Here is a 57,231-nt window from a genome sequence, read left to right on the forward strand (position 1 = left end):
TGGTGCTGCACACCATGGGTGTGTCGACGATCATGGGTGCCATCGACAGCGTCAGGCTGTTGGGCACCAACGACGTGTACATGCCCATCACCCCGATGTTCCATGTGCACGCCTGGGGCCTGCCGTATGTGGCGACCATGCTCGGCCTCAAGCAGGTCTATCCCGGTCGCTATGACCCGGAATACCTGGTGGAGCTGTGGCGCAAGGAGAAGGTCACCTTTTCCCACTGCGTGCCGACCATTCTGCAGATGGTCCTCAATGCCAAGGCGGCGCAAGGCACCGATTTCGGTGGCTGGAAGATCGTGATCGGCGGCAGTGCGCTGAACCGTGCGCTTTACGAAGCGGCCAAGGCCAAGGGCATTCAGCTGACCGCCGCCTACGGCATGTCGGAAACCGGGCCGCTGGTGTCGTGCGCGCACCTCAACGATGAGCTGATGGCCGGCACCGAAGACGAACGCACCACGTACCGGATCAAGGCCGGCGTGCCGGGGCCCCTGGTGGAGGCGGCGATCGTCGACACCGACGGCAACTTCCTGCCCGCCGATGGCGAGACCCAGGGTGAACTGGTGCTGCGTGCGCCGTGGCTCACCGAAGGTTATTTCAACGAACCGCAGAAGGGCGCCGAGCTCTGGGCCGGGGGCTGGCTGCACACCGGTGACGTGGCGACCCTGGACAGCATGGGGGTGATCGACATTCGCGACCGGATCAAGGACGTGATCAAGACCGGCGGCGAGTGGATTTCCTCACTGGACCTCGAAGACCTGATCAGCCGCCACCCGGCGGTACGCGAAGTAGCAGTGGTGGGCATTGCCGATCCGCAGTGGGGCGAGCGGCCGTTTGCCTTGCTGGTGATCCGCGAAGGCCAGGTAATCGGGGCCAGGGAACTCAAGGAACACCTCAAGCCGTTTGTGGAGCAGGGGCACCTGAGCAAGTGGGCCATCCCGAGCCAGATCGCCCTTGTTACTGAAATTCCCAAGACCAGTGTCGGCAAACTCGACAAGAAGCGGATTCGCGTCGACATCACCGAATGGCAAGCCAACAACAGCACCTTCCTCTCGACGCTTTAAGCGTCCCCTGGCGTGCCCGAAAAGGCACGCCAGGCCCACCAAGCAAGCGCTTGGCTTGTCAAATCCGAATTTTCAGCCATCCTTGCCGTGCCGACAGGTGTCGGTTTGGCGAAAGGACTGTTCCAGAGTGGTTGGCCGCTGCAAATCACACTTTAGAGGGATCAAGCAGTAGGGCCTGCTGGCTATAGTCCGCTCAAGGATTTTTAAGAACGGAGCACACGCACACACCGGGGCGATGCAACTTTGGAATGACTTAGGGCCACCTTGGCGCCCAGTCACCCATCGCGTTTTTAAGAGTGCTAATTGCCATAACAATAATGCACATGGAGTAGCGTCGATGACATCAGTAAACCAGTTCTGGCGCAGGGCGAAACTGCCCCTGGCGGTCAGTCTTGCCTCTACGCTCGCCGGGCCAGCATTCGGCGTCAGTTTCAACGTTGGTGAAATCGAAGGTCAGTTCGACTCATCCCTGTCGATCGGAGCCAGTTGGTCTACCGAGAGTGCCAACAAGAACCTCATCGGCGTCAACAACGGTGGTCGTGGCCTGTCCCAGACCTCCGATGATGGTCACTTGAACTTCAAGAGCGGGGAAACTTTCTCGAAGATCTTCAAGGGTATCCATGACCTTGAATTGAAATATGGCGACACCGGCGTTTTCGTCCGTGGCAAATACTGGTATGACTTCGAACTCAAGGACGAAAGTCGTCCGTTCAAGGACATCAGCGACAGCAACCGCAAGGAAGGCGCCAAGTCCGCCGGCGGGCAGATCCTCGATGCCTTCGTCTACCACAACTACTCCGTTGCCGATCAGCCGGGCTCCGTGCGTCTGGGCAAGCAGGTTGTCAGCTGGGGTGAAAGTACCTTCATCGGCGGCGGCATCAACTCGATCAACCCGATCGACGTTTCCGCGTTCCGTCGTCCAGGTGCCGAGATCAAGGAAGGCCTGATCCCGGTCAACATGTTCTACGTGTCCCAGAGCCTCACCGAGAACCTCTCGGCCGAAGCCTTCTATCAGTTGGAATGGGACCAGACCGTTACCGACAACTGCGGTACTTTCTTCTCGCAACCGGACGTGATCTCCGACGGTTGCGACAACAACCTCGCGGTATTGCGCACGCGCAACGGCCTCAACGGTGCACTGGCGGCTGCGGGGCTGCCGGCCGGGCTGCGTAATGCCAGCATCAACACCCTCGGTGCCCGGGGCGTGACCTGGGGCGACCCGGATGAAGGCGTGATCGTTCGTCGTGGTCCGGATCGCGATGCACGGGACAGCGGCCAGTTCGGCGTGTCGTTCAAATACATGTTCGATCCGCTGGACACCGAATTCGGCGCCTATTTCATGAACTACCACAGCCGTGCGCCGATTTTCAGCGGCCACGGTGCCCCGGCGGGCGCGTACAGCCCGCAGGCCCTGGTGGGCTCATTGGTGGGTGCCGGGGTTCCGCTCGGCGTCGCGGCAGGCCTGGCGCCAACCTTGCTGCCGTTGGTGGTGGCGGGCAACTCCAGCTACTACGTCGAATACCCTGAAGATATCCGCCTGTACGGTCTGAGCTTCTCTACGACGTTGCCTACCGGTACTGCGTGGAGCGGTGAAGTCAGCTACCGGCCGAATGCGCCGGTTCAGCTCAACACCACCGACATCCTCTTCTCCGGTCTGACGCCGCTGAACCCTAACGTCTCCGTGCTTCAAGGACAGCCAGGTCAGGATCAACAAGGCTATCGTCGCAAGGAAGTGACCCAGCTGCAGACCACCTTGACCCACTTCTTCGACCAGGTGATGGGCGCCGAGCGACTGACCCTGGTGGGCGAGGTCGGCTTTACTCACGTCGGCGGCCTGGAAAGCACATCCAAGGCGCGTTACGGCCGTGACCCGAGCTATGGCCCTGGTCCGTTGAATGCTGGCCAGTGCGTAGCATTGAACACCTCCACCCTGGCAGGCGGACCGCAAAACAACGTCAGTCGCTATTGCGAAAACGATGGTTTCACCACCGCCAACTCCTGGGGTTATCGCGGTCGCGCCATCTGGGAATACAACAGCGTATTCGCCGGGGTCAACCTCAAGCCGAACGTGGCCTGGTCCCATGACGTGGAAGGTTACTCGCCTGGCCCTGGCGGCAACTTCGAGGAAGGTCGCAAAGCGGTCAGCCTGGGCGTCGATGCCGAGTACCAGAACACCTACACCGCGAGCCTGGCATACACCAACTTCTTCGACGGCAAGTACACCACCACGGATGACCGCGACTTTGTTGCGCTCAGCTTCGGCGTGAACTTCTAAGCACTGTATTTTCAGGACGAACACACATATGAAAATAACAAAGAGTCTGTTCCACATCGGTGTTCTGGGGCTTTCGCTGCTGGCGACCGGCGTGATGGCGGCGGTCCCTGCGGCCGAAGCGGACAAGCTGGGCAAGAGCCTGACCCCGATGGGCGCCGAGATGGCGGGCAACGCCGACGGTTCGATCCCGGCCTGGAAACCCATGGCGAAAAACGCCGGTAATGTGGACGGCAAAGGCTTCCTGTCCGACCCGTTCGCCAGTGAAAAACCGCTGTTCACCATCACGGCGCAGAACGTCGACCAGTACAAGGACAAGCTTGCCCCGGGCCAGTACGCGATGTTCAAGCGCTACCCGGAAACCTTCAAGATGCTGGTCTACCCGTCCCATCGCGGCGCCACCGTGCCGGATGCGGTGTTTGCCTCCATCAGGAAAAACGCCACCAGCACCAGCCTGGTGTCCGGTGGCAACGGCCTGGAAAACTTCGAAACCGCAATCCCGTTCCCGATTCCGAAAACCGGTGTGGAAGTCATCTGGAACCACATCACCCGCTATCGCGGCGGCAGCGTGACCCGTCTGGTAACCCAGGCGACACCGCAGCCGAACGGCTCGTACAGCCTGGTGTACTTCCAGGACCAGTTCGTGTTCCGCGACAAGATGAAGGATTACGATCCGGCGAACCCGGGCAACATCCTGTTCTACTTCAAGCAGAAAGTGACCGCGCCGGCACGTCTGGCCGGTGGTGTGCTGTTGGTGCACGAAACCCTCGACCAGGTGAAGGAGCCGCGCTCGGCGTGGGTCTACAACGCCGGTCAGCGTCGTGTGCGTCGCGCACCACAAGTGTCCTATGACGGGCCGGGTACCGCAGCCGATGGCCTGCGTACCTCCGACAACCTGGACATGTACAACGGTGCACCGGATCGTTACGACTGGAAGCTCGAAGGCAAGAAAGAGATGTACATCGCCTCCGACAGCTACAAGCTCGATTCGCCGCAACTCAAGTACGCCGACATCATCAAGGCCGGTCACATCAACCAGGACCTGGCTCGCTATGAGCTGCGCCGGGTCTGGCATGTGGTGGCGACCCTGAAGGAAGGTCAGCGTCACATCTACGCCAAGCGTGACTTCTACATCGACGAAGACACCTGGCAAGCGGCGGTGATCGACCACTACGACGGTCGTAATCAGCTCTGGCGTGTGGCGGAAGCCCACTCCCAGAACTATTACAACGTCCAAGTGCCTTGGTACACCCTGGAAACCCTGTATGACCTGCAATCGGGTCGTTACCTGGCGCTGGGCATGAAGAACGAAGAAAAGTCGGCATATGACTTCGGCTTCACCGCGACCACCAGCGACTTCACCCCGGCGGCGCTACGTCAGGAAGGTGTTCGCTAACGTTTACTAAACAGAGGCCGCATCCTTGAAAAACGCCCCGACTGGTTCGGGGCGTTTTTTGTCCGGGTCTTTTTGTAGCCATTTGTAGCAATAACCTTCATTCCCTCTGCGTTTACCGCTAGTCTGCGGACATCTGCAACGCCGCCATCAGCATTCGAACAAGAGCCGGCCATGACTGATCTGTCCCCACTCCCAGGCCCTGCAAGCGTCACCGTCGCAGCACTGGACGGGCGCTGTTTTCGGCCGCCCTTGCCTGATGGCCACGTGCTGCGGCCGCGTTTGTGCGAGCGCCTGAGTGCCGGTCTCGGTGGCAGGCTGTTGCTGATCAGCGCCCCGGCCGGGTTCGGCAAGAGTTCACTGGCCGTGGAGTTCTGCCAGGGGTTGCCAGCCCATTGGCAAAGCCTGTGGCTGGGGTTGAGTCCGCGCGACAGCGACCCCGGGCGTTTTCTTGAACGGTTGCTCGAAGGCCTCCAGGATTACTTTGCGCAATTGGGCAGGCAGTCCCTGGGGCTGCTGAAAATGCGCCAGCGGCATCAACCCTTCGCCTTCGAAGAATGGCTGGACGGTCTGCTCGACGAGTTGGCCGTGCATGTGTCGCCGACGGCGCCGCTGCTGCTGGTACTCGATGATTACCATCTGGCCCAGGGGCCGGTGCTCGATCGTTGCCTGCAGTTCTTCCTCAATCATCTTCCCGATGGCCTGCTGGTGATGGTGACCAGCCGCCAGCGTCCGGACTGGCACCTGGCTCGCCTGCGGCTGTCGCGGCAACTGCTCGAGTTGCATGAGCAGGACCTGCGCCTGACCCACGACGAAGCCTTGACCCTGCTCGATCGACACAGCACCTCCTTGCGCGGCGAAGCGCTGGAGAACCTGATCCAGCGCAGCGAAGGCTGGGTCGCCGGGCTGCGTTTCTGGCTGCTGGCGGCCTCCGAAGCGGGCACCGCCGGCGAGTTGCCCCAGTCCTTGCACGGCGGGGAAGGGCTGATCCGCGATTACCTGCTCGAAGAGGTCATCGATTGCCTGCCCGCCGAGGTGCAGGCATTCCTCTACGACACCGCGCCGCAGGAGCGCTTTTGCAGCGAGCTGTGCGACGCCGTCCGCGAAGCCCACGACAGTGCCGAGATCCTGCGTTTTCTCTCGGCCCATCAGGTGTTCCTGGTGCCACTGGACGAGCAGGGGCACTGGTTTCGCTATCACCATCTGTTTTCCGACCTGTTGCGCACCCGGCCTGCCACACCGGCGATGGTGCCGGTGGCGAGCCTGCACCTGCGCGCCTGTCGCTGGTTCAATGCCCAGGGCTTGCTCGATGAGGCGGTGGAGCAGGCATTGCGGGCCGGGCACCTGGATGTCGCGGCGAACCTGGTGCAAAACCTTTCGGAAGAGCAGCTGCTGGCCGAGCAGAACGTCGGCATGTTGCTGCGCTGGAAAATGGACTTGCCCGACAGCTTGCTGGTCAGCACACCACGCCTGATCGTCCTGTACAGCTGGGCGTTGGGACTGGCCTGTCAATTGGACGCCGCCGAGGAGCTGGCCAGCCATTTGAGCCGCTACCTGCCGGCCCCGTCGGCCACGGCGCAGAAATCCATGCTGGCGCAATGGCTGGCCTTGAGCGGCATCATCGCCCGGGGCCGCGGCAATCGCGAGCTGACGATGCTCTATTGCGCCGAAGCCCTGGAGAGCCTTCCCTCCAGGCGTTACGGCCAACGCCTGATGTGCCTCTCGACCTTGTCCAACCTGGCCATTGCCGACGGCGACCTGTGGCGTGCACGAGGCTTGAACCGAGATTCCCTGGAGTTGGCACAACGGGTCGGCAATCCGTTGTTCGAAGCGCTGGCCCACTACGACCGCGCCCGAGTGCTGCAGGCGCGGGGAGAGATCCTGCGGGCAGAGGAAGAGGTCCGTCAGGGGCTGCAACGCCTGCAAGGATTATCCCCGCAACGGCTGTTTGCCGTACGCGCGCGCCTGACCTTGTATGAGGGTTTCCTGCTGGCCCTGCGCTTGCAGCCACAGACTGCGCGGCTGCGATTGCAAGCGGGTTTGACCGAGGCGCGCGCCTGCCGCGATATCAGCGTATTGATCGGCCATTGCGTGATCGCCAAGCTCGAAGGCAGCAGCGGCGAGTTCGCGAAAGCGTTCGCCGAACTCGCCGAAGCCGAACGCCTGATGCACATCTGGGACGTGCCGCCGATCTACTACCTGGCGATGATTACCCTGGTCAAATGCGAACTGTGGCTGGCCCAGGGCCGTACCGACCTGGCCGAAGCCTGGCTGACGCGACTGGGCCAGACCTACAACGGCGAACATCCTGCCGCGCCTCCGGAATTCCATCCACAGTTGCCGCTGCACATCGAATTGCAGCAGGCCTTGCTGGACGTCATCCAGGGGCAACCGATGCTGGCTGAAGGGCGCTTGAATGCGTTGCTCGAGAATGGCCAGCAGACCGGCCGGCAGTTGCTCAGCGTGCTGGTGTTGACCCAGAAAATCGATTTGCTTCTGGCGCACAGCCGCGAGCCCGAGGCCCGGCAAGCCTTCGTCCAGTCCCTGGAAGCGGCCAGTGGCGGTGCCCTGCAACCCTTCGATGGCCTGCTGAACAAATACCCTGACTGGCTGCGTGAGCAGCTCCAGCACTGTGCAAAATCGCCGATTGCACTCAGCCTGTCGGAGCGCCTGCCCGCCGTCGCTGTGCGCATTGCGCCGGAATCCTTGCCCGCGTGCGAGCAACTCAGCTCCCGTGAACTGGCCGTCCTGAAACTCATCGCCCAAGGCTGTTCTAACCAGGAAATCAGCGATCAGCTGTTCATTTCCCTGCACACGGTGAAAACCCATGCCAGTCATATCAACAGCAAGCTGGGGGTGGAGCGGCGCACGCAGGCTGTGGCGCGGGCGAAGGAATTGGGGGTGTTGGCCTGAGGTCATTTGACGATACACGTTGCGGCAAAATGGCCTGATGGCCATTTTATGCAAAAATATCCCGTCCCCCGTTTACCGAGCAGGCCCGATGTCCCAGCAACCGACTCTTATCCGCGAAACCTTCCCCGTCGGCCCGTTGCAGTGCAACTGCACGATCATCGGCGATCCGATCACGAAAAAAGCCATCGTGGTCGATCCGGGCGGCAATCATGAATTGATCCTGGCTCGCCTCGACGCCCTGGGCCTGAAGGTGGTCAGCATCATCCACACCCATGCGCACCTGGATCACTTCCTGGCCTCTGGGCAGTTGAAGGAGAAGACCGGCGCGACCCTGCATTTGCACAAGGAGGATCAATTCCTCTGGGACAACCTGGAGATGCAATGCCAGATGTTCGGGGTGCCCTACACGCCGGTGCCTTCGCCGGATCGCTGGTTGGCCGATGATGAAGAGCTGGCCTGCGGTTGTGGCGTGGCATTGCATACGCCGGGGCATACCCCGGGTTCCATGAGCTTCTGGTTTGCCGAGGCCAAATTGCTGATTGCCGGTGACACCTTGTTTCGGCGCGGGGTCGGGCGCACGGATTTGTGGGGTGGCGATCAGGCGACCATCGTGCGTTCGATCAAGCAGCGGCTGTATACCCTCGATGAAGAAGCGACGGTGGTGACGGGGCATGGTCCCGACACTCGCCTGGGCGAGGAAATGCGCGAGAACCCGTTTGTGCGCGCTTGATCTGCAATTGTGTACAGTCGGGGTGGAATCTTTTCCGGTAAAAATGATCCAACGCCCGCAAAGGCCGATGCCTTGATCCGTTGCACCACAGAATGAAGAAAGTAGGAGCTTTGAATGTTCACCAAGCAGCGTTTGATTATTGTCGCTACGGCTGTGGCCTTGCTGTCTGGCTGCGCCTCGCCTAACCCTTACGACAATCAGGGTCAAGCTCAGGGCCAGGCCGACAGTGGTTCCACCGGCATGAGCAAGACCGCCAAATACGGCGGGCTCGGCGCTCTGGCCGGTGCGTTGGCCGGGGCGGCCATCGACCACAACAACCGTGGCAAGGGCGCGTTGATCGGCGCGGCCGTGGTGGGTGCTTCCGCTGCCGGTTATGGTTACTACGCCGACCAGCAGGAGAAAAAACTGCGGGCCAGCATGGCCAACACCGGGGTTGAAGTGCAGCGTGAGGGCGATCAGATCAAGCTGATCATGCCGGGCAACATCACCTTCGCCACCGATTCGGCGAACATCGCCTCGAGCTTCTATCAGCCGCTGAACAACCTGGCGGGCTCGCTCAAGGAGTTCAATCAGAACCAGATCGAGATCGTCGGCTACACCGACAGCACCGGCAGCCGTCAGCACAACATGGACCTGTCCCAGCGTCGCGCCCAAAGCGTGGCGACTTACCTGACGTCGCAGGGTGTCAGCGGTGCCAACTTGAGCGCCCGTGGCGCCGGTCCGGATAACCCTGTTGCCAGCAACGCCGACGTCAATGGCCGGGCGCAGAACCGTCGGGTCGAGGTCAACCTGAAGGCGATTCCGGGTCAGCAGTATGGCGCCCAGCAGCAAGGTACCGTTCAGCAATACCCGTAACACCGCAAAACCCTGTAGGAGCGAGCTTGCTCGCGAAGCGGTGTGTCAGCCGACATCAATATCGACTGATACGGCCCCATCGCGAGCAAGCTCGCTCCCATAGTTGGTTTCCACAGTCGGTTTTGTGTCTGGGCTGACTTTCCTAGTTCGCCTCTTTCACCGCACTGAGAAACGCGCAAGTACGCTCCTGTTGCGGGTGTTCGAAGATCTGCGCCGGCGTGCCCTGTTCGTGAATCTGGCCCTTGTAGAAGAAGCACACGCGGTCGGCGAACTCCCGGGCGAAACCCATCTGGTGCGTGACCATCAACATGGTCAGGTTGTGTTCGGTGCCGAGCTTGCGGATCACGTTGAGCACCTCGCCGCACAGTTCCGGGTCGAGCGCCGAGGTGACTTCGTCGAACAGCATCACTTTGGGACGCATGGCCAATGCCCGCGCGATCGCCACCCGTTGTTGCTGGCCGCCGGACAGCTGCGAAGGGTAATGCCCCAGTTTGCTGCCCAATCCCACCAATTCCAGCAAGTCCGCGGCTCTTTCGCGGGCCTCTACAGGTTTCATCCCGAGCACTTGCACGGGCGCCTCGATGACGTTTTGCAACGCGGTCATGTGCGGGAACAGGTTGAAGCTCTGGAACACCATGCCGATCTTGCCGCGCACCCGCCGGATGTGCCGATCGTTGGCCGGCACCAGCACGCCGTTGCGATTGGGCATGTGAGTCAACAGGTCGTCCTCGATACGGATCAGCCCGTCGTCGATGCCTTCAAGGGTCATCAGCACCCGCAGCAGCGTGGACTTGCCCGAGCCACTGGGCCCGATGATCGCCACTTTTTCACCCGGTGTGACGTCCAGGTTCAAGTGGTCGAGCACGGTGAAGTTGCCGTAGCTTTTGGTGACGTCCTGGAAGCTGACGATCGGCTTGACCGGTTTGGTTTCCTGCATGGCCGTGGCCTCCTGCGGATGCAGCGGGGTCGGGTTGCTTTGCCGGGAAAAGTCGCTGGGTGTCGAGAGTGGAGAAGTCATTAGCGTAGCTCCAGGCGCACTTCAAGGCGCCGTACCAGATAAGCCAAAGCGATGCTCAGGGCGAGGAAAAACAGGCCGACCATGGTGATCGGCTCCAGGTAACGGAAATTCTCGGAACCGATGTTCTTGGCCTGCTGCATGATTTCCACCACGGTAATCGCCGACAGCACCGGCGTGTCCTTGAGCATCGCCACCAGGTAGTTGCCCAATGGCGGCAGGATCGGCCGCAGGGCCTGGGGCAAGATGATGTTGCGGTAGGCGCTGTACGGGGCGATGTTCAGCGCCGTGACCGCCTCCCATTGCGCCCGCGGCACCGCGTCGAGGCCGCCGCGATAGACTTCGGCGATATAGCAGGCGTAATGCAGGCCGATCCCGAGGATCCCGACTTGCATGGCGGTCATGCTGATGCCGTAGTTGGGTAGCACGTAGTAGAGGAAATACACCTGGATCAGCAGCGGCGTGCTGCGGATGAACTCGATCACCCCGGTGGCCGGCAGCGAGATAAAAAGCTTGCGGCTGCGGCGGCCGATGGCCAGGAACAAGCCCAGCACAATGGCGATCAGGAAACCGATCAGGGTAATCCCCACGGTATTGAGCGAAGCGCGCAGCAGATCGGGGAGAATTTGCCAGGCGTAGGTCCAGTCGAACAGTGTCATGACAGACCTCCACGCATCCGCCCGCGAGCCAGGCGCCGCTCAATCTGGCGCATGCCGATGTTGATGGCTTGCGCCAAGACGAAATAGATCACCAGCGCCAGGCTGAAAATCTCCAGGGTCTGGAAGGTCGCCTGATCCAGCTGACGAGCGCGGAAGCTCAGGTCGGACAAGGTGATCAGCGATACCAGCGAGGTGTTTTTCAGCAGTTCGATCAGCAGGTTGGTGCCCGGCGGGATCGCCGCGAGCAACGCCTGGGGCAAGATGATGCGCTTGAAGCGTTTGTAGCCGCTGAAGTTCAGCGCCGTGGAGGCTTCGTACTGACCCTTGGCCACCGAGCTGATTGCGCCGCGCATCACTTCCGCGCCGTAAGCGCCGATGTGCAAGCCGAGACCGACGATGGCCACGGCGTAGGGGCTCAATTCAAGGTTGAAGGGTGGCAGCGGCAGCACGAAAAACAGCCAGAACAATTGCACCAGCAACGACGTGCCGCGAAACACTTCAATGTAGGCAATGGAAAACCAGCGCAGTGGCCGCCAGGGCGACATGCGCCCGAGCGCCGCCAGGATGGCGGCGACGATCGCCAATATCGAGCCGAAGAATGTCACCTGGAGGGTTACCCAGGCCCCTTGTATCAATAACGGAAGTAATTCACCCATGAGTCAACCTGGCCATCCGGATTAAGCAGGGAATAGGCATCGCACCGGGGCGCCATGCCTGCCTCGACTACTGAGCGCAGAGCTCGGCAGCCGTTTTGCTTGTCACGTTGGATTTGTCGAACCCGAAAGGGGCGACCGCCTTGAGATGCTCTTCGGAGCCCAGCCACTTTTTCAGTTCGGCGTTGACCGCATCACGCAGGTCTTTGTCTTCGGGACGGAAGGCGAGGGCGCCGTAACCGATGTGCGACGGATCGTCCTTGAACTCGGTAACCGCCTGGACCTTGTCGCCACCCTTGCTGGCCAGGCCTTTCATGGTCAGTTGGGTGCCCACGGCCGCATCGGCACGCCCGGCGCGCACGGCTTGCAACTGCGCGGTCGTGTCCGGCACCTGGAGGATTTGCGCGTCCTTGACCCCGGAATCCCGCGCATACGCCAGGTTCACCGTACCGGCCATGATCGCCAGCTTCACGTCAGGGTTGTTGGCGATGTCTTCATAGCTGTGCAGGTTCTTCGGGTTGCCCTTGGCCGTGAGCAGGGCGTCCGGCAGTTGGTACTGCGGGTCGGTGAACAGCACCTGCTTGCAGCGGGCCGGGGTGATGTACATGCCGGCGGCAATCACATCGAAACGCCCGGCGCGCAGACCGGGGATCAACGAACCCCACTCGGTCAACACGCCATCGACCTTGGTAATGCCCATCTTGGCGAAAATGGCCTTGGCGATTTCCGGTGATTCACCGGTGACCCTGCCGTCGGTTTCGGTAAAGGCGAACGGGGTTTCGTTGGCGTAACCGATGCGGATACTGCTGTTCTGTTTGATGGTTTCCAGGGTCGTGGCGGCCTGGGCGCCGGCGGCCAGGCCGAGCATCGCGCACGCCACGAACAGGCGGCGCAACGCATGGGGAGTGCGGGAGGGGAAATTGCTCATCGATAAAATCTCCTGTTTCTTGTGGACCCGTCGTGGACGGCTCTGTGGTAGGAGGCAGTGTGACAAGAGCAAAGCGTACGGGCCGGTCCATTCGAGTGGGATACTCGATTGGGACACTGCGCCGGCACAGATCGATTGATTTTTTTGTGACGGCTTTACCCGCCTGTGCATCGACCTTGAACCGAGCATACAAAAGCCCCGCGCAACATTGCATTGCACTAGGACAATTGCTTTGCATGGATTCTCGCGGGATGCTGTCCGCACTGGCACCTACGCGGGTTTTAGCGCCGATGGACAAGTGGAAAGCAGCATTGGAAATGGCCCGCAGCGGCGAATCCAAGTACAAGATTCTGGTGCAGGCGATCGCCGAAGACATCGAGCAAGGGGTGTTGGCCAACGATCAGCGGCTGCCGCCGCAACGGCAAGTGTCCGATGCCATGGGCATCAGCGTGCAGACGGTTACCAATGCCTATAAGGAACTGGAGCGCCAGGGCCTGGTGCGATGCGAAGTCGGGCGCGGCAGCTTTGTGTCGCGGCGCATGAGTGATCGGGTGGCCACCTATATTCTCGACAGCCCCGAACGGGCGCTGGTGGATTTTTCCATCACCCGGATTCTGCACACCCGCGAGCATGACCAGTTCTGGCGCGAGACCTGCCGCGAGCTCAGCACCGAAGAAGATCAGCCGTGGATTCACGCCTTTCGTCCGATCGCCGGGTTCGAATCACACCGCGAGGCCGCCATGCACTGGATCGGCCGCCAGGGCCTGCGGGTCGAGCGCGATGACATCCTGATCACCAACGGCGCCGCCCACGGGATCTTCCTCGCCCTGGCGTCGCTGGCCGGTCCCGATGACGTGGTGCTCTGCGAAGGGGTGACCGACCACGGCGTGATCGGCAATTCCCAAGTGCTGGGGTTTACCCTCAAAGGCCTGGAAATGGACCGCCATGGCATCGACCCGGAACATTTCGAAGACATGTGCAGCAACGAGCGCATCACCGCGCTGGTGTGCACGCCGAACCTGAACAACCCGACCACCAGCCTGATGCCGGACAGCCGCCGGCGCGAGATCGCCGAGATCGCCCGACGCTTTGGCGTGCACATCATTGAGGATGACGTGTATGGCCCGCTGCTGGATGAACGGCGAGCGCCGCCCATCAGTCATTACCTGCCGGAACTGTCGTTCTATTGCACCAGCATGACCAAGTCGGTGCTGACCGGTTTGCGCATTGGTTATCTCGTGGTCCCCAAGCGCCTGGCACTGCGCACTGAGAGTATTCTGCGGGTCAACAGCTGGATGGCCACGCCCATGGTGTCCGAGATCGCCGCGCGCTGGATCCGCGACGGCCGCGCCGAGACGCTGGTGAACCTGCAACGCAAATTGCTGGCGGGGCGCCAGGCAATGGTCACTGAATATCTGGATGACTACGTGCTCGCCCAGCACCCGCACGCCTTGAATGCCTGGATCGGTATCCCGACCCATTGGGAGCTCGACAGCCTGGTACGGGCGTTGCGCCACAAACACATCGCGGTCACCTCGCCCGATCCGTTCACGGTACGTGGCACGCCTCGCCCCCGGGCGGTCCGGGTGTGTGTCGGCGCCGAATGCAGTGATGATGAGATGCGCAATGCGCTGATGGGCATGCGCGAAATCTTCGGTCAGTACCCGCAGATCCATGATTTTTGAACGGAAAAAAGTTCGCAAAAGTTTGTCGGCTAAATTGCCCTAGTACATTCATTCCGACAATCCAGCCCTCTTAGACTGCGCCCAACACCACAGTGGGATGCGGTCATGTCAGCGCTGCAGTTAAACGATGTTTACCTCGCTCGCCAGCGAATCGAAGCGCTGGTCCGGCGTACGCCCATGGAATACTCGCCCAGCCTCTCCTTGCGATTGGGCGTGGCGGTGTACCTCAAACTCGAATCCTGGCAAATCACCGGCAGCTTCAAATTGCGCGGCGCGAGCAATGCCGTGGCGCAGCTCAGCGCCGAGCAAAAGGCCCGCGGCGTGGTGGCGGCATCGACCGGCAACCACGGTCGTGCGCTGGCCTATGCCGCGTCCCGGCAAGGCGTGAAGGCGACCATTTGCCTGTCGCATCGGGTGCCGGCGAACAAGGTCCAGGCCATTCGTGATCTCGGCGCCGAGGTGTGCATCGTCGGTCAGTCCCAGGACGATGCCCAGCGCGAAGCCGAGCGGATCGCCCGCGAGCAGGGCGCGACATTGCTGCCGCCGTTCGATCACCCGGCCATCATTGCCGGGCAGGGCACCCTCGGGCTGGAAATCCTCGAGCAGCAACCGGATGTGGCGCAAGTGCTGGTGCCCTTGTCCGGTGGCGGCTTGTTTGCCGGCGTGGCGCTGGCGCTCAAGAGCGCCAGCGTCAACATCGTCACCCATGGCATCAGCATGCAGCGCGGTGCGGCCATGCACGCCAGCCTGGCGGCCGGCCATCCGGTGGAAGTCGACGAGCTGCCGACCCTGGCCGATTCGCTGGGCGGCGGTATCGGCCTGGACAATGGTTACACCTTCTCCATGACCCGCCACCTCTGCGATCACGTGCACCTGCTCACCGAAGCTTCCATCGCCAATGCCATGCGTCATGCCTATCGCGAGGAACGCCTGGTGCTGGAAGGCGCGGCGGCGGTCGGCATCGCGGCGTTGCTCGATGGCCTGATCGAGCCGCGCGGGCCGATCGTGGTGGTGGTCAGCGGCCGCAACGTCGACATCGATCAGCACCTGCGCGTATTGGCTGGCGCTGATGCCTGAACCCAAACAATAACGACTGACGGGAGTACAGCGCTGATGACTGACATTACTTTATTGAGCGAAGCAGACCTGCGCGCCTGTGTCGCGCTGGATCTGCCGAGCATCGACGCCATCGAACAGGCCTTTGTGCTGCTGGCCACGGCGGTCGTGGCCATGCCGCCGATCCTGCGGCTGGACATCCCCGAGCATAACGGCGAAGTGGACGTGAAGACCGCTTACCTGCCGGGGCTGGAGCGTTTTGCGATCAAGGTCAGCCCGGGTTTTTTCGACAATCCGAAGCTCGGCCTGCCGAGCCTCAACGGCATGATGATGCTGTTGTCGGCCCGCACCGGTTTGCTCGATGCCTTGTTGCTGGATAACGGTTACCTGACCGCCGTGCGCACCGCGGCGGCCGGCGCGGTGGCGGCTCGGGCCCTGTCACGGGCCGACAGTCGCCGGGTGGCGCTGATCGGTGCCGGCGAGCAGGCGGCGTTGCAGCTGCAGGCCTTGCGCCTGGTACGGCCGATCGAACACGTACGGGTCTGGGCCCGCGACAGCGCCAAGGCCGTGGCCTTCAGCATTGAGCTGGCGCGCGACAGCGGTCTGGCGGTCACGTCGTGCGCGAGCATCGACGAAGCCATGGCCGACGTGGACATCGCGATCACGTGCACCCCGAGTCGCGAACCCTTGATCGAAGCGCGCCACTTGCACCCCGGCCTGCACATCACCGCCATGGGGTCCGACGCTGAACACAAGAACGAAATTGCTCCCCGGGCGCTGGCGCAGGTCGATCGTTATGTCGCCGATCGCCTGAGCCAGACCCGCCTCCTCGGCGAGTTGCATCACGCCCTGGTGGCAGGCGTCATCGCTGACGAATCGAGCCTGGTGGAACTGGGTCAAGTGCTGGCGGGCCAGCGTCCCGGTCGAACCGACGCCGCGCAAGTAACGTTGTGCGACCTCACCGGCACCGGCGCCCAGGACACGGCCATTGCCAATCTGGCATTCGAGCGCGCGCGCTCGGCCGGCATGGGTTTTCAATTCGGCAGCTAATCGGTTTTTTCATCCGTGCGTCATTTATCAGAGGGCATGTGCATGTCTCAGATAGTCGTCAATCTTCCGTTCGAGCGGGAGGAATACGCCCAGCGTCTGGCCAAGGTACGAGCGGCCATGCAGGTCCAGGGCATCGAGCTGTTGCTGGTCACCGATCCATCGAACATGGCCTGGCTGACCGGCTATGACGGTTGGTCGTTTTACGTCCACCAATGCGTGCTGCTGGCGCTGGACGGCGAGCCGGTGTGGTTTGGTCGCGGGCAGGATGCCAACGGTGCCAAGCGCACGGTGTTCATGCAGCACGAGAACATCGTCGGCTACCCGGATATCTACGTGCAGTCCCGGGAACGCCATCCCATGGACTACTTGTCGAAGGAAGTCATCAGTGTCCGCGGCTGGGACGCTCTGACCATTGGCGTGGAAATGGACAACTACTACTTCAGCGCCGCCGCTTATCTGTCGCTGAAGAAAAACCTGCCGCAGGCCACCTTGATCGACGCGGTCGGGCTGGTGAATTGGCAGCGGGCGATCAAGTCGCCGCAGGAAATCGCCTACATGCGCATCGCGGCGCGCATCGTCGAAAACATGCACGGGCGGATCCTCGAGCGGATCGAGCCGGGCATGCGCAAAAACGAGCTGGTGGCCGAGATCTACAGCAGCGGCATCCTCGGTGCCGACGGTCATGGCGGCGATTACCCGGCCATTGTGCCGCTGTTGCCCACGGGCGCCGATGCCAGCGCGCCGCACCTGACCTGGGACGATTCGCCGTTCGAGAAGGGCGCCGGCACCTTCTTTGAAATTGCCGGGTGCTACAAACGCTATCACTGCCCGCTGTCGCGCACGATCTACCTGGGTAAACCGCCGCAACACTTTCTCGACGGCGAGAAAGCCGTGGTCGAAGGCATCGCTGCCGGGCTGGATGCGGCCAAGCCGGGCAATACCACCGGCGACATTGCCGTGGCCTTTTTCAAGGTGCTGGAGAAGTTCGGCATCCACAAGGACAGCCGTTGCGGTTACCCGATCGGGATCAGTTATCCACCGGACTGGGGCGAGCGCACCATGAGCCTGCGTCCCGGCGACAGCAGCGTGTTGCAACCGGGGATGACCTTCCACTTCATGCCGGGCCTGTGGATGGACGATTGGGGGCTGGAGATTACCGAAAGCATTCTGATCACCGAAACCGGGGTCGAGACGTTGTGCAATGTACCCCGCCAACTGTTCGTGAAGGATTGAGCCATGAGCGAATTACCTGACAACCCGATCAGCGCCACGGTGGATTTTGCCCGCGAAGGGGTGCAGCACGGGTTTCTCAAATTGCCGTATTCGCGGGATGACTCGGCCTGGGGTGCGGTGATGATTCCGCTCACGGTGATTCAGCGCGGTCAGGGTCCGACCGCGCTGCTCACCGGTGGTAACCACGGTGACGAATACGAGGGCCCGGTGGCGCTGAGCAAACTGGCCCAGGGCCTGACGGCCGCCGAGGTCACCGGACGGGTGATTATCGTCCCGTTCATGAACACCCCGGCGTTTCATGCCGGGCGGCGCACGTCGCCGATCGACAAGGGCAACCTCAATCGCAGTTTCCCCGGCAAGCCGGACGGCACAGTGACCGAGAAAATCGCCGATTATTTCAACCGGACCCTGTTACCGCTGGCGGACATCGTGCTGGACATTCATTCCGGCGGCCGCACCCTGGATTTCCTGCCGTTCGCCGCCTGCCATGTGCTGCCGGACAAACAGCAGCAAGCCCGATGCGAAGCCGCCATGCGCGCGTTCAATGCGCCGTACGGCATGCGCATGCTGGAGCTGGATGCGGGTTCGATGTACGACACCGCCGCCGAGGGGCAGGGCAAGGTCTTTGTCACGACCGAATTGGGTGGCGGAGGCTCGTCCAGTGCGCGCAGTGTGGCGATTGCCGAGCGCGGGGTGCGCAATCTGCTGGTGCATGCGGGGATTCTCGAAGGCGAGGTCCAGGAAACGCAGTCGATCATGCTCGACATGCCCGATGGTGATTGTTTCATCGCCAGCGAACACGACGGTTTGCTGGAAATTTGTCGTGATCTGGGGGACAAGGTGAGCAAGGGCGAGGTGATCGCTCGGGTGTACGACGCCACCCGCACGGGTGTTGCACCGGTGGAATATCGCGCTGCGCGCAGCGGTTTGCTGGCGGCACGGCATTTCCCCGGGTTGGTGCAGTGCGGCGATACCGTGGCAGTCATCGCCGACCTGACAGGCTGAACTCAACCCCTGTGGGAGCAAGCTGTTTCAGCCCAACCTCTCTCATTGACCGGAGACCCTCGGCCCATGCACAAACTCGATCGCTACGACCTGAAAATCCTGCGAATCCTCGCCGAAGACGGGCGTATCACCAAGTCGAGCCTGGCCGAGGCGATCAATCTCTCGGTGACCCCGGCATGGGAGCGGGTGCGCAAGCTGGAAGCGCTGGGGCTGATCAAGGGATATCGAGCGCAAATCGACTGGAACGCCGTGTTCAAAAGTCAGCAGGTGCTGGTGGAAATCACCCTGGCCCGACACACGGCTCAGGACATGCGCCGTTTCGAGCAGCGGATGAACGAGGCCGTCGAAGTGGCGTTCTGTTACGCCACGGGTGGCGGCGTCGATTACATGGCGATGATCCAGGCGCCGGACATCGATCATTACCAGCGCTTTATCGATCAATTGCTGCTCGATGACCTGGGCATCGAGCGCTACTTCACCTACATCGTCACCAAGACCATCAAAACGGCTGGCGCCTTGCCGGCCGAGCTGGCGCAAGAATCCTGAAAACACACAAATCCCCTGTAGGAGCGAGCTTGCTCGCGATGGTCGTCAACGATAACGCGTGAAGCCTGATGACCACGGTGCCCAATTTTTTTCGCGAGCAAGCTTGCTCCTGCAGGGGATCTGCGGTGATTCAGGTGATGCGGTTGTCACCGCAAAAAACCTCTGTTTGCTGGCGTTCAATCAGAAAAAACCACCTGCCAAGCCTGGCCAAACGCCAAATCACCCAAGCCACGCTGCCCTAGCATGGATTCACGCACACGGATTGGAGTGAACGCCATGACCTACAAACATCCACTGCTGTTCAAAGCGCTCTGCTACGTCGACGGCCACTGGGTCCACAGTGACAGCGGCCACAGCGTCGCCGTACACAACCCGGCCGATCAGAAGTTGATCGGGCATGTACCGATGCTCGATCAGCCTCAAATCGTCGCCGCCGTTGACGCCGCGCATCGGGCCTTTGCGACCTGGCGTAAACAAAGCCTCGATGCCCGCGGGACCATTTTGCGGCGCTGGGCGGCCTTGATGCTTGAGCACCAGGAAGACCTCGCACGCATCCTCAGTCAGGAGCAAGGCAAGCCCCTGGCCGAGTCCCGTGGCGAAATCGCCTACGCCGCCAGCTTCATTCCGTGGTTCGCCGAAGAAGCGCGACGCTTGAACGGGCAAAACATCCCCAGTCACATCCCCGGCGCGCATCTGGGCACGGTCAAGGAGCCGGTCGGCGTCTGTGCATTGCTGACCCCGTGGAATTTCCCTTCGGCGATGATTACCCGTAAAGCGGCTGCGGCACTGGCTGCGGGCTGTACTATGGTGATCAAACCCGCCCATGAAACGCCGTTTTCGGCATTGGCTTTGGCGCAACTGGCGGAGGAGGCGGGGTTTCCGGCCGGCGTGTTCAACGTGGTGCTGGGCGATCCGCAGATGACCCTGCAGACCCTGGTGCAAGACAGCCGCGTGCGTTCAGTGAGTTTCACCGGCTCGACCCGCGTCGGTAAGCTGGTCCTGCAAGCGGCAGCCCAGGATGTGAAGAAAGTGTCGCTGGAGCTGGGCGGCAACGCGCCGTTCATCGTCTGCGCCGATGCCGATCTGGCGTTGGCGGTGCAAGTCGCGGTCGAGGCCAAGTTCCAGACCTCCGGCCAGGACTGCTGCGCGGCCAACCGGATCATGGTCGAGCGCTCGGTCTACCCGGCCTTTCTCCAACGCTTTGCCGCCGCGGTGCGCGAGCTGCGGGTGGGACCTGCGCTGGTGGGCGATCGGGAGCAAAGCGTCGACGTCGGTCCGTTGATGCATCAAGCCGCGTTCGATGTCACCGCTGCACGGGTCGCGGATGCCCTGCAACGTGGCGCACAACGGCTGGTCGGCGGCGAGGCCCATGCCCTCGGCGGCTTGTTCTACCAGCCGACGGTGCTGGCCGACGTCACGCCGGACATGCGCATCTACCGCGAAGAAAACTTCGCGCCGATCGCCGGGGTGATGCCGTTCGACACCCTCGACCAGGCGATCGAAATGGCCAACGACACCGAATACGGTCTGGCCGCCTACATTTGCTCCAATCGCCTGGACCTGATCTACCCACTGATTCGCCGTCTCGACCATGCGATGGTCGCGGTCAACGGCGTCAAGTTCACCGGCCATCCGATCCCGTTCGGGGGCATGAAAGCCTCGGGCCTGGGCCGCGAAGGCGGCACCGAAGGCTTCGAAGCCTTCGTCGAAACCAAATACTTTTGCCTGCACCATCAAGGCCAGTGCTAAGGCCAGTTCCCAGGAGACATGCCATGAACCAAGAACTCGATACGCTGTTCGAACAAGACCGCGCGCACTTCATGCACCCCTCGACCCACGCCCATGATCACGCCAGCGGCGCGCTCAAGGGGCGCATTATCAAGAGCGCGTCGGGCATTCGCATCCGCGACCACGAAGGCCGCGATTTCATCGACGCCTTTGCCGGGCTGTACTGCGTGAACATCGGCTACGGTCGCACCGAAGTCGCCGACGCCATCTACAAGCAGGCCAAGGAACTTGCTTACTATCACACCTACATGGGCCATTCGAGCGAGGCGATCATCGAGCTGTCCAGCCGAATCATGGACTGGGCGCCCGAAGGCATGAAAAAGGTCTACTACGGCCTGTCCGGTTCCGACGCCAACGAAACCCAGGTCAAGTTGGTGCGGTATTACAACAACGTGCTGGGTCGCCCGCAGAAGAAGAAAATCATTTCCCGTGATCGCGGTTATCACGGCTCGGGCATCATGACGGGCAGCCTGACCGGCCTGCCAACCTTCCATCAGCATTTCGACCTGCCGGCCGAAGGCGTCAAGCACACCGTGTGCCCGCACTGGTACCGCAAGGCGCCGGCCGGCATGGATGAAACGGCGTTCGTGGGCTACTGCGCCGATGAACTGGAAAAAATGATCCTGGCCGAAGGACCGGAGACCGTGGCCGCGTTCATCGGCGAACCACTGATGGGCACCGGCGGCATCATTGTGCCGCCGGCTGGTTACTGGGCGGCGATTCAAGCGGTGCTGAACAAATACGATGTGTTGTTGATCGCCGACGAAGTGGTGTGCGCCTTCGGTCGCCTGGGGTCGAAAATGGGCAGTCAGCGCTACGGCATGCGCCCGGACCTGATCACCACGGCCAAAGGCCTGACCAGTGCTTATGCGCCATTGTCGGCGGTGATCGTCGGGGAAAAAGTATGGAACGTGATCGAGAAGGCCTCGCAGTCAGAAGGCGCCATGGGCCACGGCTGGACGTATTCCGGGCATCCGATTTGCGCGGCGGCGGCGCTGGCCAACCTCGACATTCTGGAGCGTGAAAACCTGACAGCCAACGCCGAGAAGGTTGGCAGCTACCTGAACCGTCGGTTGCGTGAAACCCTGGAAGGTCACCCGCTGGTGGGCGAAGTGCGGGGCGACGGCATGCTGGCTGCGGTCGAGTTCATGGCCGACCGTGAGCAGCGCACGCCGTTCGATGCAGCGCTGAAGGTCGGGCCGAAAGTGTCGGCAGCCTGTCTGGAGCGCGGCATGATCGCCCGGGCGATGCCCCATGGCGACATCCTGGGCTTTGCACCGCCGTTGATTTTGACTGAAGAAGAGGCCGATCTGATCGTCGACATCACCAAGGCGGCGGTCGATCAGGTAGCCAGTGAGGTGCTTGGCTAAGCGCGTCCGGCCTGAGCGTTATAGGTTCTCGGTTCGGGCCCCTTCGCTGGCAAGCCAGCTCCTACAGGGTTTGTGTTGATCACAAGATAATGGTCAGACACAAATCCTGTAGGAGCTGGCTTGCCAGCGAAGGGGCCCTGACAGTCAGCACAGATATAGGCCCAGACACAAATCCTGTAGGAGCGGGCTTGCTCGCGAAAGGGCCCTATCAGGCAACCCAAAACCATCAGCAACAAAAAGCCCCCGGACAATCACTCATCCGGGGGCTTTTTGCGTTGCGCGAAACCTGATTACTTCTTCAGGCCATAATGCTCATCGAGCATGCCCGGCGCGTTCGGGGCTTTGGGTGCGTAGTCGCGAGGCGGCTCCTGATTGCGCGGTGGCGTCAGGCGTTCCCGTGGAGCCTGCGCCGCGTCGGCGTGCAGGGCGGCCAGCAAGCGTTGGCGGGTCTGCTCGTCCAGGGCCAGGCGATTGGCACCCTCGGCGAGATGATCCTGCACGTCCTGATAGCTCGCAGTCAGTTTCTTGACCAGTGTTGCAGTGCTATTGAAGTGGGTGACCACCTCGTTCTGATAACTGTCGAAACGTTCCTGAATGTCATCCAGCTGACGTTGCGTGCGGTTAGGCGCGGCATTCGGCACCAGGCGAGCGATCAGGAATCCAATGGCGACACCCACAACCAGGGCAAGAGTCGGCAACAACCAAACTAAGAGCGAGTGTTCCACGAGTCCTTCCTCTATAAACGGCTTTGCTTTACGTTAACGGCTCGAACCTGCGCTGTATACCGCGATTGCACTCGCAATAGATTTGCACAGACAATTTGCTAGACGAGTCGACCCGATTCGAGGTCACGGAGTTCCTTCCTTGCTTATGCGCGAAACCCCTGTAGTGATTGATGGCCCGGTCGGTCGGCTGGAAGCCCTCTACCTTGACAATGACCAGCCCCGCGGCCTGGCGCTGATCTGCCACCCGAACCCGGTGCAGGGCGGCACCATGCTCAATAAAGTGGTCTCGACCCTGCAGCGCACCGCGCGCGATGCCGGTTTGATTACCCTGCGTTTCAACTACCGTGGCGTCGGTGCCAGTGAGGGCACACACGACATGGGCACCGGCGAAGTCGATGATGCCCAGGCGATCGCCGCGTGGTTGCGGGCGAAACATCCTGATTTACCATTGACGCTGTTCGGCTTCTCCTTCGGCGGTTTTGTTGCGGCAAGTCTCGGCGGCCGCCTGGAAGCGCAGGGCGAGCAGCTCAAGCACCTGTTCATGGTGGCACCGGCAGTCATGCGCCTGGGCGATCAGGATCAACTGCCACAGCAGGCTGCACTGACCCTGATCCAGCCGGAAACCGACGAAGTCGTCGATCCGCAGCTGGTCTATGACTGGTCCGAAAAACTCGAGCGTCCCCATGAGCTACTGAAAGTGGCAGAATGCGGACACTTTTTTCATGGCAAGCTGACCGATCTCAAGGATCTGATCCTGCCCCGTCTTTCGAATTGATTGCAGTCTGACAAGCGATTACCCATGACGACTCGTACCCGTATCCTCACCGGCATCACCACCACCGGCACGCCGCACCTGGGCAACTACGCCGGCGCCATCCGCCCGGCGATCCTGGCCAGCCGTGACAGCAATGCCGATTCGTTCTACTTTTTGGCCGACTACCACGCCCTGATCAAATGCGATGACCCGCTGCGCATCCAGCGCTCGCGCCTGGAAATCGCCGCGACCTGGCTGGCCGGTGGCCTCGATGTGGAGCGCGTGACCTTTTATCGCCAGTCCGACATCCCGGAAATTCCCGAACTGACCTGGCTGCTGACCTGCGTCGCGGCCAAGGGCCTGCTCAACCGCGCTCACGCCTACAAGGCCTCGGTGGACAAAAACGTCGAGACCGGCGAAGACCCGGATGCCGGCATCACCATGGGCCTGTACAGCTACCCGGTGCTGATGGCGGCGGACATCCTGATGTTCAACGCGCACAAGGTGCCGGTCGGTCGCGACCAGATCCAGCACGTGGAAATGGCCCGGGACATCGGCCAGCGCTTCAACCACCTGTTTGGCCAGGGCAAAGAGTTCTTCACCATGCCCGAGGCGCTGATCGAAGAAAGCGTCGCCACGCTGCCAGGCCTCGACGGTCGCAAAATGTCGAAGAGCTACGACAACACCATTCCGTTGTTCAGCAGCGCCAAAGAGATGAAAGACGCAATCTCGCGGATCGTCACCGACTCCCGTGCCCCAGGCGAAGCCAAGGATCCGGACAATTCGCACCTCTTCACCCTGTTCCAGGCGTTCGCCACCCCGGCGCAGTCCGCCGAATTCCGCAGCGAACTGTTGCAGGGCCTGGGTTGGGGCGAGGCAAAGAATCGCCTGTTCCAGCTGCTGGACAGCGAACTGGGCGAGTCCCGCGAGCGCTATCACCAGCTGATCGAGCGCCCGGCAGACCTGGAAGACATCCTGCAAATCGGTGCGAAAAAGGCCCGTTCGGTCGCCACCCCCTTCCTCCACGAACTGCGGGAAGCGGTTGGCCTGCGCTCTTTCGTCGCCCAGACCCAAGTCGCGGCGACTACCAAAAAGAAAGTCGCGAAAGCCGCGCGTTTCGTCAGTTTCCGCGAAGAAGACAGCAGCTTCCGTTTCCGTCTGCTGGCGGCCGATGGCGAGCAGCTGCTGCTGTCGCGCAACTTCGCCGACGGCAAAACCGCAGGCCAGGTGACCAAGCAGTTGCAAGCGGGTCAGCCGCTGGATGTGCGCAGTGAAGACCGTAGCTTCAGCGTCTGGCTGGAAGGCGAGTGCGTGGCCGACAGCCCGACATTTGCGGACAACGCCGCTCGCGATGTCGCCATCGACACTTTGCGCGTTGCCCTGACCCCGGTTCAGGAATAAACAACGGCTCGGTCCGACCAAGGGCTGATTGCCATTCCCCCGGGCCGTCGCTACAGTGACGGCCCGCTTTTTGTTGCCTTGCTAACGAATTATGACGCCCCTAGAACGATATCAAGCTGATCTGAAACGCCCGGAATTCTTCCATGACGCCGCGCAGGAAACTGCGGTGCGCCATTTGCAGCGCCTGTACGACGATCTGGTCGCTGCGTCGAACAACAAACCGAGCCTGCTCGGCAAGCTGTTTGGCAAGAAAGACCAGGCGCCGGTCAAGGGCCTGTACTTTTGGGGCGGCGTCGGTCGCGGCAAGACTTACCTGGTCGACACCTTCTTCGAAGCGTTGCCGTTCAAGGAAAAGGTCCGCACCCACTTCCACCGCTTCATGAAGCGTGTGCACGAAGAGATGAAGACCCTGGGCGGCGAGAAAAACCCGCTGACCATCATCGCCAGGCGTTTTTCCGACGAAGCGCGGGTGATCTGCTTCGATGAGTTCTTCGTGTCCGACATTACCGACGCGATGATCCTCGGCACGCTGATGGAAGAATTGTTCAAAAACGGGGTTACTTTGGTCGCAACGTCGAACATCGTGCCGGACGGCCTGTACAAGGACGGCCTGCAGCGTGCGCGTTTCCTGCCGGCCATTGCGCTGATCAAGCAGAACACCGAGATCGTCAACGTCGACAGCGGCGTCGATTACCGTCTGCGTCACCTCGAGCAAGCGGAACTGTTCCACTTTCCTCTGGATGAAGCTGCCCAGGAAAGCCTGCGCAAGAGCTTCCGGGCCTTGACGCCGGAATGCACGGCCGCCATCGAAAACGACGTGCTGATGATCGAGAACCGCGAAATCCGCGCCTTGCGCACCTGCGACGACGTGGCCTGGTTCAACTTCCGCGAGCTGTGCGACGGCCCGCGCAGCCAGAACGATTACATCGAACTGGGCAAGATCTTCCACGCCGTATTGCTCAGCGATGTCGAGCAGATGAGCGTCACCACCGACGACATCGCCCGGCGCTTCATCAACATGGTCGACGAGTTCTACGACCGCAACGTGAAGCTGATCATTTCTGCCGAAGTCGAGCTGAAGGACCTTTACACCGGCGGTCGCCTGAACTTCGAGTTCCAGCGTACCCTCAGCCGTTTGCTGGAAATGCAGTCCCACGAATTCCTGTCCCGGGCGCATAAGCCATAAGCGTTTCAAAAGAGTAAGACGATTCGGAAAATAAAAAAGGGCCTGCCAATGCAGGCCCTTTTTTCGCGCCGAAGAATCCCGTGGGGGGAGCTGGCAGCCCAAAGCTACCTGGCACACCACATACCCTGTGGGAGTGAGCCTGCTCGCGAAAGCGGTGTGTCAGTCGACAAAAAATGTTGAATGTCAGTCCGCATTCGCGAGCAGTTCAGATCGCCGCACCGTCGCTCCCACAGCTCGGCGTATCAGTCTTGAGCGAGAAAAAATGCAAGTTCATCCTGCCGCTGACAGCCCACCAGCAACCAAAGCAGGATTCGGGCTTTGCGCGGACAGAGAAAGCCACTCATCAATGCGCCTCTGCGGATCAAATCCATCTCGCTGCCTATAAAACCATATGAGGATTGAGCGGTGGGGCCCGATCCGGTGCGTGTCGCAATGAGCACGGGGATTTTTCTGGCGATTTTTTCGATAGCATCAGCCCATTGTTCTGACACATGGCCTGCTCCGAAACCAGCAATCACCAAGCCGTCGTAACCCAGTTCGAGGATGTTGTTCAATAACAGGGTATCGGCCGACAGCGTGCTTTCCAGCAGGGCGATCGCCTGGGTTGTTTGCAGCGGCAGGGGTAAAAGCTTTCGTTGGCACGGCTCGCGCAAATAGCGGACGCTACCTTCCAGAAGCATACCCGTTGGGCCAACCACCGGTGATGAAAACGCCTGTAACGCCAATGAATCGGTTTTGCGCACGGCATTCGCGTGGTGAACCTGTCCGCCCATGACCACTTGAACGCCGCGGCACAGACTGTCTTGCGCCAGCGCAACCCGGCAAGCATCCAGCAGATTCGCCGGACCATCCGCTCCCACCTGGTTTGCCGAGCGCATGGCGCCGGTCAGGACCAGCGGAGCATCGTGGCGCCACAAGTAATCGAAAAATGCCGCAGTCTCTTCGAGGGTATCCGTGCCTTGAGTAATGACCACCCCCGTCGCACCCTTCTCGACCTGAGCATTTGCCCAGTGGAGAACGCTCAATAAAAACTCGAAACTCAAAGAAGCACTCGGGTGCAGTCCCAGTGTTTCGACGGTGGTCCTCGCCAGATTCTTCAATTCCGGAACCGTGGACAGGAGGGTTTCGCCGCTGACTGTCGGGATAACGCCTGCACCGACATGGCTGGCTTGCATGCTCACGGTGCCGCCTAGCGCCGCGATGGCCAGTTTGGGCAGATCCATGTTTTACCTCGCTTGTAGATGACGAGAGCAGGCTGTACCCGTAGGTCCAGCCTGATGGCAGTGCTTCAGTCGGCTATCAGTAGTCCGATAAAGGGAATGATCAGCAGGGTACTGATGGCCATGGAGAGGACATTACCGATGTAAGGGTGCATGTCGCCCGGCACCCGCTTGGCAAGGGCGCAGGCCAATGGTGGGGCAATCAGTGCGCCTAGCAGTGCGCTTGACGCTATGACCTGCCAACTGCCGCCATAGGTCAGAATTGCCGCGGGTACAACCGACACCAGTGGAACGTAGGTGGGATACCAACCGAGTCGCATCCACTGTCGGCGCCACATCACCACGCCCAAGGCGGACGTCAGCGCCTGCGCACCGATCAGTTGCGGCAGCAAACCTGAGCCGTAAGCGGGGCTTATGGGATTCAAGGTGTAGGCCAGCAGTGCACCCAGCAACAGGCCGATACTGGCCAGCTCATTACCGAAGAACGGTGCTTCCGAAAAATCCGCCAATACTCGGCGCAGGCTCCAGATGATTCCGTGGTCGGTGGTCTTACTCTTGGCTGGTTCAACTTCGGGCGCGGGTGACTCCTTGGGCTGGGTGGTCGGGGCGGACTTCACCAGGTTTGGCACGTAACGGCACAGTAGAAATGCCAGGACGCTGGCAACCGCCATCCCAGAGACGTTGCCGATCACTACGGGTAAGCCCAGTGGATTGCAGATGTAGTTGACGATCAGCAAGCACAGGGGGGTGACGAGCACGGCGCCCATGATTGCGCCATTGATCGTCACCTTCCAGCCACCGCCAAACATCAGCACCATCGCTGCCGGTAATGAAACAAATGCTGCAAACGTGGGTTGCCAACTGCTGGCGGTGACCGTCCAGCCCCACAACAGATTGCTCAGCAACAGTCCAAGCAACGAACTGGTGATCAACCACGGCCATAATCCGCTGCCGTAGGAAATGGCAAAGCCTTGCCAGACTTTTCCCTTTCGATTTGCCCAGTAGGCCAGATAGGCTCCAGCCAGCAGCCCGATCGAAGCGAACTCGTGTTTGTAGAATGCAACCTCGCTGATGTCTCCCAGGACCCAGCGCAACCAGGCCCCCGGATCGGGGAGGTTCGACACCATGTGGTTGTAGTCGGGCCAATGGGCAGACCATGCTGAGCGGTGGGTGAATGAAAGCCAGGCGATCAGCAGTCCGGTGCCGATCACCAGCAAGATGATCGAGGTATCAAGCTTCCTGCCGGCAAGCGAATGCAGCCGATGGGTATCGGTAGTGGGTTCCATGGTTGGGTCTCCCGATCAGCGTGGGAGAGGAGGGTGTTGGATGTAACCGAGCATCTGATCATAGAGATCGGTGCGACGGTCACGATGCAGATCGTTCAGGTTGTTCCAGATTGGGGCACTGCGGGAGCTGGTCAGATCAATATCGGCAAACAGGATTTCCTGTTTGTCCGCTGAAGCCACTTTGCCAATCGGCCAGCCATTGGTGCCGGCAATCAACGAGCAGCCCAGGTAACGAGCTCCTCGCTCTTCGCCGATCCGGCTGGCGGCTGCAATAAACACATTGTTGACGTGAGCGGCCGTCATTGTCAGATACGAAGCCATGCATTTACCTGCGTCATCGAACAGCGGCGGAGGCGTCCACACCCAGTTGTTCAGGCTGCAAATGATGTCCGCGCCTTGTTGACCGAGGATTCGCGGCACCTCCGGGAACCAGATGTCCCAGCAGATCAACAACCCGATGCGGCCTATCGGCGTATCAAACACCGGGAAGCCCAGGTCCCCCGGCGTGAACCACAGCTTTTCCAGGTTCCATAAATGGGCTTTGCGGTACTTCCCGATAAAGCCGTCCGGTCCTAGCAGGACAGCGGTATTGAAGAGCCGCATGCCGTCTCGTTCAGTCAGCCCGGCAACCAGGTAAACCTTGTGTTTACTGGCGAACTCCATCCAGCTTTGGACGCACGGCCCGCCGGGAACCGCTTCGGAGTGGTCGAAAGCGTCCTGTCGGTTGGTGAAGAAATAGCCGGTACTGGAAAGCTCGGGCAGCACGATGAGATTTGCACCGCCGTTTACGGCCTCCAGCGCCAATTCCAGACAGCGGCACAGATTTCCTTCACGGTTTGCCAGGCCGACTTGTGGATCGAATTGCACGACTGCTACACGAACAGGACTTGTTGACTCGCTCATACGGATGACCTCGTTTTTATTGTTCTTCAACTTGTTTAATCGCGGTTTTATTAAGCGTCGAAGACTCAAGTGCGAGGAAGTCAGCCGTTTCCTTTTCGGTTGTAGTCCGTTTCCCAAGATTGGTGAAAGCGAGCCAATGCATGGCCTGCATTGGCTCTTTCGTGGGGGAATCGAGGTCAGGTTCTGAGTTTGTATTCGGGGTAATCTGCCATGGAGAAGCCGCCATTGAAGGTGGCCTCGGTTTTGTCACAGATATGAATGACTGCATCGACTGCGCCGCGGAAGCAAGGCTCAGTCCAGCCGGCATCGACTGAAAAAGACTCTCCAGAAAGGTAGAGGCCGGAGCTGGCGCCGTAATCCCTGTTGTACTTCATTAGGCTCACAGCGTCGTAGTAAGTGCCAGGCCTATATAGTTTTGCACAGCCCAAAGCGTTTTTGTCGGTCATCCAGCGATGCACGACAGCTTGTTCGATACCGATATAAGGTGAAATTTTTTCCTGGATGTTTGCAGAGTTCATGAGTATTCGATCAAGCTCTATTACGCATTTCTTGACCAGCTCCTTGTCCGTGAACAAGGCGAGTTTGATTGCATCGTCTTCCCATGTGTAGCTCAGGAGGATGCACTCATAACTATAATTTTTATTGTAGCGGTAGGTATAGATGTCATGAATGAAGCTGTCAGTAACAATGGCTTGCGGAATATTGGTGTTCTTTAATAAAAATGACTTTTTAAGAGGCGCGAAGACTTTGCAGCTGGTTTCCCAGTGAGCGGTTTTATAGGCATTTATCGTTTCGTAAGGAAGCATTTCATTGTCGAAATTTTTCAGTGTTATTCGGGTTTCGATCAGCCAGGAGGGTAGGGTCATGATAACGGAATCAAAATCGTCGTATTGTTCCTGAGCGTGCTCCGGGTTGCTGACGTTCCAGTTGTAATAGACACGGATCTTTTTATTATCCAGTTTTTCCAGTTTGGTGACGGAGGAGTCGGTGAGAAAGGCGTCGCTTCTCTCAAGGCAGTGGTCATAAAAGGATTTTTCGGTCACATCCGTTTTTATAAACAACAGACATTCATCCAGTGCGGCGAGGCCAATATATCGAGGTCTATCGAATTCCAGCCCCTTTGAGTCAAAAACGGCCTCGGTGTGCAGGTGAGGGGAGGTAATGGGATTGCCAGTCGAGTCCACCCGACCATGAACCAGTTGCAACTGACTGCTGAATCCAAAAATGGCTGTACGCAAGGGATATAGCGAGCACACATCGTAAAAGGCGCCCCAACTACCGTCACCAATTCCTATTGCATAAAAAATGGCAGATTCATCCGGCGTCATGCCCATCCCGCCGAAGTCACCGGGCGAGCCTTCATCCCAAGCGGTGATGACCGGCATGCTGACCAGGTCGCGAAACGAAACATTCTCGTATTTTTCGACGATGGCAGCCCAGATGGATTCCCATTTCTCGCTTGCGTAGACCTCCGAGATGTGAAGACTCATTCGGTCGGCAAAGGCTTTCCATTTGGCGTATACCTTTTGAAGTTCGTCTCCCGGAGGGGGAGTCAGGCCGTCTTCATTTTTCCAGATGAGCATGTGTGGAAGCGTTTCGCCTCCCACGCTGCCTTCTCGAAGATAAATACCGGTTGACGTTACCCACTGACTGCCAGGGTTTGCGAAGTCTGAAATAGCCAACTCGAATTCACTGGCATAGTAGGCCATCAGAGAACGGCCTTCTTTCGGTGCCTCGTCTGCTCTATTGAAAAAAGGCATTCGCATAGCGCCCATCTCAAAAGGTGTATGTCCTTCTGGCGAGTTACGGCTGCCCGGTACCGTCAGGTGTCTGCCGCCTATCCGTTTAGATTGTTCGATCAGTGTTACATGATGAAAGCCACAGCGATAAAGCTCTCTTGCTGCGGTGAGCCCGGTTACGCCTGCGCCAACAATACATATCTTATGGTTTGGATTGGTCGCTCGGGCGATGCCACTTTCTTGTTCTACCAATGTTCGATAGTCGAAGCATAAATCCGGTGGGTTTGGGAAGCGAGCACTCCATTTGTTTTTAGCAGTGCGCTTTGTCCGAGCGATATTCCTGGCAATTTGTGATGGGTAGTTGTAGCTGGATCCAATGGTCATTTTTTTCTTCCCTGATCGATGGCCGATCTCAAGTAGGGAAGTATGTTTGATTTTTGAATGATTGCATGCAAGAGCAAAACGACACTCTCTGACGCAGCGTATTCCTATTTTGTTGTGGGAAAATGATCTCGGCAGTTACGAGAGCCTGTAGGAGTAACGCTTGCCCGCAATTGTAACGACGCGGTGGATCAGGCAAATCGAGCCATCGTTCATCGCCAGCAAGCTGTGCTCCTAAAGGACGGGCGCGTTGCTATGCCGCTTGCTGAAACTGCTGCCGATACTGATTCGGCGACAACTCCGTATGCTGGCGGAACAGCCGCGCGAAGAAGCTTGCGTCGTCGTAGCCCACCTCATAACTGATGGTCTTGATACTCTTGCGGCTACCGGACAGCAAGCCCTTGGCGGTTTCGATGCGCAGGCGTTGCAGGTAATGCAGCGGCTTGTCGCCGGTGGCGGTCTGGAAGCGGCGCATGAAGTTGCGGATGCTCATGCCGTGCTCGCGGGCGACGTCTTCGAAGCGGAACTTGTCGGCGAAGTGATCTTCGAGCCAGTGCTGGATCTGCAGGATGATCACGTCCTGGTGCAGTTTCTGCCCGCCGAATCCGATGCGTCCCGGCGAGTAGCTGCGCTGCACTTCGTAGAGAATGTCGCGGGCCACGGCCTGGGCCACATTGGCGCCGCAGAAGCGCTCGATCAAGTAGATGTAGAGGTCGCAGGCCGAGGTGGTACCGCCGGCGCAAAACAGGTTGTCGGCGTCGGTCAGGTGTTTGTCCTGATTGAGCTGCACTTTCGGGAAGCGCTCGGCAAAGGCGTTGAAGAAGCGCCAGTAGGTGGTTGCTTCCTTGCCATCGAGCAAGCCGGCTTCGGCGAGCCAGAATACGCCGGTGGCCTCGCCACACAGCACCGCGCCACGCGCATGTTGCTGGCGCAGCCACGGCAAGACCTGTGGATAGCGTTGGCAGAGGGTTTCGAAATCGTCCCAGAACGCGGGGAGGATGATGACGTCGGCATTTTCCAGGCCGCCGTCCACCGGCATGATCACGTCGCTGAAGCTGTTCACCGGTTTGCCGTCGGGACTGACCAGCCGCGTTTCGAACGCCGGGGTCAGGCCGTGGCCCAGTTGCTTGCCGTAACGCAGGCTGGCCAAGTGGAAGAAATCCTTGGCTTGCATGAGGGTGGAAGCGAAAACCCGGTCGATAGCCAGGATGCTGACGCGCCGCAAGGGCGTGGAGGCTCGGTTAGACATAATTCAACTTTATTCTTATAGGGGAAAGTGGTCATCAGACGGCTGGATCGTCTTATTTTTTGTCTGATGTGTCCAGTGTCCTGTATCGCCAGCGAGGCTTAGTCTCTGAAGGTCAACTCCTTCCAGCAATAACGACAGGTGCCGCATGATCCCCAGAACCTTGTTCAGTCCCGAGCACGAACTGTTTCGCGACAGCGTGCGGACCTTCCTCGAAAAAGAGGCCGTGCCGTTCCATGGGCAATGGGAAAAACAAGGCTACATCGACCGCAAACTCTGGAACAAGGCGGGGGAGGCGGGGATGCTCTGTTCGCATCTGCCGGAAGAATATGGCGGGCTGGCGGCGGACTTTCTGTATAGCACGGTGGTGATCGAAGAGGTGGGACGCCTGGGCTTGACCGGCATCGGCTTTTCTCTTCATTCGGACATTGTTGCGCCTTACATCCTGCATTACGGCAGTGAGGCGCTGAAGCATAAATACTTGCCGAAACTGGTGTCCGGCGAAATGGTCACCGCCATTGCCATGACCGAACCGGGCGCCGGTTCCGACCTGCAAGGGGTCAAGACCACCGCGGTGCTGGACGGCGATGAGTATGTGATCAACGGTTCGAAAACCTTCATCACCAACGGTTTTCTGGCCGATCTGGTGATTGTCGTGGCCAAGACCGATCCGAAGGCCGGCGCGAAGGGCACCAGCCTGTTTCTGGTCGAGGCGGATACACCGGGCTTCGCCAAGGGCAAGCGCCTGGAAAAAGTCGGCATGAAGGCTCAGGACACCTCGGAACTGTTCTTCCAGGACGTCCGGGTGCCCAAGGAAAACCTGCTGGGGCAAGCGGGGATGGGGTTTGCCTACCTGATGCAGGAGTTGCCCCAGGAGCGGCTCACCGTTGCCATCGGCGGTTTGGCCTCGGCTGAGGCGGCGCTGCAGTGGACACTGGATTACACCCGTGAGCGCAAGGCGTTTGGCAAGGCGATCGCCGATTTCCAGAACACGCGTTTCAAGCTGGCGGAGATGGCGACCGAGATTCAGATCGGCCGGGTGTTTGTCGATCGCTGCCTGGAACTGCACCTGCAAGGCAAGCTTGATGTGCCGACGGCGGCGATGGCGAAGTATTGGGGCACCGACCTGCAATGCAAGGTGCTCGACGAGTGCGTGCAGTTGCATGGCGGGTACGGGTTCATGTGGGAGTACCCGATCGCCAGGGCCTGGGCGGATGCGCGGGTGCAGCGGATTTATGCCGGGACCAATGAGATCATGAAGGAGATTATTGCGCGGTCGCTTTGATCTTGAGGTGACTGTCAGGCCGCCTTCGCGAGCAAGCTCGCTCCCACAGGGGATCCGGGTTGATCACCATCTTGTGATCGACACAGAGTCCTTGTAGGAGCGAGCTTGCTCGCGAAGGTCGTCAACGATAACGCTGGAAGCCTGACACCCTGCAGCGCCCTCAGGTTTTTCGCGAGCAAGCTCGCTCCTACAGGTGGGGGTCAAGGAGCTGGATTCGGGTGATCCTTGTGAATCGCCTCGATCCCCGCCAGCACCTCATCGGAAAGTTTCAGCTCGAAGCTCGCGATATTGCTATCAAGCTGCTCCAGCGTCGTCGCGCCAATGATATTGCTGGTGACGAACGGTTGCTGCGTCACGAATGCCAGCGCCATTTGCGCCGGGTCCAGGCCGTGTTCACGGGCCAGTGCCACATACCGGCTGCACGCCGCCTCCGACTGCGGATTGAAATAGCGGCTGAAGCGGCTGTACAGGCTCAGGCGGCCTTTGGGCGGGCGGGCGCCACCTTCGTACTTGCCCGACAGGAAACCGAACGCCAGCGGCGAATAGGCGAGCAATCCGCACTGTTCGCGGATGGCAATTTCCGCCAGGCCGATCTCGAAGCTGCGGTTGAGCAGGTTGTAGGGGTTCTGGATCGACACCGCACGCGGCCAGCCGCGGGCTTCGGCCAGGGCGAGGAAACGCATGGTGCCCCACGGGGTTTCGTTGGACAGGCCGATGTGGCGGATCTTGCCGGCCTTGACCTGTTCGTCCAGGGCTTCGAGGGTGTCTTCCAGCGGCGTGAGGTTGGCTTCGGTCTGGTGCTTGTAACCCAGCTGGCCGAAGAAGTTGGTACTGCGCTCCGGCCAGTGCAGTTGATAGAGATCGATGTAGTCGGTCTGCAGGCGCTTGAGGCTGGCATCGACGGCTTCGGTGATGTGCTGGCGGTTGTGCCGCAGGTTTTTGTCGCGGATGTAGTCGATGGTATTGCCGGGGCCGGCGATCTTGCTGGCCAGGATCCAGTCGGCGCGATCGCCGCGGCTCTTGAAGTAATTGCCGATGTAGCGTTCGGTGGTGGCGTAGGTGTCGGCCTTGGGCGGCACCGGGTACATCTCGGCGGTGTCGATGAAATTGATCCCGGCGCCTTTGGCCCGTTCAATCTGGGCGAAGGCTTCAGCTTCGCTGTTTTGCTCGCCCCAGGTCATGGTTCCGAGGCAGATTGCACTCACGTTCAGATTGGTTCGGCCTAGCTGGCGATAGTCCATCGGGTGCTCCTTCGGCAAAACAATCATAAAAGCAGGTTGAATTATTTTTCGCAATCTGCATAATTGCGCACCTCTTTCTGCAGTGGAAGTGATGCGCCGCCGCCGAAGAATCTTGCCGTTGAACGGACGCGCCGACCCGAGCCCCCGAAAGCGTCTGTATCCGGCTGCCTTTGACTTGTCAAAGTACGCACTATTCAGTAAGATCCGCCGTCTAATTTACAGGGCGGCCCCTGAGGCTATAAAGAATGAAAACTTTTACTGCTAAACCGGAAACAGTACAGCACGACTGGTTTGTCGTCGACGCTGCAGGTCAGACCCTGGGTCGTCTGGCCACCGAAATCGCGAGCCGTCTGCGTGGCAAGCATAAAGCTGAGTACACTCCTCACGTTGACACCGGCGACTACATCGTCGTTATCAATGCCGAGCAGATTCGTGTAACTGGTGCTAAAACCACCGACAAGATCTACTACTCCCACTCCGGTTTCCCGGGCGGCATCAAGTCGATCAACTTCGAAAAGCTGATCGCTAAAGCCCCTGAGCGCGTGATCGAGACCGCGGTCAAAGGCATGCTGCCTAAGAACCCGCTGGGTCGCGACATGTATCGTAAGCTGAAAGTCTATGCGGGCGCTGTACACCCTCATACTGCTCAGCAGCCCCAAGAACTGAAGTTTTAACGGAATAGTTCATTATGTCGGCGACTCAAAATTACGGCACTGGCCGTCGCAAAACCGCAACCGCACGCGTTTTCCTGCGTCCGGGTACTGGTAACATCTCCATCAACAACCGCACCCTGGAAAATTTCTTCGGCCGCGAAACTGCCCGCATGGTAGTTCGTCAGCCGCTGGAACTGACTGAGACTGTCGAGAAATTCGACATCTACGTCACCGTGATCGGTGGTGGTGTAAGTGGTCAAGCTGGCGCAATCCGCCACGGTATCACTCGCGCACTGATGCAGTACGACGAAACCCTGCGTGGCGCTCTGCGCAAAGCTGGCTTCGTTACTCGCGATGCTCGTGAAGTTGAACGTAAGAAAGTTGGTCTGCGTAAAGCGCGTAAGCGTCCGCAGTACTCGAAGCGTTAATTCGCTTCCACGTTCAAAAAAGAACGCCCAGTTTCCTCACGGAGCTGGGCGTTTTTTTATGGGCGTGAATTCAGCAATAATTGCGCTGTGACAACTTGCCACACGCGCAGAGCCCCTATACTGCAAGGCTTGGCAGTGGAGCCCTTGGGTAATTACCTTGTCAGAATTGGGGCTTTTCATTACCATTCGGCAAAATTTTTATAAGTACATAGATTTACTTAGTAGATGCCTGATTTAACAGGCCACAAAGCTGATGGGAGAGGACTGAATGAGCAATGACGGCGTGAATGCAGGCCGGCGTCGCTTCTTGGTAGCAGCCACATCCGTGGTGGGTGCTGCAGGAGCGGTGGGGGCTGCGGTCCCGTTCGTGGGGTCATGGTTTCCCAGTGCCAAGGCGAAAGCCGCAGGTGCACCGGTGAAAGTGAATGTCAGCAAAATCGAACCAGGTCAGCAGATGATTGCTGAGTGGCGCGGTCAGCCGGTGTTCATTGTCCGCCGTACCGAGGAAATCCTGGGGAATCTGAAAAAGATCGAGGGCCAGCTAGCTGACCCGACCTCCAAGAACTCGACACAACCGACCTATGTCGACCCGGAAACGCGTTCGATCAAGCCAGAGGTTCTGCTGCTGATCGGTATTTGCACGCACCTGGGTTGCTCGCCGACTTTCCGTCCGGAAGTGGCACCTGCAGATTTGGGCAAGGACTGGGTAGGTGGTTATTTCTGCCCTTGTCACGGTTCCCACTACGATCTGGCTGGCCGCGTCTACAAGTCGCAACCTGCGCCTTTGAACCTGCCAGTTCCCCCGCATTCCTATGAGACCGACGACATCATTGTCATCGGCGTCGATACGGAGAAAGCGTGATGAGCAAGTTCATGGATTGGGTTGATGCGCGCTTTCCCGCGACCAAAATGTGGGAAGACCATCTCAGCAAGTACTACGCCCCGAAGAATTTCAACTTCTTCTATTTCTTTGGCTCCCTGGCGCTGCTCGTCCTGGTCAACCAGATCGTTACCGGTGTCTGGCTGACCATGAGCTACACCCCGTCGGCGGAAGAAGCCTTTGCCTCCGTCGAATACATCATGCGCGACGTCGAGTACGGCTCGATCCTGCGTCTGCTGCACGCGGTCGGCGCCTCGATGTTCTTCATCGTGGTTTATCTGCACATGTTCCGTGGCTTGCTTTACGGTTCGTATCAGAAGCCGCGCGAGCTGGTGTGGGTCTTCGGCATGCTGATCTACCTGGCGCTGATGGCTGAGGCCTTCATGGGTTACCTGCTGCCGTGGGGCCAAATGTCCTACTGGGGCGCGCAGGTGATCATCTCGCTGTTCGGTGCGATCCCGGTCATCGGTAACGACCTGACCCAGTGGATTCGTGGTGACTACCTGATTTCCGGTATTACCCTGAACCGCTTCTTCGCCTTGCACGTCGTGGCCCTGCCGATCGTGATTCTCGGTCTGGTGGTGCTGCACGTTCTGGCGCTGCACGAAGTCGGATCGAACAACCCGGACGGTGTGGACATCAAGAAACACAAGGACGAAAACGGCGTACCGCTGGACGGCATTGCCTTCCATCCGTACTACACCGTGAAAGATATCGTCGGCGTGGTGGTGTTCCTGTTCATCTTCTGCTCGATCGTGTTCTTCTTCCCGGAAATGGGCGGTTACTTCCTCGAGAAGCCGAACTTTGAAGTGGCGAACGCCTTCAAGACCCCCGAGCACATCGCTCCGGTCTGGTACTTCACACCGTTCTACGCGATTCTGCGGGCGGTTCCGGACAAGCTCCTGGGCGTGATCGCCATGGGTGCGGCCATTGCGGTGCTGTTCGTCCTGCCGTGGCTGGACCGCAGTCCGGTCAAGTCGATGCGCTACAAAGGCTGGCTGAGCAAAATCTGGCTGGTGGTGTTCTGCGTATCGTTCGTGATCCTCGGCATCCTGGGTGTTCTGGCTCCGACTCCAGGGCGCACGTTGCTGTCGCAGGTGTGTACCTTCCTGTACTTCGCCTACTTCATTCTGATGCCGTTCTACACCAGGCTCGAGAAGACCAAACCGGTTCCGGAAAGGGTGACTGGCTGATGAAAAAGCTATTGGCTGTACTGATTCTTGCTGTTATGCCCGCACTGTCCTTCGCCGCTGAGCACGGTGGCCCAGAGCTGGAAAAGGTCGACATCGACGTTTCCGACAAGGCTGCCTTGCAGGATGGCGCACGCACGTTCGCCAACTACTGCATGGGCTGCCACAGCGCCAAGTTCCAGCGTTACGAGCGTGTTGCCGATGACCTGGGCATCCCGCACGACCTGATGCTCTCGAACCTGGTGCTCACTGGCGCGAAGATCGGCGACCACATGAGCATCGGCATGCAGCCGGCTGACGCCAAGACCTGGTTCGGTGCTGCGCCACCCGACCTGACCCTGGTGGCTCGTGTCCGCGGTACCGACTGGCTCTACGGTTACCTGAGATCGTTCTACGAAGACCCGTCGCGTCCTTGGGGCGTGAACAACAAGGTGTTCCCGAACGTCGGGATGCCTAACGTTCTGGTCGGTCTGCAAGGTCGTCAGGTCGTCGGTTGCAAACAGGTCCAGGTCGTCGAAGACGGCAAGAAGCAATATGATCCGCTGACCGGTACGCCGCTGACTCATGAAGCGTGCGATCAGCTGACCATCGTGCCGAAAAGCGGTGCCCTGACCGAAGAGCAGTTCGATGAGAAGGTCAAGAATCTGGTAACCTTCCTCGCTTACTCGGCTAACCCGGTTAAGCTGCAACATCAGCGCATTGGTACATACGTGTTGCTGTACCTGGCGTTCTTCTTCGTATTCGCCTATTTGCTCAAGCGTGAGTACTGGAAAGACGTGCACTGATCAAGCTTCAAGCAATTGCTGTTAATCGCGCGCGCCCAAGGGCGTCTCTGAAGGTGTAACGAGCCTGGTGATCCAGGCGTTACGGGAGGCGCCCTCTGGGCGCGCTCGTTTTTCCGCTTCCGATAATTTCAACAAGCGAGGAGGACCGCCATGGGCGTGACCAATCGGTTGGCCTGTTACTCCGACCCCGCCGACCACTATTCCCACCGAGTGCGTATCGTACTTGCAGAGAAGGGTGTCAGCGCCGAGATCATTTACGTGGAAGCTGGTCGCCAGCCGCCTAAACTGATTGAAGTGAACCCTTACGGCAGTCTGCCCACCCTGGTCGATCGTGACCTGGCGTTGTGGGAGTCGACCGTGGTGATGGAATATCTGGATGAGCGTTACCCGCACCCGCCGTTATTGCCGGTGTATCCAGTGGCGCGTGCCAACAGCCGTCTGCTGATTCATCGCATTCAGCGTGACTGGTGTGGTCTGGTGGATCTGATCCTGGATTCCCGGTCCAAGGAAGCAGCCCGTGTCGTGGCTCGTAAAGAGCTGCGCGAAAGCCTGACCGGCGTGTCGCCGTTGTTCGCCGACAAGCCGTTTTTCCTCAGCGAGGAACAAAGTCTGGTGGACTGCTGCCTATTGCCAATACTTTGGCGATTGCCGATTCTGGGCATTGAACTGCCGCGGCCTGCCAAGCCGCTGCTTGATTACATGGAGCGCTCGTTTGCGCGTGAGGCATTCCAGGCGAGTCTGTCTGGTGTCGAACGCGATATGCGCTAAGGCTTAAGGAGCCGCTATGAACTCCAGTCGACCTTATCTGGTCCGCGCGCTCTACGAGTGGATTGTGGACAACGATTGCACCCCGCACATGCTGGTCAATTCCGAGTATCCGTCGGTGCAGGTGCCGCAGGGTTTTGCCAGTGATGGACAAATTGTCCTGAATGTATCGCCGGCGGCCGTGCGCCATCTGCACATGGATAACGAGGCTGTCAGCTTCGAAGGGCGCTTCGGTGGCGTGCCACACACGCTGTACGTGCCTATCGCATCGATCCTGGGCATTTATGCCCGGGAGAACGGTCAAGGCATGGTGTTCGATCTGGAATCGCCCATGGATGGCGAGGAGGAGATCGAGCCGGATGATGATATCCCGCCACCCGACAGTGAGCCGCCGCGTCCAAGCGGTCGACCGAGTTTGAAGGTGGTGAAGTAATAAAAAAGGCGATCCGAAAGGATCGCCTTTTTTATTACTGTAGGAGCCAGGCTTGCCGGCGAAGGCGATCTCAAGGGCGTCTTCGCCGGCAAGCCTGGCTCCTGCAGCAGGGGGTCAGTCGATGTATTCGAACAACTTCACAATCTTCTGCACCCCGGAAACGCCCTGCACCAGATTGGTCGCTTGAGCGGCCTCCTGTTTGGTCAGCAAGCCCAGCAGGTAAACGATGCCGTTTTCGGTCACGACCTTGATGCGCGAGCCGGGAATGGACGGGTCGGTGAGCATCTGGCTCTTGATCTTGGTCGTCAGCCAGGTGTCGTTCTGGCGCGCCAGCAGGGAAGAGGGTGCCAACACTTGCAATTCGTTATGCACTTTCTTTACGCGCTGAACCGCAGCGGCAACCTGCTCGGCCTTGGCCTTGAGGTCTGCGCGCGGCGTTTGACCCGCGAGCAACACAACACCGTTGAAGCTGGTGATGACGATGTGTGACTCGTTGTCCAGGGCAGGATCGGCCTTGGCGATATTCACGCCGGCCTTGGTTTCGATCAGGGAGTCGTCGATCTTGCTGCCGAAGGTGCGGGTGCCGCGGTCGTCATCGATCGGTGCTTCACGGCTGGCGTTAACCACCGAGGTGCAGCCGCTGATGCCGAGGCACAGGGTCAAGGCCAGTAGGCCTAGGCGATTAGGGGTCATTCTTCACTCCCGAACAGTTGGCTGTCGATCAAGTCGCAAAGGCAATGGATCGCCAGCAGGTGGACTTCCTGAATACGTGCGGTGACGTTGGCCGGTACGCGAATTTCGACGTCCTCGGGCAAAAGCAGGGACGCCATGCCGCCACCGTCACGACCCGTCAATGCTACGACAATCATTTCGCGATCATGTGCGGCCTGGATCGCTTGAATTATGTTCGCCGAGTTGCCGCTGGTGGAAATTGCCAGCAATACATCGCCCGGTTGGCCAAGGGCGCGGATCTGTTTAGAGAAAATTTCGTTGTAGCTATAGTCGTTGGCGATCGAGGTGATCGTCGAGCTGTCGGTGGTCAGCGCGATGGCTGGCAGGCTCGGGCGTTCACGTTCGAAGCGGTTGAGCAGCTCCGACGAGAAGTGCTGGGCATCGCCGGCGGAACCGCCGTTGCCGCAGGAGAGCATCTTGCCCTCGTTGAGCAGGGCGTTGACCATGACCTGGCTGGCTTGCTCGATGTGCGGTGCAAGTACTTCCATCGCCTGTTGCTTGGTGTCGATACTGGCCTGAAAAAGCTGGCGAATTCGCGATTGCATGTCCATCTGTGTGACCTTAATTAGCGCGGCTACTGGGCACATGAATGTGCAGCCCGCAAAGCAAAGAGCAAAAGTGTTGGGTAAAAGTGTCCGGTTCGCGGCACACGCGATCAGCTGTCGAAGGCATTCTGCAACCAATTCAACTGAGCGAGGTTGCTGTCGATGGCAACCACGTCGAAGCGGCAGGGGGAATTGGCCCAACGCGACTCGCGCTGAAGAAAATACTGCGCGGCGAAAATCAGTTTCTGCCGTTTGCGCCCATCGATGCTATCGAGTGCGCCACCCCATTGGGTGTTTTTTCTGTAGCGGACTTCAACGAATACTACTGTATCGCCATCAAGCATGACCAGATCAAGCTCGCCGCGTTTACACAACCAGTTCTGCGCCAGCAGGCGCAGACCCTGTTGCTGAAGGTGCTCGAGCGCGTGGCGCTCGGCATCTTTTCCGCTTTGCTGGCGTGACCTGTCAGGCATCAGCGTGGGGTGTCCGGAAGGCGTTGAACCTGGCCATTGACGAATTGGGCCCATGGCAACTGGCGCACCACGCGTTGGTTTTGCGTCATGCCCAGGCTGCCCGACTGACCTTCGATACGGCTGTCCGGCAAGGCCTTGAGTTGCCCCAGGCGTGGCGCCAGGCGATAAGCGTCGACGCCCATCGCATACAGGCGACCCAGGCTGCCACCGGCTTGCGGCCATTGAGCGGTCACCTGGCGGCGCAGTGGATCGTTGGCGTCCAGCAACCAGGGGGTTTCGCAGAAGCGCACGCCATTCATGTCGTTGTACTGGTTCTGGTCGCCGCTGGCGCTGAACACGTGGGAAGTGGCGTAGACCGGCACGTCACCCGCGTATTGGAAGTTCAGGGTCGGCTTGATCTGCTGGGCTTGCTGAGGCGTTGCCGCGAGGAAGATGAACTCGATGTCCTGGCGACGCGAAGGCTGGGCAGCGACCTGTCCGCCAACGGTGCTCTGCAGGCTCTTGGCGCGACCTTCGCTCTGGCGCAGCTGGAACATGTCGGCAATCTGCTGGGCCAGTTGCACGGGCTGATCCACACGCTCGGTGGCTACGATGCTGCCGCCATTGGCCTGCCAGTCCTGGCTGAAAGCCCTCATGACACGGTCGCCCCATTCGCCTTTCGGCACCATGATGGCGGCGCGATGCAGGCCATCGGCGCGGGCGCGACGTGATACTTCGCGGGCTTCGTCTTCGGCGGCCAGGCCGAACTGGAACAGCTGTGCCGGACCTTGTTCGCCTTCGCTGTAGTTCAGCGCCAGTGTGGTGATCGGCAATTGCGGACGGGCGCTGAGCTGCTTGACCAGCGGTTTCTCCAGCGGACCGACGACCAGTTGCACGCCATCGGCCTGGGCCTTGCTATAGAACTCGTCCAGGGACGTCAGGCGCGAGCTGTCATAGAACTCGATAGCGGGTGGTTGCTGGCCGGCCTGTTGCGCCTGGTAGTGAGCAGCCATGAACCCTTCGCGCAATGCCTTGCCCACCGCCGCCAGCGGGCCTTCCTGCGGCAGCAGCAGGGCGATCTTGCCCAGGGGCTGGCTGGCCAGTTCCTTGAGTTTGGTCAGCGGCGACGGCAGTTGAAGGGCGGCAGGGTGCTTGGGGTTCTGGGCGAGCCAGTTGTCGATCGCGGCTTGCTGCTGTTCGAGGGTGCCGGCGGTTTTCACGGCCTGGGCCAGGCGCATCCAGCCGCCGAGGTCTTCGGTGGCGGCCGGCTGCAATTGATCGATTGGCAGCGATGAGATCAGGGTCCAGATCGCTTCGTGGTTGCTGCTGGCAGCTTCACCTTCAAGCATCGGGGCGATAAAGATGCGTTGCCGTGCCGCGGCCACGGTCTGGCCATCGGCTTCAAGGGCGCGGGCATGAACGGTACTGGTACGGATTTGTTGCTCGACCGGCAGTTCGCCCAGGCGTTGCAGGCTCGGATGGCTCAGTGCCGTCAACGCCGCTTTCGGCTGGTTGCGAACCATGGCCAGTTCAGCCGCCAGGGTGCTGGCGAAAACCTGCGGGCCAGGCTTGAGTTGTGCGACGGGCACTTGTTGCAGGATTTGCGCGGACTGGCCGGCATTGCCCTGGCGATAAGCCAGGTCTGCCGCATTCAGGCGCAGCAATGCGGCTTTTTCCGAGTCCTTGCTTTGAGCGGCCTGTTGGAGCAGTTGCTCGATACTGGCATCAGGGGTCCGTGGAAGTTCGCCAAGGCTGGAGGAGGGCGAGCTGGCGCAAGCCGCCAGCAAGGCAGCGAGGCAGAGGGCAGTGAACAGCCGCAGGCAAGCGATCATGTAGTGTTCCTGATACTCGATCAAATAAGCGTGGAATTGTACCCAAGCACTGGCCGGGGCGCGATGTTACTGGCGTGAATCGATCAATTTAGCTCATGCAAATGTTGCAGTACGGTAAAAAAGGCAGAAAAACCGAGGATGGCTTGCGCCTGTCGTGAACGTCTCTACGCGCTACAATGGCGGTTTTTACCGATCATGAGGTGTGCGCTTTGACTGCTCCAGGTGCTTTGAATTCCGCTGCTGGCTCGCTTTATGTGGTGGCGACGCCCATCGGCAACCTGGACGACATCAGTGCGCGGGCACTGAAGATCCTGCGCGAGGTGGCCTTGATTGCCGCCGAAGACACCCGCCACTCGCAGCGGTTGATGCAGCACTTCGGCATTCCCACGCCGCTGGCGGCCTGCCATGAACACAACGAGCGGGATGAAGGTAGCCGCTTTATTACGCGCCTGCTGGCCGGTGACGATGTGGCGCTGATCTCCGATGCCGGGACGCCGCTGATTTCCGACCCGGGTTATCACCTGGTGCGTCAGGCCCGTGCCGCGGGGATCAATGTGGTGCCGGTGCCGGGTGCCTGTGCATTGATTGCGGCGTTGTCGGCCGCGGGCCTGCCGTCGGACCGTTTCATCTTCGAAGGCTTCCTCCCGGCCAAGACCGCGGGTCGCCGTGCGCGTCTGGAGCAGGTAAAGGAAGAGCCGCGCACGCTGATTTTCTATGAGGCCCCGCACCGCATCCTGGAATGCCTGCAAGACATGGAGCTGGTCTTCGGGCCGGAGCGTCCGGCGTTGCTGGCGCGCGAGCTGACCAAAACGTTTGAAACGCTCAAGGGCTTGCCGTTGGCCGAACTTCGCGAGTTCGTCGAGTCGGACAGCAATCAGCAGCGCGGCGAATGCGTGGTGCTGGTGGCGGGCTGGTCGGCGCCCGAAACCGAGGATGCCGTCAGCAGTGAAGCGATGCGTATCCTCAATCTGTTGCTCGAGGAAATGCCGCTCAAGCGTGCCGCCGCGTTGGCGGCGCAGATTACCGGCGAGCGCAAGAATGTGCTCTATCAGGTCGCGCTGGATAAGCAGAAGGGCGAGTAAAATCCGACGCGAAGGCAGGGCCAGAGGCGTTTAGCGCTTGTTCTTCGGCCGCTCTACCGTTAACCTTCGCGGCGGAGAGTCGATCGGACAGTCGCTGCCCTCTATGAAAATTAGGGGGGGGAGGAAAGTCCGGGCTCCATAGGGCGAAGTGCCAGGTAATGCCTGGGAGGCGTGAGCCTACGGAAAGTGCCACAGAAAATAACCGCCTAAGCGCTTCGGCGCCGGTAAGGGTGAAAAGGTGCGGTAAGAGCGCACCGCACGACTGGCAACAGTTCGTGGCTAGGTAAACCCCACTTGGAGCAAGACCAAATAGGGTCCCAAGGCGTGGCCCGCGCTGGGACCGGGTAGGTTGCTAAAGATGTCCAGTGATGGCCATCGTAGACGAATGACTGTTCAAGACAGAACCCGGCTTACAGATCGACTCTCCACCTTTTTTTCCAACCTCTGCTTTACTCATTGAGCAGGGTGCCATGATGGCCATTTCCCTCCTTTCAAAATGGTCAGCAGCAGCGCTTTGGTAATATCGAAAAAATCTTACTCTTAACAAACTACTTTAACTTTCGAGCCCAACCTTCTGTGTAGGCTCAAGTTATTGCATAGATTCACCTGCCAGATCCTCGTTACCCCTTCCTTTATGCTCCTAAATCCAAGTTCTGTAAGGGTTTTCCTTTGATGTGCGCCTTGACGCTGCGGCAGCCGCATTCCTATAGTGTGCGCAAGTGGCGGAAAGTGGCATGAAGTGGGTTTTTTGAGCTAAAAACGCTACAATTTGGAGAAACGCTGACGTGTTTCGCGGAGCTAATGCAATCAGTCTCGATGCAAAGGGCCGTCTCGCCATGCCGAGTCGGTACCGCGACGAGCTGGTTTCGCGCAGTTCCGGTCAGTTGATCGTCACGATCGATGCCGTTGATCCATGCCTGTGTGTTTATCCCCTCGATGAGTGGGAAATTATTGAAACCAAACTGCGTGCACTGCCTTCGCTTCGCGAAGAGAACCGCCGTCTGCAACGTTTGCTGATTGGTAATGCCGTCGACCTCGAGCTCGATGGCAGTGGTCGTTTTCTGGTTCCGCCGCGTCTTCGTGAATATGCCAAGTTGGATAAGCGCGCGATGCTGGTAGGCCAACTGAACAAGTTCCAATTGTGGGACGAGGATGCCTGGGATGCGGTTTCTGCCGCTGACCTGGCTGCTATTAAACAAGAACCGGGCGCCATGCCTGATGAACTGCGTGATTTGATCCTGTGACTATTGATAGCGGCTTTAACCACATCACCGTACTGCTTGACGAAGCCGTCGAGGCTCTTGCCGTACGACCTGATGGCTGCTATCTGGACGGTACGTTCGGGCGCGGCGGACACAGCCGGTTGATCCTCAGCCAGCTCGGCCCCGATGGTCGGGTGCTCGGGTTCGATAAAGATCCTCAAGCGATTGCCACCGGGCAAACGCTAGCGGCCGAAGACGGCCGCTTTGTCGTTGTACAGCGTAGCTTTGCCGAGCTCGGTTCGGAAGTCGCCGAACGCGGCCTGGCGGGCAAGGTCAGCGGCGTCCTGCTCGACCTGGGCGTGTCTTCGCCGCAGCTCGACGACCCTGAGCGCGGCTTCAGTTTCCTCAACGATGGCCCGCTGGACATGCGCATGGACCCGTCTCGCGGGATCAGCGCTGCCGAATTCGTCAACTCCGCGCCGGTGGAAGAAATTGCCCGGGTGTTCAAGGAGTATGGCGAAGAACGTTTTTCCGGTCGCATGGCCCGTGCCGTGGCCGAGCGTCGCGACATCAAGCCGTTCGAGCGCACTGCCGATCTGGCTGAAGTCCTGAAAGTCGCCAACCCTGCGTGGGAAAAGGGCAAGAACCCGGCGACCCGTGCGTTCCAGGGCCTGCGCATCCACGTCAACAACGAACTGGGCGATCTGGAGGCCGGCCTCGAAGCCGCCCTGGAATCCCTGGAAATCGGCGGTCGTCTGGTGGTGATCAGCTTCCATTCGCTGGAAGACCGCATCGTCAAACTGTTCATGCGCAAACTGGTGAAAGGCGAAGCCGACAACCTGCCGCGCAACCTGCCGGTCCGTCACGTCGCCTTCGAACCGAAAATCAAGGTCCATGGCAAAGCGCAGTCCGCCTCCGAGGCCGAACTCAAAGCCAACCCACGTTCCCGTAGCGCCATCATGCGTGTCGCGGAGAAATTGCGGTGAGCAGGCTTTTCGCCAAGCCACTTCCTGGCGGAAGCTTTTTCATGCTGCTGCTGTTTATCGGCGTGCTCGTGTCTGCCGTCGGCGTGTCCTACAGCGCCCACTGGAACCGTCAGCTACTGAACACGCTGTACAACGAGTTGAGCGTGCGCGACAAGGCCCAGGCGGAATGGGGCCGGCTGATTCTCGAACAGAGCACCTGGACGGCCCACAGCCGTATTGAAGTCCTGGCCACCGAGCAGCTGAAAATGCGCATTCCCGGTGCCGCTGAAGTGCAGATGGTGGCGCCATGATGAAACTCGAAGGCGCGCTTTTCCCCTGGCGTTTCCGCCTGGTGCTGGGCTTGCTCGGCATCATGGTCGCGGCCATTGCCTGGCGCATCATTGACCTGCAAGTGGTCGACCGTGCCTTCCTCAAAGGCCAGGGCGACGCGCGCAGTGTTCGACATATCCCTATTCCGGCTCACCGTGGCCTGATCACCGACCGTAATGGCGAGCCTTTGGCCGTGAGTACGCCGGTCACCACCCTATGGGCCAACGCCAAGGAAATGCAGCTGGCCAAAGAGAAGTGGCCAGCACTGGCCGCAGCGCTGGGTCAGGATCCCAAGGCCCTGGCCGAACGTCTCGAAGCCCAGGCCAATAAAGAATTCATTTACCTGGTACGCGGGCTCACCCCCGAGCAAGGCCAGTCCGTGCTCGATCTGAAAGTGCCGGGCGTGTATGGCATTGAAGAATTCCGGCGTTTCTACCCGGCCGGTGAAGTCACCGCGCACATGGTCGGATTTACCGACATCGACGACCACGGTCGAGAAGGGGTCGAGCTGGCCTACGACGAATGGCTGGCCGGGGTGCCGGGCAAGCGACAGGTCATCAAGGACCGGCGCGGTCGACTTATCAAGGATGTCCAGGTCACCAAAAACGCCAAGGCCGGAAAGCCCTTGGCGTTGTCCATTGACCTGCGCCTGCAATACCTGGCCAACCGCGAACTGCGCAACGCGATCATCGAGAATGGCGCCAAGGCTGGCAGCCTGGTGATCATGGACGTGAAGACTGGCGAGATCCTCGCCATGGTCAACCAGCCGACCTACAACCCGAACAACCGGCGCAACCTGCAACCGGCGATGATGCGTAACCGCGCGATGATCGATGTGTTCGAGCCGGGCTCGACCATGAAAGCGATCTCCATGAGCGCCGCCATCGAAACCGGTCGCTGGAAACCCAGCGATACCGTCGAGGTGTACCCGGGCACGCTGCAGCTGGGCAAGTACACCATTCGTGACGTTTCCAAATCCGAAGGCCCGGTCCTCGACCTGACCGGGATTCTGATCAACTCCAGTAACGTGGGCATGAGCAAGATCGCGTTCGACATCGGCGGCGAAACCATTTTCCGTCTGGCACAGAAAGTCGGTCTCGGCCAGGACACCGGTCTGGGTTTCCCGGGCGAGCGCGTCGGCAACCTGCCGAACTACCGCGAATGGCGCAAGGCTGAAACCGCCACGTTGTCCTACGGATACGGCATTTCCGTGACCGCGATCCAGCTGGTCCACGCTTTTTCCGCCCTGGCCAACAACGGTCGCCTCGCGCCGCTGACGCTGATCAAGACCGACAAGCCGCCGCAATCGAGCCAGGTGCTGCCGGAAACGGTCGCGAAAACCATGCAGACCATGCTGCAGCAAGTGATCGAAGCCCCACGCGGTGTGTTCCGGGCGCAGGTCCCGGCGTATCACGTTGGCGGCAAGTCGGGTACCGCGCGTAAAACGTCGGTCGGCACCAAAGGCTATGCCGTGAACTCCTACCGCTCGCTGTTTGCCGGCTTCGGTCCGATGAACGATCCGCGCTACGCGATCGTCGTGGTGATCGATGAACCGACCAAGGCCGGTTACTACGGTGGCCTGGTATCGGCGCCAGTGTTCAGCAAAGTGATGTCCGGGACCCTGCGCCTGATGAACATCACCCCGGACAATCTGCCACCTGTTCAACAAGCGAACGCAACACCGGTCGTTCCGCTGAAAGCCAATGGAGGGCGCGGCTGATGTCTCTGAGCCTGAATAAGATTTTTGCCCACGCCGGTCGCGATCTGCTGATCCGCGAACTGACCCTGGACAGCCGCAATGTACGGGCGGGCGATCTGTTTCTCGCCGTTCCTGGCGGCAAGTTCGACGGTCGCGCGCACATTGCCGATGCCTTGCAGCGCGGTGCCGCGGCCGTGGCTTACGAGGTCGAAGGCGCCACAGTGCTGCCGATCACCGACGTGCCGCTGATTCCGGTCAAGGGCCTGGCGGCGCAGTTGTCGGACATCGCGGGGCGTTTTTACGGTGATCCGAGCCGCCATCTGAATCTGATCGGGGTTACCGGCACCAACGGTAAAACCAGCGTCACGCAGCTGGTCGCGCAAGCGCTGGATCTGCTCGGTCAGCATTGTGGCATCGTCGGCACTCTTGGCACCGGTTTCCATGGCGCGCTGCAAAGCGGCCTGCACACCACGCCGAACCCGATCGCCGTGCAAGCGACCCTGGCCGACCTGAAAAAGGCCGGTGCCAAAGCCGTGGCGATGGAAGTCTCTTCCCACGGTCTGGATCAGGGCCGCGTGACGGCCTTGGCGTTCGATGTGGCGGTGATGACCAACCTGTCCCGCGATCATCTGGATTACCACGGCACCATGCAGGCCTACGGCGAAGCCAAGGCCAAGCTGTTTGCCTGGAACGATCTGAAATGCCGCGTGATCAACCTGGACGACGATTTCGGCCGGGGACTGGCCACCGAAAAACGCGAGTCGCGCCTGATCACCTACAGCTTGCAAGATTCCAGCGCCTATCTATATTGCCGTGAAGCGCAGTTCGACGACGAAGGCGTACGTGCCACCCTGGTTACCCCGCAGGGCGAACACCTCCTGCGCAGCACTTTGCTCGGCCGCTTCAACCTGAGCAACGTGCTCGCCGCCATTGGCGCCTTGCTCGGCCTGGACTACGCCCTGGACGAAATTCTCAAGGTGCTGCCGAAACTCGAAGGCCCGGCCGGTCGCATGCAGCGGCTTGGCGGGGGTTCCCAGCCGTTGGTGGTGGTCGATTACGCCCACACGCCGGACGCGCTGGAAAAAGTCTTGATGGCCCTGCGTCCGCACGCCAAAGGTCGTTTGCTGTGCCTGTTCGGTTGCGGCGGTGATCGCGATCGCGGCAAGCGTCCGCTGATGGCCGAAGTGGTCGAGCGCCTGGCTGACGGTGTGCTGGTGACCGATGACAACCCGCGTACCGAAGACCCGGCAGTGATTTTCGCTGACATCCGCGCCGGCTTCACGGCTGTGGATAACGTCACGTTCGTCGCTGGCCGTGGGCAGGCGATCGCCCAGCTGATTGCCGGCGCTTCGGCCGAAGACGTGATTGTCCTGGCCGGAAAAGGGCATGAGGACTATCAGGAAATCAACGGCGAGCGTCACCCATTCTCCGATCTGGTCGAGGCCGATCATGCCTTGACCGCGTGGGAGGTGGCCCATGCTTAAAGCGTTGAAACTGAGCGAACTGACCGGCGCGCTGAACGGCCGACTGCTCGTGGCCGATGCCACGTTCGATGGCGTCAGCATCGACAGCCGCGCCATCAAGCCCGGCCAACTGTTTATCGCCCTGACCGGTCCGCGCTTCGACGGCCATGACTATTTGAACGAGGTGGCCAGCCTGGGCGCCGCCGGTGCATTGGTCGAGCGTGAAGTCGCCGACAGCGCACTGCCGCAATTGCTGGTCAAGGATGCCCGCCAGGCGCTTGGGCAACTGGGCGCGATGAATCGTGTCGCGTTCACCCATCCCGTGGCCGCCATCACCGGTTCCAGCGGCAAGACCACGGTCAAGGAAATGCTCGCCGGCATCCTGCGCACGCGCGGTTCGGTACTGGCGACCCGTGGCAACCTGAACAATGACCTCGGCGTGCCGCTGACCCTGCTCGAACTTGCGCCGGAACACACCGCGGCAGTGATCGAGCTGGGCGCTTCACGGCTCGGCGAAATTGCCTACACCGTCGCCATGACCAAGCCGCATGTGGCCGTGCTCAACAACGCAGGCACGGCCCACGTCGGCGAGTTCGGCGGGCCGGAAAAAATCGTCGAGGCCAAGGGCGAGATCATCGATGGGCTGGAAGCCGATGGTGTCGCCGTGCTCAATCTCGACGACAAGGCGTTCGCCATCTGGAACGCCCGCGCTGCCGGTCGCCAAGTGCTGACGTTCGCCCTGAGCAATGTCAGCGCCGACTTCCATGCCAGCGATCTGGACCGCGACGCTCGCGGGTGCCCGGCCTTCATTCTGCACAGTCCCGAAGGCGAGGCGCGGGTTCAGCTGAACCTGCTTGGTACCCATAACGTCGCCAATGCCCTGGCCGCCGCAGCGGCAGCCCATGCGCTGGGTGTATCGCTGTCCGGCATCGTCACCGGCCTTGGCGCGGTGCAACCGGTCAAGGGCCGCACTGTTGCGCAACTGGCCAGCAATGGCATGCGCGTGATCGACGACACGTATAACGCGAACCCCACCTCCATGTGTGCCGCCGTTGATATACTGGCCGGCTTTTCCGGTCGCACTGTCCTGGTGCTCGGGGATATCGGCGAGTTGGGCGAGTGGGCGGAGCAGGGGCACCGCGATGTGGGCGAGTACGCCCGCGGCAAGGTATCCGCGCTGTATGCCGTAGGGCCAATGATGGCTCACGCCGTGAACGCTTTTGGTGAACAGGCCTGGCACTTCAGCACACAGGCTGAACTGATCAAGGCCCTCGACGCCGAGCAAGATACAAACACCACCATTTTGATCAAAGGCTCGCGCAGCGCGGCGATGGAAAACATCGTCGCCGCTTTGTGCGGGACGCGTCTGGAGAAACATTAATGCTGCTGCTGCTAGCGGAGTATCTGCAACAGTTCTACAAAGGCTTCGCGGTCTTCCAGTACCTGACCCTGCGCGGGATCCTCGGTGTGCTGACCGCGCTGGTTTTGTCGCTGTGCTATGGCCCGTGGATGATCCGTACTTTGCAGAACCGTCAGATCGGTCAATCCGTTCGCAACGACGGTCCACAATCGCACCTGTCCAAATCCGGCACCCCGACCATGGGCGGCGCGCTGATTCTTTCGTCCATCGGCGTCAGCACCTTGCTCTGGGCTGACCTGAGCAACCGTTATGTCTGGACCGTGCTGCTGGTGACCTTGCTGTTCGGCGCCATCGGCTGGGTCGACGACTACCGCAAGGTGATCGAGAAGAACTCCCGTGGTCTGCCGAGTCGCTGGAAATACTTCTGGCAATCGGTGTTCGGCCTGGGAGCGGCGATCTTCCTGTTCATGACCGCCACAACGCCGGTGGAAACCACCCTGATCCTGCCGATGCTCAAGGACCACAGCATTGCGCTGGGCGCAGGCTTCATCGTGCTGACCTATTTCGTGATTGTCGGGTCGAGCAACGCGGTCAACCTGACCGACGGCCTCGACGGCCTGGCGATCATGCCGACCGTGATGGTTGGCGGCGGCCTGGGGATCTTCTGCTACCTCTCGGGTAACGTGAAGTTCGCTGAATACCTGCTGATTCCTTATGTACCGGGTGCCGGCGAGTTGATCGTATTCTGCGGCGCGCTGATCGGCGCGGGCCTGGGTTTCCTCTGGTTCAACACCTATCCGGCCCAGGTGTTCATGGGCGACGTTGGCGCGCTGGCGCTGGGCGCGGCCCTGGGCACTATCGCGGTGATCGTCCGTCAGGAAATCGTCCTGTTCATCATGGGCGGCGTGTTCGTGATGGAGACCCTGTCGGTCGTCATCCAGGTTGCATCCTTCAAGCTGACCGGTCGCCGTGTGTTTCGCATGGCACCGATTCACCACCACTTTGAACTCAAGGGCTGGCCCGAGCCGCGTGTGATCGTCCGATTCTGGATCATCACCGTGATTCTGGTACTGGTCGGCCTTGCCACCCTGAAGCTGAGGTAGAACGAGTGTCTCTGATCGCTTCTGACCACTTCCGCATCGTTGTCGGCCTCGGCAAGAGCGGCATGTCCCTGGTTCGCTTCCTGGCGAACCGGGGCGTGTCGTTTGCCGTGGCCGATACGCGGGAAACTCCACCGGAACTGGCCACGCTCAAGCGTGACTATCCGCACGTGGAAGTGCGTTGTGGCGAGCTGGACGTCGAGTTCCTGTGCCGTGCCGACGAGCTCTACGTGAGCCCCGGCCTGGCGCTGGCGACCCCGGCCCTGCAGGCTGCCGCCGCCCGTGGCGTGAAATTGTCCGGCGACATCGAGCTGTTCGCGCGTAACGCGAAAGCGCCGATTGTCGCCATCAGCGGTTCCAACGCGAAAAGCACCGTCACTACCCTGGTCGGCGAGATGGCGGCTGCGGCAGGCAAGCGTGTCGCTGTCGGGGGCAACCTCGGCACGCCAGCGCTGGACCTGCTCAGCGACGATGTCGAGCTGTACGTGATGGAACTGTCGAGTTTCCAGCTTGAGACCACCGATAACCTCGGCGCTGAAGTGGCGACTGTGCTCAATGTCAGCGAAGACCACATGGACCGCTACAGCGGACTGCCGGCCTATCACCTGGCCAAGCACCGGATTTTTCGGGGCGCCAGGCAGTTCGTGGTCAACCGCCAGGATGCTCTGAGCCGTCCGTTGATGGGCGAGGGCCAGCCGTGCTGGACCTTCGGCTTGGGCAAGCCCGATTTCAAGGCGTTCGGTATCCGTGAAGAAGATGGCGAGAAGTACCTGGCCTTCGAATTCCAGAACCTGATGCCGGTGCGCGAACTGAAAATCCGCGGCGCGCATAACCAGTCCAACGCCCTGGCCGCATTGGCGCTGGGCCATGCCGTGGGCCTGCCGTTCGACGCCATGCTCGCAAGCCTGCGCACCTTCGCCGGTCTCGAACATCGCTGCCAGTGGGTCCGCGACCTGGATGGCGTGAGCTACTACAACGATTCCAAGGCCACCAACGTCGGCGCCGCACTGGCCGCCATCGAAGGCCTGGGCGCGGACATCGACGGCAAACTCGTGCTGATCGCCGGTGGCGACGGCAAGGGTGCCGAATTCAAGGACCTGCGCGATCCGGTCGCGGCCAACTGCCGTGCCGTCATTCTGCTGGGCCGTGACGCCGACAGGATCGGTGAGGCCGTTGGCGATGCCGTGCCGCTGATTCGCGTCGGTTCGCTGGTCGAAGCCGTGGCGCAATGCCGCGCCATCGCGGAACAGGGCGACGCGGTGCTGCTGTCGCCGGCCTGCGCCAGTTTCGACATGTTCAAGAATTACGAAGACCGTGGTCACCAGTTCGTCCGCGCCGTGGAGGAACTGGCATGAGCCTGAGAAACATCATCAAGCCGTATCCATCGCCGATCATCACCGGGCGCGGTATCGACCTCGACTTCCCGATGCTCGCCGGTTGCCTGGCGCTGCTCGGCCTGGGGCTGGTCATGATCACTTCCGCGTCGTCGGAAGTGGCCGCAGTACAGTCGGGCAATACCCTGTACCACATGATCCGCCACCTGATTTACCTGGTCCTCGGCCTGGGGGCGTGCATCGTCACCATGATGATTCCGATTGCCACCTGGCAACGCCTCGGCTGGCTGATGCTGCTTGGTGCCTTCGGTTTGCTGATAATGGTGATCATCCCGGGGATCGGCCGTGAGGTGAACGGCTCGATGCGCTGGATCGGTTTCAGTTTCTTCAACGTGCAGCCATCGGAAATCGCCAAGGTATTTGTCGTCATTTACCTCGCCGGTTACCTCGTGCGTCGCCAGAAAGAAGTGCGTGAAAGCTGGATGGGGTTCTTCAAGCCCTTCATCGTGCTGTTGCCGATGGCCGGCCTGCTGCTGATGGAGCCGGACTTCGGTGCCACCGTGGTCATGATGGGCGCGGCGGCCGCGATGCTGTTCCTCGGCGGGGTCGGGCTGTTCCGCTTCACCTTGATGGTGGCGCTGGCAGTCGGGGCGGTGACCGTCCTGGTGCAGGCGCAACCCTACCGGATGGCTCGTCTGATTACCTTCACCGACCCCTGGGCCGACCAGTTCGGTTCCGGCTACCAACTGACCCAGGCGCTGATCGCCTTCGGTCGTGGCGAGTGGCTGGGCGTTGGCCTGGGCAACAGCGTGCAGAAGCAGTTCTACCTGCCGGAAGCTCACACTGACTTCGTGTTCTCGGTACTGGCCGAAGAGCTCGGCATGGTGGGTTCCCTGTGCACCGTCGGCCTGTTCGTGTTCGTGTGTGTGCGCGGCATGTACATCGGCTTGTGGGCTGAAAAAGCCAAGCAGTATTTCGCGGCGTATGTGGCCTACGGCCTGTCGTTCCTGTGGATCGGTCAGTTCCTGATCAACATCGGGGTGAATGTCGGCCTGTTGCCGACCAAAGGCCTGACCCTGCCGTTCCTCAGTTATGGCGGCAGTTCGCTGGTGATCTGCTGTGCCTGTCTCGGCTTGTTGCTGCGTATCGAGTGGGAGAGTCGAACCCACCTGGGCAGTGAAGAGATGGAGTTCCAGGAGAGCGACTTCGCCGAGGAGCCGCCCCATGGCCGCTAACGTCTTGATCATGGCGGGCGGCACCGGTGGCCACGTGTTCCCGGCGCTGGCCTGTGCCCGCGAATTCCAGGCCCGGGGCTACACCGTGCATTGGCTGGGGACCCCGCGCGGCATCGAGAATGAACTGGTGCCGATGGCCGGTATCGAACTGCACCGGATCAACGCCAGTGGCGTGCGCGGCAAGGGCAAGTTGTCCCTGCTCAAGGCCCCGTTCATGGTGCTCAAGTCCATTTGGCAGGCACGGGCGATCATTCGCCAGCTGCAGCCGGTGTGTGTGGTCGGCTTTGGTGGTTTTGTGACCGGTCCTGGCGGTGTCGCGGCCAAACTGGCGGGCGTGCCGGTGATCGTTCACGAGCAGAACGCCGTGGCCGGTACCGCCAATCGGTTGCTGGTGCCGTTGGCCGCCCGGGTCTGTGAAGCGTTCCCCGACACCTTTACCCTGTCGGGCAGCCGTAGGACCACCGGTAACCCGGTGCGCACCGAGCTGTTCCTCGACACACCGCGACCCGCCCTGGCGGGGCGCAAGGCGCGTTTGCTGATCCTGGGCGGAAGCCTGGGCGCAGAACCGTTGAACAAGTTGCTGCCTGAAGCCCTGTCGCAAGTCGTCCCCGACCTGCGTCCGGAAGTGTTTCATCAGGCCGGCAAAAACCACGATGAAGTGACTGCAGAGCGCTATCGCGCGGCTGGCGTCGAGGCGCAAGTAGAGCCTTTCATCAAAGACATGGCCCAAGCCTATGGCTGGGCCGACCTGGTGGTGTGCCGCGCAGGCGCGCTGACCATCAGTGAACTGGCTGCCGCCGGTCTGCCCTCGATGCTGGTGCCATTGCCCCATGCAATCGACGATCACCAGACCCGCAACGCCGATTATTTGGCCCGTGAAGGCGCTGCCTTCCTGATGCCGCAAAGAACGACTGGCGCAGCGGATCTTGCCGCACGCCTGACAGAGGTCCTGATGCAACCACAACGACTCGCCGACATGGCCACCGCCGCCCGCCGCCTGGCCAAACCCGATGCCACCCGTAACGTGGTCGATACCTGCCTGGAGGTGGCCCATGGTTGAGAATCAGAAAGCCATGCCGCATCCGGAAATGCGCCGCATCCGTCGCATCCACTTCGTCGGTATCGGCGGCGTGGGCATGTGCGGCATCGCCGAAGTGCTGCTGAACCTGGGCTATCAAGTG

Annotated in this window: 52 protein-coding genes, 1 other RNA gene and 1 pseudogene (2 of these 54 running past the window's edge); 39 read left to right on the forward strand and 15 right to left on the reverse strand. The window is 60.2% G+C overall.

What is annotated here, in order from left to right:
• From ELQ88_RS06985 to ELQ88_RS07010, 6 genes are all read left to right on the forward strand, one after another.
• A protein-coding gene (locus tag ELQ88_RS06985) for a fatty acid--CoA ligase (RefSeq protein ID WP_138964311.1) crosses the window boundary here: on the forward strand, positions 1-1,067 show its 3' portion. Its footprint begins 616 nt before the window's first position; the window shows 1,067 of its 1,683 coding nt (coding positions 617-1,683); the start codon falls outside the window, past its left edge; the stop codon is at positions 1,065-1,067.
• Between the two features lie 337 nt (positions 1,068-1,404).
• Positions 1,405-3,342 carry a DUF1302 domain-containing protein gene (locus ELQ88_RS06990; RefSeq protein WP_128873714.1) on the forward strand — a complete coding sequence of 646 codons (1,938 nt, stop codon included), beginning with the start codon at positions 1,405-1,407 and terminating at the stop codon, positions 3,340-3,342.
• A 28-nt stretch (positions 3,343-3,370) separates the two neighbouring features.
• Positions 3,371-4,735 (forward strand): DUF1329 domain-containing protein, encoded by a 1,365-nt coding sequence (locus ELQ88_RS06995; protein WP_128873715.1) that lies wholly within the window; start codon positions 3,371-3,373, stop codon positions 4,733-4,735.
• A gap of 171 nt (positions 4,736-4,906) precedes the next feature.
• A complete protein-coding gene (locus tag ELQ88_RS07000; RefSeq protein WP_138964313.1) occupies positions 4,907-7,645 on the forward strand; it encodes a LuxR C-terminal-related transcriptional regulator in 2,739 nt (912 codons plus the stop codon).
• A gap of 88 nt (positions 7,646-7,733) precedes the next feature.
• Entirely contained in the window at positions 7,734-8,375 is a 642-nt protein-coding gene (locus tag ELQ88_RS07005; RefSeq protein WP_128873716.1) for an MBL fold metallo-hydrolase, read from the forward strand.
• A 114-nt stretch (positions 8,376-8,489) separates the two neighbouring features.
• Complete coding sequence (locus tag ELQ88_RS07010; protein WP_128873717.1) at positions 8,490-9,230, forward strand: OmpA family protein; 741 nt, start codon at positions 8,490-8,492, stop codon at positions 9,228-9,230.
• Between the two features lie 142 nt (positions 9,231-9,372).
• Here ELQ88_RS07010 and ehuA read toward each other — a convergent pair whose 3' ends face one another.
• From ehuA to ehuB, 4 genes are all read right to left on the reverse strand, one after another.
• On the reverse strand, positions 9,373-10,167 hold the full coding sequence (gene ehuA, locus ELQ88_RS07015) for an ectoine/hydroxyectoine ABC transporter ATP-binding protein EhuA (protein ID WP_056740927.1): 795 nt from the start codon (positions 10,165-10,167) through the stop codon (positions 9,373-9,375).
• An 80-nt stretch (positions 10,168-10,247) separates the two neighbouring features.
• Positions 10,248-10,904, reverse strand: a complete 657-nt coding sequence (gene ehuD, locus ELQ88_RS07020; RefSeq protein WP_128873718.1) for an ectoine/hydroxyectoine ABC transporter permease subunit EhuD — start codon at positions 10,902-10,904, stop codon at positions 10,248-10,250.
• A complete protein-coding gene (ehuC, locus tag ELQ88_RS07025) occupies positions 10,901-11,560 on the reverse strand; it encodes an ectoine/hydroxyectoine ABC transporter permease subunit EhuC (protein ID WP_128873719.1) in 660 nt (219 codons plus the stop codon). The genes ehuD and ehuC overlap by 4 nt, the downstream gene beginning before the upstream one ends.
• A 67-nt stretch (positions 11,561-11,627) precedes the next feature.
• Positions 11,628-12,485, reverse strand: a complete 858-nt coding sequence (gene ehuB / locus ELQ88_RS07030) for an ectoine/hydroxyectoine ABC transporter substrate-binding protein EhuB (RefSeq protein ID WP_138964315.1) — start codon at positions 12,483-12,485, stop codon at positions 11,628-11,630.
• Between the two features lie 290 nt (positions 12,486-12,775).
• Between ehuB and ELQ88_RS07035 the strand changes: the two genes are divergently transcribed.
• The 8 genes from ELQ88_RS07035 to ELQ88_RS07070 all read left to right on the forward strand — a co-directional run bounded on the left by ELQ88_RS07035 (position 12,776) and on the right by ELQ88_RS07070 (position 22,218).
• The gene (locus tag ELQ88_RS07035; RefSeq protein ID WP_138969487.1) at positions 12,776-14,170 is read left to right on the forward strand and encodes a PLP-dependent aminotransferase family protein; all 1,395 of its coding nucleotides are present in this window, start codon (positions 12,776-12,778) and stop codon (positions 14,168-14,170) included.
• A 105-nt stretch (positions 14,171-14,275) separates the two neighbouring features.
• Positions 14,276-15,247 (forward strand): hydroxyectoine utilization dehydratase EutB, encoded by a 972-nt coding sequence (eutB, locus tag ELQ88_RS07040; RefSeq protein WP_138964317.1) that lies wholly within the window; start codon positions 14,276-14,278, stop codon positions 15,245-15,247.
• A gap of 36 nt (positions 15,248-15,283) precedes the next feature.
• The gene (eutC, locus tag ELQ88_RS07045) at positions 15,284-16,276 is read left to right on the forward strand and encodes an ectoine utilization protein EutC (RefSeq protein ID WP_138964319.1); all 993 of its coding nucleotides are present in this window, start codon (positions 15,284-15,286) and stop codon (positions 16,274-16,276) included.
• Positions 16,277-16,318: 42 nt separating this feature from the next.
• Entirely contained in the window at positions 16,319-17,509 is a 1,191-nt protein-coding gene (gene doeA / locus ELQ88_RS07050; protein ID WP_138964321.1) for an ectoine hydrolase DoeA, read from the forward strand.
• Positions 17,510-17,512: 3 nt separating this feature from the next.
• Entirely contained in the window at positions 17,513-18,514 is a 1,002-nt protein-coding gene (doeB, locus tag ELQ88_RS07055) for a N(2)-acetyl-L-2,4-diaminobutanoate deacetylase DoeB (protein ID WP_138964323.1), read from the forward strand.
• A 66-nt stretch (positions 18,515-18,580) separates the two neighbouring features.
• Positions 18,581-19,060, forward strand: coding sequence for an Lrp/AsnC family transcriptional regulator (locus ELQ88_RS07060; protein ID WP_128873724.1), 480 nt, complete (start codon positions 18,581-18,583; stop codon positions 19,058-19,060).
• Positions 19,061-19,336: 276 nt separating this feature from the next.
• Positions 19,337-20,809, forward strand: a complete 1,473-nt coding sequence (locus tag ELQ88_RS07065) for an NAD-dependent succinate-semialdehyde dehydrogenase (RefSeq protein WP_138964325.1) — start codon at positions 19,337-19,339, stop codon at positions 20,807-20,809.
• 23 nt (positions 20,810-20,832) lie between these two features.
• A complete protein-coding gene (locus tag ELQ88_RS07070; protein WP_128873726.1) occupies positions 20,833-22,218 on the forward strand; it encodes an aspartate aminotransferase family protein in 1,386 nt (461 codons plus the stop codon).
• A gap of 290 nt (positions 22,219-22,508) precedes the next feature.
• On the opposite strand, the gene ELQ88_RS07080 is transcribed toward ELQ88_RS07070, so the two are convergent.
• Positions 22,509-22,943 carry a DUF1043 family protein gene (locus ELQ88_RS07080; protein WP_128873728.1) on the reverse strand — a complete coding sequence of 145 codons (435 nt, stop codon included), beginning with the start codon at positions 22,941-22,943 and terminating at the stop codon, positions 22,509-22,511.
• A gap of 145 nt (positions 22,944-23,088) precedes the next feature.
• On the opposite strand from ELQ88_RS07080, the gene ELQ88_RS07085 reads away from it, so the two are divergent.
• The 3 genes from ELQ88_RS07085 (at position 23,089) to zapE (ending at position 26,284) form a co-directional block, all read left to right on the forward strand.
• Entirely contained in the window at positions 23,089-23,718 is a 630-nt protein-coding gene (locus tag ELQ88_RS07085) for an alpha/beta fold hydrolase (protein WP_138964329.1), read from the forward strand.
• Between the two features lie 24 nt (positions 23,719-23,742).
• Entirely contained in the window at positions 23,743-25,098 is a 1,356-nt protein-coding gene (locus tag ELQ88_RS07090) for a tryptophan--tRNA ligase (RefSeq protein WP_128873730.1), read from the forward strand.
• A 91-nt stretch (positions 25,099-25,189) separates the two neighbouring features.
• On the forward strand, positions 25,190-26,284 hold the full coding sequence (gene zapE, locus ELQ88_RS07095) for a cell division protein ZapE (RefSeq protein WP_128873731.1): 1,095 nt from the start codon (positions 25,190-25,192) through the stop codon (positions 26,282-26,284).
• 242 nt (positions 26,285-26,526) lie between these two features.
• On the opposite strand, the gene ELQ88_RS07100 is transcribed toward zapE, so the two are convergent.
• The 5 genes from ELQ88_RS07100 to ELQ88_RS07120 form a co-directional block, all read right to left on the reverse strand.
• On the reverse strand, positions 26,527-27,507 hold the full coding sequence (locus ELQ88_RS07100) for an asparaginase (protein WP_138964331.1): 981 nt from the start codon (positions 27,505-27,507) through the stop codon (positions 26,527-26,529).
• Between the two features lie 65 nt (positions 27,508-27,572).
• Positions 27,573-28,790 carry a threonine/serine exporter family protein gene (locus tag ELQ88_RS07105; protein WP_138964333.1) on the reverse strand — a complete coding sequence of 406 codons (1,218 nt, stop codon included), beginning with the start codon at positions 28,788-28,790 and terminating at the stop codon, positions 27,573-27,575.
• Between the two features lie 15 nt (positions 28,791-28,805).
• Positions 28,806-29,693 (reverse strand): nitrilase family protein, encoded by an 888-nt coding sequence (locus ELQ88_RS07110; protein ID WP_138964335.1) that lies wholly within the window; start codon positions 29,691-29,693, stop codon positions 28,806-28,808.
• Between the two features lie 176 nt (positions 29,694-29,869).
• Complete coding sequence (locus ELQ88_RS07115; RefSeq protein WP_138964337.1) at positions 29,870-31,816, reverse strand: FAD-dependent oxidoreductase; 1,947 nt, start codon at positions 31,814-31,816, stop codon at positions 29,870-29,872.
• Positions 31,817-32,066: 250 nt separating this feature from the next.
• Positions 32,067-32,963, reverse strand: coding sequence for a GlxA family transcriptional regulator (locus ELQ88_RS07120; RefSeq protein WP_178084740.1), 897 nt, complete (start codon positions 32,961-32,963; stop codon positions 32,067-32,069).
• Positions 32,964-33,207: 244 nt separating this feature from the next.
• On the opposite strand from ELQ88_RS07120, the gene ELQ88_RS07125 reads away from it, so the two are divergent.
• Together ELQ88_RS07125 and ELQ88_RS34565 are read left to right on the forward strand one after the other, a co-directional pair.
• Entirely contained in the window at positions 33,208-34,344 is a 1,137-nt protein-coding gene (locus tag ELQ88_RS07125; protein WP_128873737.1) for an acyl-CoA dehydrogenase family protein, read from the forward strand.
• Between the two features lie 105 nt (positions 34,345-34,449).
• Positions 34,450-34,536, forward strand: a pseudogene (locus tag ELQ88_RS34565) (outer membrane lipoprotein carrier protein LolA); the annotation flags it as partial.
• 8 nt (positions 34,537-34,544) lie between these two features.
• Here ELQ88_RS34565 and ELQ88_RS07130 read toward each other — a convergent pair.
• Positions 34,545-35,585, reverse strand: a complete 1,041-nt coding sequence (locus tag ELQ88_RS07130; RefSeq protein WP_128873738.1) for an NADP(H)-dependent aldo-keto reductase — start codon at positions 35,583-35,585, stop codon at positions 34,545-34,547.
• Positions 35,586-35,830: 245 nt separating this feature from the next.
• Between ELQ88_RS07130 and rplM the strand changes: the two genes are divergently transcribed.
• The 7 genes from rplM (at position 35,831) to ELQ88_RS07165 (ending at position 40,719) form a co-directional block, all read left to right on the forward strand.
• Positions 35,831-36,259 (forward strand): 50S ribosomal protein L13, encoded by a 429-nt coding sequence (gene rplM / locus ELQ88_RS07135; protein ID WP_046048262.1) that lies wholly within the window; start codon positions 35,831-35,833, stop codon positions 36,257-36,259.
• A gap of 14 nt (positions 36,260-36,273) precedes the next feature.
• Positions 36,274-36,666 carry a 30S ribosomal protein S9 gene (gene rpsI, locus ELQ88_RS07140; protein ID WP_003216038.1) on the forward strand — a complete coding sequence of 131 codons (393 nt, stop codon included), beginning with the start codon at positions 36,274-36,276 and terminating at the stop codon, positions 36,664-36,666.
• Positions 36,667-36,934: 268 nt separating this feature from the next.
• Positions 36,935-37,528 carry a ubiquinol-cytochrome c reductase iron-sulfur subunit gene (gene petA / locus ELQ88_RS07145; protein ID WP_123494473.1) on the forward strand — a complete coding sequence of 198 codons (594 nt, stop codon included), beginning with the start codon at positions 36,935-36,937 and terminating at the stop codon, positions 37,526-37,528.
• The gene (locus ELQ88_RS07150) at positions 37,528-38,739 is read left to right on the forward strand and encodes a cytochrome bc complex cytochrome b subunit (protein WP_138964339.1); all 1,212 of its coding nucleotides are present in this window, start codon (positions 37,528-37,530) and stop codon (positions 38,737-38,739) included. The genes petA and ELQ88_RS07150 overlap by 1 nt, the downstream gene beginning before the upstream one ends.
• On the forward strand, positions 38,739-39,521 hold the full coding sequence (locus tag ELQ88_RS07155) for a cytochrome c1 (RefSeq protein ID WP_138964341.1): 783 nt from the start codon (positions 38,739-38,741) through the stop codon (positions 39,519-39,521). Before ELQ88_RS07150 ends, ELQ88_RS07155 begins: the two co-directional genes overlap by 1 nt.
• A gap of 150 nt (positions 39,522-39,671) precedes the next feature.
• On the forward strand, positions 39,672-40,289 hold the full coding sequence (locus ELQ88_RS07160; RefSeq protein ID WP_008155978.1) for a glutathione S-transferase N-terminal domain-containing protein: 618 nt from the start codon (positions 39,672-39,674) through the stop codon (positions 40,287-40,289).
• A gap of 16 nt (positions 40,290-40,305) precedes the next feature.
• Positions 40,306-40,719 (forward strand): ClpXP protease specificity-enhancing factor, encoded by a 414-nt coding sequence (locus ELQ88_RS07165; RefSeq protein WP_128873741.1) that lies wholly within the window; start codon positions 40,306-40,308, stop codon positions 40,717-40,719.
• Between the two features lie 114 nt (positions 40,720-40,833).
• Here the strand turns inward: ELQ88_RS07165 and ELQ88_RS07170 are convergent, their stop codons facing one another.
• The 4 genes from ELQ88_RS07170 to ELQ88_RS07185 all read right to left on the reverse strand — a co-directional run bounded on the left by ELQ88_RS07170 (position 40,834) and on the right by ELQ88_RS07185 (position 44,280).
• On the reverse strand, positions 40,834-41,412 hold the full coding sequence (locus ELQ88_RS07170; RefSeq protein ID WP_128873742.1) for a BON domain-containing protein: 579 nt from the start codon (positions 41,410-41,412) through the stop codon (positions 40,834-40,836).
• The gene (locus ELQ88_RS07175; protein ID WP_007972584.1) at positions 41,409-42,002 is read right to left on the reverse strand and encodes a phosphoheptose isomerase; all 594 of its coding nucleotides are present in this window, start codon (positions 42,000-42,002) and stop codon (positions 41,409-41,411) included. The genes ELQ88_RS07170 and ELQ88_RS07175 overlap by 4 nt, the downstream gene beginning before the upstream one ends.
• 104 nt (positions 42,003-42,106) lie before the next feature.
• Complete coding sequence (locus tag ELQ88_RS07180) at positions 42,107-42,469, reverse strand: YraN family protein (protein ID WP_128873743.1); 363 nt, start codon at positions 42,467-42,469, stop codon at positions 42,107-42,109.
• The gene (locus tag ELQ88_RS07185) at positions 42,469-44,280 is read right to left on the reverse strand and encodes a penicillin-binding protein activator (RefSeq protein WP_138964343.1); all 1,812 of its coding nucleotides are present in this window, start codon (positions 44,278-44,280) and stop codon (positions 42,469-42,471) included. Before ELQ88_RS07185 ends, ELQ88_RS07180 begins: the two co-directional genes overlap by 1 nt.
• A 176-nt stretch (positions 44,281-44,456) precedes the next feature.
• On the opposite strand from ELQ88_RS07185, the gene rsmI reads away from it, so the two are divergent.
• The 13 genes from rsmI to murC all read left to right on the forward strand — a co-directional run.
• Positions 44,457-45,362 (forward strand): 16S rRNA (cytidine(1402)-2'-O)-methyltransferase, encoded by a 906-nt coding sequence (rsmI, locus tag ELQ88_RS07190; protein WP_178084675.1) that lies wholly within the window; start codon positions 44,457-44,459, stop codon positions 45,360-45,362.
• A 75-nt stretch (positions 45,363-45,437) separates the two neighbouring features.
• An RNA gene (gene rnpB / locus ELQ88_RS07195) (RNase P RNA component class A) lies at positions 45,438-45,791 on the forward strand.
• 356 nt (positions 45,792-46,147) lie between these two features.
• Entirely contained in the window at positions 46,148-46,606 is a 459-nt protein-coding gene (mraZ, locus tag ELQ88_RS07200; protein WP_128873746.1) for a division/cell wall cluster transcriptional repressor MraZ, read from the forward strand.
• Between the two features lie 2 nt (positions 46,607-46,608).
• Positions 46,609-47,550 (forward strand): 16S rRNA (cytosine(1402)-N(4))-methyltransferase RsmH, encoded by a 942-nt coding sequence (gene rsmH, locus ELQ88_RS07205; protein WP_128873788.1) that lies wholly within the window; start codon positions 46,609-46,611, stop codon positions 47,548-47,550.
• Positions 47,547-47,840 carry a cell division protein FtsL gene (gene ftsL, locus ELQ88_RS07210; RefSeq protein ID WP_128873747.1) on the forward strand — a complete coding sequence of 98 codons (294 nt, stop codon included), beginning with the start codon at positions 47,547-47,549 and terminating at the stop codon, positions 47,838-47,840. Before rsmH ends, ftsL begins: the two co-directional genes overlap by 4 nt.
• On the forward strand, positions 47,840-49,579 hold the full coding sequence (locus ELQ88_RS07215) for a penicillin-binding protein 2 (RefSeq protein ID WP_178084741.1): 1,740 nt from the start codon (positions 47,840-47,842) through the stop codon (positions 49,577-49,579). The genes ftsL and ELQ88_RS07215 overlap by 1 nt, the downstream gene beginning before the upstream one ends.
• Positions 49,579-51,042: a UDP-N-acetylmuramoyl-L-alanyl-D-glutamate--2,6-diaminopimelate ligase gene (locus ELQ88_RS07220; protein WP_128873749.1), complete on the forward strand. Its 1,464-nt coding sequence runs from the start codon at positions 49,579-49,581 to the stop codon at positions 51,040-51,042. Before ELQ88_RS07215 ends, ELQ88_RS07220 begins: the two co-directional genes overlap by 1 nt.
• Positions 51,035-52,402, forward strand: a complete 1,368-nt coding sequence (gene murF / locus ELQ88_RS07225) for a UDP-N-acetylmuramoyl-tripeptide--D-alanyl-D-alanine ligase (protein WP_128873750.1) — start codon at positions 51,035-51,037, stop codon at positions 52,400-52,402. Before ELQ88_RS07220 ends, murF begins: the two co-directional genes overlap by 8 nt.
• On the forward strand, positions 52,402-53,484 hold the full coding sequence (gene mraY / locus ELQ88_RS07230) for a phospho-N-acetylmuramoyl-pentapeptide-transferase (protein ID WP_128873751.1): 1,083 nt from the start codon (positions 52,402-52,404) through the stop codon (positions 53,482-53,484). The genes murF and mraY overlap by 1 nt, the downstream gene beginning before the upstream one ends.
• A 5-nt stretch (positions 53,485-53,489) precedes the next feature.
• Positions 53,490-54,836 (forward strand): UDP-N-acetylmuramoyl-L-alanine--D-glutamate ligase, encoded by a 1,347-nt coding sequence (murD, locus tag ELQ88_RS07235; RefSeq protein WP_128873752.1) that lies wholly within the window; start codon positions 53,490-53,492, stop codon positions 54,834-54,836.
• Positions 54,837-54,838: 2 nt separating this feature from the next.
• The gene (gene ftsW / locus ELQ88_RS07240) at positions 54,839-56,050 is read left to right on the forward strand and encodes a putative lipid II flippase FtsW (RefSeq protein ID WP_178084742.1); all 1,212 of its coding nucleotides are present in this window, start codon (positions 54,839-54,841) and stop codon (positions 56,048-56,050) included.
• Complete coding sequence (gene murG / locus ELQ88_RS07245; protein WP_138964349.1) at positions 56,040-57,110, forward strand: undecaprenyldiphospho-muramoylpentapeptide beta-N-acetylglucosaminyltransferase; 1,071 nt, start codon at positions 56,040-56,042, stop codon at positions 57,108-57,110. The genes ftsW and murG overlap by 11 nt, the downstream gene beginning before the upstream one ends.
• Positions 57,103-57,231: the 5' end (the start) of a UDP-N-acetylmuramate--L-alanine ligase gene (murC, locus tag ELQ88_RS07250; protein WP_128873755.1), read on the forward strand. It continues 1,332 nt past the right edge of the window; 129 of the gene's 1,461 nt are visible here — the first part of the coding sequence; the start codon lies at positions 57,103-57,105; its stop codon lies off the right edge, out of view. Before murG ends, murC begins: the two co-directional genes overlap by 8 nt.

Origin of the sequence: Pseudomonas sp. MPC6 (genome assembly GCF_006094435.1) — a bacterium.
Taxonomy (GTDB): domain Bacteria; phylum Pseudomonadota; class Gammaproteobacteria; order Pseudomonadales; family Pseudomonadaceae; genus Aquipseudomonas.

Coding starts and splice junctions, on each gene's coding strand:
- ELQ88_RS06990 (WP_128873714.1), top strand. CDS start 1,405: ATGACATCAGTAAACCAGTTCTGGCGCAGGGCGAAACTGCCCCTGGCG.
- ELQ88_RS06995 (WP_128873715.1), top strand. CDS start 3,371: ATGAAAATAACAAAGAGTCTGTTCCACATCGGTGTTCTGGGGCTTTCG.
- ELQ88_RS07000 (WP_138964313.1), top strand. CDS start 4,907: ATGACTGATCTGTCCCCACTCCCAGGCCCTGCAAGCGTCACCGTCGCA.
- ELQ88_RS07005 (WP_128873716.1), top strand. CDS start 7,734: ATGTCCCAGCAACCGACTCTTATCCGCGAAACCTTCCCCGTCGGCCCG.
- ELQ88_RS07010 (WP_128873717.1), top strand. CDS start 8,490: ATGTTCACCAAGCAGCGTTTGATTATTGTCGCTACGGCTGTGGCCTTG.
- ehuA (WP_056740927.1), bottom strand. CDS start 10,167: ATGCAGGAAACCAAACCGGTCAAGCCGATCGTCAGCTTCCAGGACGTC.
- ehuD (WP_128873718.1), bottom strand. CDS start 10,904: ATGACACTGTTCGACTGGACCTACGCCTGGCAAATTCTCCCCGATCTG.
- ehuC (WP_128873719.1), bottom strand. CDS start 11,560: ATGGGTGAATTACTTCCGTTATTGATACAAGGGGCCTGGGTAACCCTC.
- ehuB (WP_138964315.1), bottom strand. CDS start 12,485: ATGAGCAATTTCCCCTCCCGCACTCCCCATGCGTTGCGCCGCCTGTTC.
- ELQ88_RS07035 (WP_138969487.1), top strand. CDS start 12,776: ATGGACAAGTGGAAAGCAGCATTGGAAATGGCCCGCAGCGGCGAATCC.
- eutB (WP_138964317.1), top strand. CDS start 14,276: ATGTCAGCGCTGCAGTTAAACGATGTTTACCTCGCTCGCCAGCGAATC.
- eutC (WP_138964319.1), top strand. CDS start 15,284: ATGACTGACATTACTTTATTGAGCGAAGCAGACCTGCGCGCCTGTGTC.
- doeA (WP_138964321.1), top strand. CDS start 16,319: ATGTCTCAGATAGTCGTCAATCTTCCGTTCGAGCGGGAGGAATACGCC.
- doeB (WP_138964323.1), top strand. CDS start 17,513: ATGAGCGAATTACCTGACAACCCGATCAGCGCCACGGTGGATTTTGCC.
- ELQ88_RS07060 (WP_128873724.1), top strand. CDS start 18,581: ATGCACAAACTCGATCGCTACGACCTGAAAATCCTGCGAATCCTCGCC.
- ELQ88_RS07065 (WP_138964325.1), top strand. CDS start 19,337: ATGACCTACAAACATCCACTGCTGTTCAAAGCGCTCTGCTACGTCGAC.
- ELQ88_RS07070 (WP_128873726.1), top strand. CDS start 20,833: ATGAACCAAGAACTCGATACGCTGTTCGAACAAGACCGCGCGCACTTC.
- ELQ88_RS07085 (WP_138964329.1), top strand. CDS start 23,089: ATGCGCGAAACCCCTGTAGTGATTGATGGCCCGGTCGGTCGGCTGGAA.
- ELQ88_RS07090 (WP_128873730.1), top strand. CDS start 23,743: ATGACGACTCGTACCCGTATCCTCACCGGCATCACCACCACCGGCACG.
- zapE (WP_128873731.1), top strand. CDS start 25,190: ATGACGCCCCTAGAACGATATCAAGCTGATCTGAAACGCCCGGAATTC.
- ELQ88_RS07100 (WP_138964331.1), bottom strand. CDS start 27,507: ATGGATCTGCCCAAACTGGCCATCGCGGCGCTAGGCGGCACCGTGAGC.
- ELQ88_RS07105 (WP_138964333.1), bottom strand. CDS start 28,790: ATGGAACCCACTACCGATACCCATCGGCTGCATTCGCTTGCCGGCAGG.
- ELQ88_RS07110 (WP_138964335.1), bottom strand. CDS start 29,693: ATGAGCGAGTCAACAAGTCCTGTTCGTGTAGCAGTCGTGCAATTCGAT.
- ELQ88_RS07115 (WP_138964337.1), bottom strand. CDS start 31,816: ATGACCATTGGATCCAGCTACAACTACCCATCACAAATTGCCAGGAAT.
- ELQ88_RS07125 (WP_128873737.1), top strand. CDS start 33,208: ATGATCCCCAGAACCTTGTTCAGTCCCGAGCACGAACTGTTTCGCGAC.
- ELQ88_RS07130 (WP_128873738.1), bottom strand. CDS start 35,585: ATGGACTATCGCCAGCTAGGCCGAACCAATCTGAACGTGAGTGCAATC.
- rplM (WP_046048262.1), top strand. CDS start 35,831: ATGAAAACTTTTACTGCTAAACCGGAAACAGTACAGCACGACTGGTTT.
- rpsI (WP_003216038.1), top strand. CDS start 36,274: ATGTCGGCGACTCAAAATTACGGCACTGGCCGTCGCAAAACCGCAACC.
- petA (WP_123494473.1), top strand. CDS start 36,935: ATGAGCAATGACGGCGTGAATGCAGGCCGGCGTCGCTTCTTGGTAGCA.
- ELQ88_RS07150 (WP_138964339.1), top strand. CDS start 37,528: ATGAGCAAGTTCATGGATTGGGTTGATGCGCGCTTTCCCGCGACCAAA.
- ELQ88_RS07155 (WP_138964341.1), top strand. CDS start 38,739: ATGAAAAAGCTATTGGCTGTACTGATTCTTGCTGTTATGCCCGCACTG.
- ELQ88_RS07160 (WP_008155978.1), top strand. CDS start 39,672: ATGGGCGTGACCAATCGGTTGGCCTGTTACTCCGACCCCGCCGACCAC.
- ELQ88_RS07165 (WP_128873741.1), top strand. CDS start 40,306: ATGAACTCCAGTCGACCTTATCTGGTCCGCGCGCTCTACGAGTGGATT.
- ELQ88_RS07170 (WP_128873742.1), bottom strand. CDS start 41,412: ATGACCCCTAATCGCCTAGGCCTACTGGCCTTGACCCTGTGCCTCGGC.
- ELQ88_RS07175 (WP_007972584.1), bottom strand. CDS start 42,002: ATGGACATGCAATCGCGAATTCGCCAGCTTTTTCAGGCCAGTATCGAC.
- ELQ88_RS07180 (WP_128873743.1), bottom strand. CDS start 42,469: ATGCCTGACAGGTCACGCCAGCAAAGCGGAAAAGATGCCGAGCGCCAC.
- ELQ88_RS07185 (WP_138964343.1), bottom strand. CDS start 44,280: ATGATCGCTTGCCTGCGGCTGTTCACTGCCCTCTGCCTCGCTGCCTTG.
- rsmI (WP_178084675.1), top strand. CDS start 44,457: ATGGCGGTTTTTACCGATCATGAGGTGTGCGCTTTGACTGCTCCAGGT.
- ELQ88_RS07215 (WP_178084741.1), top strand. CDS start 47,840: ATGAAACTCGAAGGCGCGCTTTTCCCCTGGCGTTTCCGCCTGGTGCTG.
- ELQ88_RS07220 (WP_128873749.1), top strand. CDS start 49,579: ATGTCTCTGAGCCTGAATAAGATTTTTGCCCACGCCGGTCGCGATCTG.
- murF (WP_128873750.1), top strand. CDS start 51,035: ATGCTTAAAGCGTTGAAACTGAGCGAACTGACCGGCGCGCTGAACGGC.
- mraY (WP_128873751.1), top strand. CDS start 52,402: ATGCTGCTGCTGCTAGCGGAGTATCTGCAACAGTTCTACAAAGGCTTC.
- murG (WP_138964349.1), top strand. CDS start 56,040: ATGGCCGCTAACGTCTTGATCATGGCGGGCGGCACCGGTGGCCACGTG.